Origin of the sequence: Methylibium rhizosphaerae, from assembly GCF_006386545.1 — a bacterium.
GTDB lineage: Bacteria > Pseudomonadota > Gammaproteobacteria > Burkholderiales > Burkholderiaceae_C > Pseudorivibacter > Pseudorivibacter rhizosphaerae.
Map to the genome: position 1 here is coordinate 1 of NZ_SWAR01000031.1, position 57,671 is coordinate 57,671.

The window sequence follows — 57,671 nt, forward strand, 5'->3', positions numbered from 1 at the left end:
GCGTCAATCTCGCATGCTTGTGGCTGTTCATCCGTTCTCCTGATCCGAGTTGCTGGGCGTGTGGAAACACCAGCATCCCAGAGCAGGGACGGATGAACAACCTTGTGGAACATCACACCTAGGCCTGCGCCCCCAGGGATCCAAGCGTGAGGCTCCAAATAGCGTTAACAGGCCCTAGGAGCCGGGGCCGCCGCCGGCGTACAGCCGCAGCGGCTCGCCGGAATGGGGCAGGTTGATTTCGCGCTCGAAGCGCAGCCCCAGCTTCTCGAGCAGGCGGATGGACGCCTGATTCCCGGCCACGGTGATGGCCACCACCCGCGGCAGGCGCAGCACCTCGCGTGCATGGGCCATGCAGGCCGAAGCCGCCTCGTGTGCATAGCCCATCGAACCGTATCGCGCGAGGAAGGCAAAGCCGATGTCCACATCGTCGAGCCCGTCGCGCCGGATGAGGCCGCAGATGCCCAGCGGCACGCCGTCGGCCGTGCGCTGCACCAGCCACAGCCCGAAGCCGACGCGTTCGTACATCGCCATAGGCCCCTGTGAGATGTAGCGCCGGGCGTCGTCGAGGCAGCGCACGCCCTTGTCGCCGATGTAGCGCAGCCAGCCCGGCTCGTTCAGCAGCTCGAGAATGAAGGCGTCGTCGCCTTCGGCCAGGCGGCGCAGCGTGAGCCGGGGTGTTTCGAGCACCTTCACCGGGCGTAGACGTGGAAGCCGTCGTAGTCGCCCTTGCCCAGCCCCACGCCCAGATGCCGCAGGATCGCGTAGGCGGTGGTGAGGTGGAAGAAGAAGTTGGGCAGCGCGTACTGGGTGAGGAAGGCCCGCCCGGGCAGTTCCACCGCCTCGAGCCCCGCCTGGCTGCTGAGCACGCGGTCGGCCGCGTCGTGCATCTGCTCGGGCGAAAGCTGCTGCAGGAAGCGCAGCGTGTCGGCGATGCGTTGCTGCAGCCCTTCGAAGCTTTCGTCCGGGTCGCCCCACTGCGGCACCGGCTGTCCCGCCAGCGGCGCGCAGGCACGCAGGGCAAAGCCGGCGGCGATCTGCACCTGCTTGAACAGCGGGTACATCGTGGGCGACAGGCGGGCCTGCAGCAGCGCACTCGAATGCAGGCCGCGGCTGGCCGCATGGCGCTCGCCGAGCGCCAGCATCGCGGAGAGCTGGTGGAGGTAGCGGGTGAAGACGGGAACGGAAGCTTCGTGGAGGGAGAGGGTCATGTGCGGTCGGTCGTCGGTTCGCGCAGTCGGGGCGCCTGCACATTGGACAGGAAGGCGGCCGACCCGCCAATCACCGGGGAAAGGCACCGGTTTCGGCTCTTTTCCGGCGAAGGCACCGCTGTGACCGCGGAAGAATCCGGCTCCAGATAGCGTCAAAGTCAACCGACGCTCGCCCGATTCGCTGTCCGCCATGGCCGACTCCTCCTCGTCGCAAGACAAGAACCTGCCCGCCTCACAACGCAAGCTGGAAAAGGCGCGCGAAGAGGGGCAGGTCGTTCGTTCGCGCGACCTGGGGCACTTTGCCGCGGTGGCCACCGGCGTCGGCCTCATGGTGGCGGTGGCGCCCAGGCTGACCGGCTGGCTGAAGGACGGGCTCGCCTCGGCCCTGCGCTTCGATGCCAGCACGCTGGCTTCCACCGCCTCGATGGGCGAACGGCTCGGGGTGGCCGCGACCCAGCTGCTGTGGGTGGTGCTGCCGCTCGGGCTCCTGATCATGGTGATCGCCTCGGTGAGCGCCGTGATGTCGGGCGGCTGGAACTGGACGACCAAGGCGATCGCCCCGCAGTTTTCCCGGCTCAACCCGATCACCGGCCTGCCCCGGCTGCTGTCGAAGCAGCAGCTGACCGATGCCCTCAAGAGCTGCCTGCTGGCCCTGGTGCTGGGCACCATCGGCAGCTTCTACCTGAAGAGCAACCTCGACGGCTTTGCCGCCACGCTGGGCCTTTCGCTGCCGGCCGCGTTGTCGGCGGTGGGCGACCAGCTGCTGGGCGGCGTGGGCCTGCTGGTGCTGGCCCTGTTCGCCTTTGCCCTGATCGACGTGCCGCTGCAGCGTTTCCTGCATGCCTCGCGCCTGAAGATGAGCCATCAGGAAATGAAGGAGGAATTCAAGCAGCTCGAGGGCAACCAGGAGATCAAGGTCAAGATGAAGGCCCGCATGCGCGAGATCGTGAAGCGCCGCATGCTGGCCGAGGTGCCCAAGGCCAGCCTGGTGGTCATGAACCCGACCCACTACGCCGTGGCGCTCAAGTACGACGAGACGATGTCGGCGCCGCGGGTGGTGGCCAAGGGGGCCGACCTGCTGGCGATGAAGATCCGCGACGTGGCCAAGGGGGCGCAGGTGCCGGTGCTGCAGGCCCCCGTGCTGGCGCGTGCCCTGTATGCGCACGCCGAGCTGGACCGGGAGATCCCGGCCACGCTGTTCAGCGCGGTGGCCCAGGTGCTGGCCTATGTGTTCCAGCTGCGCGCGGCCATGAGCGGCAAGGCGCCGATGCCCGGCGACCTGCCCGAGCTGCTGGTGCCGGCCGAACTCGACCCGCACAACGATGCGAGGAAGAAGGCGGCCGTCGAGGCGCAGGCGGCCGAAGAAGGCTGAGCTGACCGCCAGCCGTGCAATCCGTCACGCACGCGCCGCCGGGCCGAAAACGAATAAGCCCGTCCCGCGCCCTCTTATCCGACTAAAGCCTGGCGGCCCGGTGGGAAGAATCCACCACCATGGCCGCCAACACATTCGCCGCACAGCCGCGCAACCCCATGCTCGCCCAGATGCAGGCATGGCTGGGACCGAACGCCCACATGATCAAGGGCCTGGCGATCCCCGTGCTCGTCATCATGGTGCTGGCCATGATGGTGCTGCCGCTGCCGCCCTTCCTGCTCGACCTGCTGTTCACCTTCAACATCGCCATGGCGCTGATGGTCATGATGGTGGCGGCCTACATGGTCAAGCCGCTGGACTTCGCGGCCTTCCCGGCGGTGCTGCTGCTCACCACGCTGATGCGCCTGTCGCTCAACGTGGCCTCCACCCGCGTGGTGCTGCTCGAGGGCCATACCGGCACCGGCGCGGCGGGCAAGGTGATCGAGTCGTTCGGCCACTTCCTGATCGGCGGCAACTTCGCGGTCGGCCTGATCGTCTTCGCGATCCTGGTGGTGATCAACTTCGTGGTGGTCACCAAGGGCGCCGAGCGCATTGCCGAAGTCGGCGCGCGCTTCGCGCTGGACGCCATGCCCGGCAAGCAGATGGCGATCGACGCCGACCTGAACGCCGGGCTCATCGACGAGCACGAAGCCAAGCGCCGCCGCGCCGAGGTGGGCAACGAAGCCGAGTTCTTCGGCTCCATGGACGGTGCGTCGAAGTTCGTGCGCGGCGATGCGATCGCCGGCATCCTGATCCTGTTCATCAACATCATCGGCGGCTTCATCATCGGCGTGGCGCAGCACAGCCTCACGATGAGCCAGGCCGCCAGCTCCTACATCCTGCTGGCCATCGGCGATGCGCTGGTGGCGCAGATCCCCGCGCTGCTCATCTCGGTGGCCGCGGCGATGGTGGTGTCGCGAGTGGGCAAGGACAACGACGTCGGCACCCAGATCCTGGGGCAGATGTTCAAGACCTCGAAGTCGGTTGCCATCGTGGCGGCCGTGATCGGCATGCTCGGCATCATCCCCGGCATGCCGCACCTGGTGTTCCTGTTCATCGGCGGCCTGCTGGGCTACCTGGCCTGGTGGATGCACAAGCGCGAAGTGGCCGAGAAGAACCGGCCGAAGGACACGCCGGCAGCGGCGCCCGCCCAGGCCGACCCGAATGCCGAAGCCACCTGGGACGACCTGCAGCCGGTGGACGTGCTGGGCCTCGAAGTGGGCTACCGGCTCATCCAGCTGGTCGACAAGGAACGCCAGGGCGACCTGCTCGGCCGCATCAAGGGCGTGCGCCGCAAATTCGCGCAGGACGTGGGCTTCCTGCCGCCGGCGGTGCACATCCGCGACAACCTGGAGCTCAAGCCCAGTGGCTACCGCATCACGCTGCGCGGCGCGGTGGTGGGCGAGGGCGAGGTGTTCCCCGGCATGTTCCTGGCCATCAACCCGGGCCATGCCAGCACGCCGCTCATCGGCACGGCCACCACCGACCCGGCCTTCGGCCTGCCGGCCACCTGGATCGAGGAGCGCCAGCGCGAGCCGGCGCAGATGGCCGGCTACACGGTGGTGGACCCGTCCACCGTGGTGGCCACTCACTTGTCGCACCTGATGCAGGTGCATGCCTCCAAGCTGCTGGGCCGCGTGGAGACGCAGCAGCTCGTGGAACACGTCACGAAGCTCGCGCCCAAGCTGATGGAAGACATGGTGCCCAAGACGGTGCAGATCGCCACGCTGCAGCGGGTGCTGCAGCTGTTGCTCGAAGAAGGCGTGCACATCCGCGACATGCGCTCCATCGTCGAGGCGCTGGCCGAATCGGCCGGGGCTGGCGGCATGGCCGGGCCGGACGAGCTGGCGCGGCGCCTGCGCATCACGCTGGCGCCGGCCATCGTGCAGCAGATCTACGGCCCGGTGCGCGAGCTCGACGTCATTGCCATCGAACCCGACCTCGAGCGCCTGCTCACGCAGGCGCTCACCTCGCAGGGCGGCCCGGTGCTCGACCCGGGCGTGGCCGACCAGCTCACCCGCAGCGCGGCCAACGCCTGCAAGCGCCAGGAAGACATGGGCCACCCGGCCTGCCTGCTGGTGCCCGACCCGATCCGCCCGGCCATGGCGCGACTGCTCAAGCGCGCCGCGCCCCGCCTGCGCGTGCTCTGCCACAGCGAGATCCCGGAGACGCACTCCATTCGCATCGGCTCCATCATTGGAGGGAATTGAGCCCACCCCCCGGAGCGGCGCCGCCGCTCCCCCCTCAAGGGGGGCGACCCCAGCCGACCGGCAAAGCCGGATCGGCGGCGTCCACTCCCACGCTGCTTCTGGCGGGGTTGGCAAGTGAGCGAAAAGGGTGCGACTTACCCCGCTTATCTGACTCAAGTTCCGACGCCGTCCCGGAACAATGACAACAAGGCACAAATGTGCTTAACGGTCACAGGCGCCACAACCGGCACCGGTCACTAGTCACCCGTCACAGGTCACTGCTCACAAATGAACGTCAAACGCTTCACCGGCCGCACTTCACGCGATGCGATGACCCTGGTGCGCCAGGCCTTTGGCGATGACGCGGTGATCGTGTCGACCAAGCCCTGTGCCGAAGGCGTGGAGATCCTCGCCATGGCACCGGAGACGGTGGCGGCGCTGGAGCGCGTGGGGGCTTCCGCACCCGCACAGCAGGCGCCGCAGAAGGCTGCCGCGCGGCCGGCTCCTGCTAAGGCGGCTGCCAAGACCGCAGCCGCCCGGCCCGGCGCAGCGCCTGGCGTGGACGAAGACGTGGAAAAGCTCGCGATGAGCACGCTGTCGTTCCAGGACTACGTGCGCGAGCGCATGCTCAAGCGCCGCCAGGCCGCACTCGAAAGCCAGGCCGCCGCCGAGCAGGCGGCATTGCCGCCGGTGCCGGCCACACCGGCCGCCATCGAGCAGCGCCTGGCGCAGCGCCAGGTCGCGCAGCAGCAGCAACAACACCAGCAGCAGATCCAGGCCGCCGCGCCCGTGCAGGGCTATGCCGCCGCCGCGGCCGCCATGGAACCCGAGCTCGACGACATCACCATCGGCGCCACCCGCGTGCCGGCCGCCCGCCGCGGCGAGCCGCCGGTGCTGCGCGAAGCGGTGAACTACCGCGACCACCCGTCCACCCACCTGTCGCTGGCCGACAGCAGCGCTGCTGCGCACCAGCTGCAGCAGCACCAGCAACATCAGCAGCAGGCCGCTGCGGCGGCCGCCGCGCGCGCTGCCGCCGAGCAGCTGGAAATGATGAACGAGCTGCGCTCGATGAAGGGCCTGATCGAGGACCGCTTCGGCGCGCTGGCCTTCATGGAAAAGCTGCAGCGTTCGCCCGGCCAGGCCCGCCTGACCCAGAAGCTGCTGGACTGCGGCTTCTCGCCCGCGCTCATCCGCAAGCTGGCCGCCGGCATGCCCGGCGAAGTGGCCAACGAGCAGGAATGGGCCGCCAGCGTGCTGGAGCGCAACCTCTTCACCGGCGACGCCGAAGCGGCGCTCGAAGACCAGGGCGGCGTCTACGCCATGATCGGCTCGACCGGCGTGGGCAAGACCACTTCCACCGCCAAGCTGGCCGCCGCCTTTGCCGCCAAGCACGGCGCCGCCAACCTCGGGCTGGTGACGCTTGACGCCTACCGCCTGGGCGCCCATGAACAGCTGCGTGCCTATGGCCGCATCCTGGGCGTGCCGGTGCACACCGCGCACGACCGCACCGCGCTCGAGGACCTGCTCGACCTGCTGTCGGCCAAGAAGATGGTGCTGATCGACACCGCCGGCCTCGCCCAGCGCGACACGCGCACTCGCGAGCTGCTCGACATGCTGGCACACCGCAGCATCAACAAGCTGCTGGTCATCAACGCCGCCGCGCAGGGCGAAACGATCGAGGACGTGATGGTCTCGTACCGCGCTCCCACCTGCCGCGGCATCGTGCTGTCCAAGCTCGACGAGGCGGTGAAGCTCGGCCCCGCGCTCGACGCGCTGATCCGCCACAAGCTCAAGGTGGTGGGCGTGGCCAACGGCCAGCGCGTGCCGGAAGACTGGCACCGCCTGTCGTCGCATGCGCTGGTGCATCGCGCGCTGCGCGCCGGCGGCAGCCCGGCCTACAAGCTCGATGCGAACGATGTGAACCTCGTGTTTGCCGCACCGCAGGGTGCCGCCGCCGCGCGCAGCCAGCGCGCCCTCTGAACGACCGACCACAGCAGACCAACATGCCCGTGACGACGGACAGACCCACCCCGATGGACCAGGCCGCCGGCCTGCGCCAGATGTTCGCGAAGGCACAGACCCGGTTCGTGCCGGTGGTTTCGAACCCGCACCTCGTGTTCGGCGGCGTGCTGCTCGAACGCCTGTGCACCGCCCTGGGCGAGCTGAACCTGCACACGCTGGTGGTCGATGCGAGCGAGCGCGCGGCCGAGCCGGCCGAGCTGGCCCGCTTCGACCTGGCCGAAGGCTTGGAGCGGCTGTCCGCGCAGGTGAGCTACCTGAGCGCGCGCGGCCTGCCGCTGCGCTTCGTGGACGCCGGCGGCTCCACGCAGAACTTCCTGGCCGCGGTGGCCGACGCCGCGCCGTTTGCCGACGTGGTACTGCTGCATGCCCCGGCCAGCGACCTCGCACGCATGTTCGCGCACCGCGCCCCCGGCGTGGACGCCCCGCGGGCGGTGCTGCTGTGCGACGAGCGCCCGGAGGCGGTGACGCATGCCTATGCCGCGCTCAAGTTGCTGGCCACCCGCTGCGGCGTGATGGTGCACGACCTGCTGCTGGCAGCCATGCCGCAGTCGCAGCGCGCAGCCCTGGTGGCCGACCGGCTGGCGCAGTGCGCCGACGATTTCCTGGGGGCGGTGCTGCACGACTTCGTCTGCATCGACCCGGCCGAAGCCGCCGCCGACGCACCGAGCGACGCGCTGCGCCGCCTGGTGGCCGAGCTGCTGCCGGCCGCCTGGCTGCAGCTGCCCTCGGGCGCGCCGCTGGATTCCGGCTTCGACACCCTGATGCACACCCGAGCCGCGGCGCTGCCTTCGCTGCACCGCGCGCCGGTGATGAACTGACCGACCGATAGACCCCGAAGCGAAAGAGCCGCGTATGTACACCGCAAAAGGCCGCCTCGACGTCAACGCCATGCTGCAGCAGTACAGCCCGCTGGTGCGCCGACTCGCGCACCAGATGATTGCCAAGCTGCCCGCCAACGTCGAACTCGACGACCTGATCCAGGTCGGCATGATCGGCCTCACCGATGCGCTGTCCCGTTTCGACGTGGCGCAGGGCGTGCAGTTCGAGACCTTCGCCACGCAGCGCATCCGCGGCGCGATGCTCGACGAGCTGCGCGGCTCCGACTACCTGTCGCGCGGCACCCGCAAGCAGCAGCGCTCCATCGAAAGCGCGGTGCACAAGCTGGAGCAGAAGCTCGGCCGTGCGCCGCAGGAAAGCGAGATCGCCAAGGAAATGGGCATCTCGCTGGCCGAATACCAGGAGCTCCTGGGCAAGGTGCGCGGCACGCAGCTGGTCTACCTCGAGGACATGTCGGGCGACGACGGCGATGCCGACTACCTGGACCGGCATGTGGCCGACGAGAGCGAGAACCCGCTGGCGCAGTTGCAGGACCGGCGCATGCGCTCGGCGCTGGTCGAGGCCATCAAGACGCTCCCCGAGCGCGAGCAGTACGTCATGAGCATGTACTACGAGCACGACATGAACCTGAAGGAGATCGCCGCGGTGCTCGGCGTGACGGAATCACGGGTTTGCCAGCTGCACAGCCAGACCATCGCGCGCCTGAGGGTCAAGCTGCGCGAGTGGTGAGCCGATAAACAGGGTTGCCGAACGCGAGACAAGAAAGAGGAGCAGCCCCGATGTTTTCCTTGTTCAAGGCGAATCGACCTGTTGCGGCCGACCACGCGGCCGTCGAACCCCAGGGCGGACGATTGGGCAGTGATCTTGCGATGGAAGCGGTGCGCTCCATCGCCAAGCAGGCCTCCGACCTCGGGCGCGACGCCTGCGAGGTGCGCGGCCTCATGGAAGACACCAACAAGGTGTCGGTACGCCAGGTGCAGGCCATGGCCGAGCTCAGCGTGCAGGTCGGCGGCGTGCAGAAGTCTCAGGATGCGATCGCCGGCACCACCGCCCAGAGCCTCGCGTCGGTGGCGCGCGCCCGCAAGGTGGTGCAGGGCGTGGGCAAGGAATTCGTGGGTGTCGTGGACACCCTGCGGCACGTCTCCGAGGCGGCCAGCCAGATCACCCAGATCGCGCTGCAGACGCGCCTGGTCGCCTTCAACGCCTCGGTCGAGGCCAAGCGCGCCGGCGAGGCCGGCCGGGGCTTCGGCGTGGTGGCCGACGCCGTGAAGGACCTCTCGGCAAAGGTGGAAGCCTCGTCCAAGCAGATCATGAGCACGGTCGGCGACCTCGACCAGCGCATCGAGGCGCTGGCCAGCGAGATCCAGTCCGATGCCGGCCGCGGCAAGCTCGGCACCTTCCATGTGGCGCTGGCCGAGGTGGAAGAGGGCGTGTCGCGCATCAACGCGGCGGCCGACGAGAGCCGCAGCATCTGCAGCGGCCTGGCCGGCCAGATGCGCGAGCTCGAGCGCGAGATGCAGCAGACCACCCGGGCGCTGGACACGGCCATGTCGCGCAGCGAGTCGTTCCTGCGCGTGAGCGAGCACCTCATCGAGCAGGTGGCCACCTGCGGCATCGAGACGCAGGACACCCCGTTCATCCGAGCCGCGCAGGACGCAGCCGGCCAGATCTCCAAGCTGCTCGAGGACTCTCTGCGCACCGGCACCATTGCCGAAGCCGCGCTGTTCGACGAGCACTACGTGCCGGTTCCCGGCACCAGCCCGCAGCAGCACACCACGCGCTTCATCGACCTGGCCGACCGGCTGTTCCCGCAGGTGCAGGAGAAGGTCCTGACGCTGTCGCCCAAGATCGTGTTCTGCATCGCGGCCGACCGCAACGGCTACATCGCCACCCACAACAAGAAGTACTGCCACCCGCAGCGTGCCGGCGACACCGCCTGGAACACCGCCAACAGCCGCTGGCGCCGCATCTTCAACGACCGCACCGGCCTGGCCTCCGGCCGCAACACCCGCGCCTTCCTGCTGCAGACCTACCGCCGCGACATGGGCGGCGGCAACTTCGTGCTGCTCAAGGAAGTGGCCGCGCCCATCACGGTGAACGGCCGCCACTGGGGCGGCGTGCGGCTGGCCTTCGGCTTCTGACCTGCCGGCCGCGCCGCGGCGGCAGTAGCATGCGGGCCATGCACCCGCTCGACCATCCCGTCTGGGCCAGCCTTCGCAGCGTCCACGAACCCTTGTCCATCGGCACCGCGCTGGCGCGCCGGTTCGCCCGCGACGTGAACCTGTTCGCCTCGGCGGCCGACGACAGCCCGGCCGCGCTGGCTGCGCTGGCCGAACTCGTGCAGCCCGGCGAACAGGTCTTCGTGCTGCAGGTGCCGCCGATCGCGGTGCCCGTGCAGTGCGTGGCGGTGAAGGAAGCGCGCGGCGTGCAGATGCTGGCCACGCGCAGCCTGCCGGGCCAGGCTGCGTTCGACGGCATCGAGCCGCTTTCGGACGCCGACGCGCCCGAGATGCTGGCACTGGCCCGCCTGACCGAACCCGGCCCCTTCCTCGCGCGCACCCACACGATGGGACGGTTCCTGGGTGTGCGCATCGACGGCCGGCTGGCAGCGATGGCCGGGGAGCGCCTGCGGCTGCCGGGCTACACAGAGGTGAGCGGCGTGTGCACCCACCCTGACTTTCGAGGCCGCGGCCTCGCGCGCCGGCTGTCGGCGGCGGTGGCGGCCCACATCCAGTCGCGCGGCGAGCAGCCCTTCCTGCACGCCTGGCGCAGCAACAGTACCGCCATCGCGCTGTACGAGAGCCTGGGCTTCGAGCTGCGCACCGAAGTGAACGTGGCCGTGCTGGAGCGTCGCGGCGCCTGACGAAGATTGTCTTGACGGCGCCGTATGACGACCATAATATGATGGTCATCATGTCGAACGAGCCCAGCCGCAAGCAGATCACCCATGACCGCATCGTCGAGGTGGCCGCCCGCGCCATCCGGCGTGCCGGCTATCACGGGGTGGGGGTGGCCGACATCATGAAGGAGGCCGGCCTCACGCACGGCGGCTTCTATGCCCACTTCGGCTCGCGCGATGCGCTGCTGGTCGAGGCCATGCAGCATGCCCGGCGCGACACCGCGCAGGCACTCAACGCGCTGGTCGCTGAAAACATCGGCAAGGGCATGGGCCGCTTCGCCGCGCTGGTGGAGGCCTACCTGGACGACCGCCAGATGGGCGGCGCCGAATGCGGCTGTGCGGTGGCCGCGCTGGCCGGCGAGATGCCCCGCCAGGGCGATGCGGTGCTCGAGGAGGCGCGCGAAAGCGTGCGCCTGCTGATCGACGGCGTGGGCCGCGCCCTGCCGGAAGGCACGCAGGCCGCCCTGGCGCCGGTCGTGGCCGCCACGATGGTGGGCGCGCTGCAGCTGGCACGCACGCTCGGCGGCAAGGCCGGCAAGGCGGTGCTGGCCAGCACCCGCAAGAGCCTCGTCGACCAATACGAACCCGGCCGTTCCGGCTGAACGACGCGCCGGTGCGTCGCCCTCTCGTCTGCTCGCCGGCAAATATGACGATCATCATACAAAGGTCTGGATCATGAAACTCGACAACGCCACAGTCCTCGTCACCGGGGCCAACCGCGGCATCGGTTTGGCCTTCGCAAAGGCTGCGCTGGCGCGCGGCGCCCGCAAGGTCTATGCGGCGGCGCGCAATCCGGCCGGCATCAGCCTGCCCGGCGTCACGCCGCTCAAGCTCGACGTCACCTCCGCGGACGACGTGGCCGCCGCGGCCCGGGCGGCGGCCGATGCCACGCTGGTGATCAACAACGCCGGCATCGCGGTGACGGGCAGCTTCACCTCGCCCGACGCAGAAGAGGTGCTGCGGCGCCATTTCGAGACCAACGTGCTCGGCGTCCTGCGGGTGAGCCAGGCCTTTGCGCCGGTGCTCGCCCGCAACGGCGGCGGCGCACTGCTCAACGTGGCGTCGATTGCGAGCTGGATCAGCGGCCCGCTGCTGGCGAACTATGCGGTGTCCAAGGCAGCCGTCTGGAGCCTGAGCAACGGACTGCGCAACGACCTGCGCGCGCAGGGCACGCAGGTGCTCACGCTGCACATGGGTTTCGTCGACACCGATCTCACGCACGGCATCGACATGCCCAAGTCCACGCCGCAGGCCGTCGTCGCCCGCGCCCTCGACGCACTCGAGGCCGGCGCCGACGAAGCGCTGGCCGACGAGATCACCTTGCAGGTCAAGCAGGGCCTGTCGGCCGAGCCGGCGGTCTACCTGGCGGCGCGCTGAGGCTGGCGCGCCAAGGAAGAACGGCACCCGCAGGTGCCGTTCTTCGTTCGCCTGGCGTGCGGGCTGCTCAGTCCAGCCGCACGTTCAGGCGCAGCCAGTACACCTGCCCTTCGGGGCGGTTGCGTACCGAGAACTCCTGCATGGCCTTGAAGTCCAGGCCCCAGGTGCCGCTCTCGGCCAGGTAGCCGACCACCGGACCGGCCGCCAGCGCACGCACCTTGTCGCCGGTCGCGGAGACCGTCGGTCCCTGGTCATTGGTGGTCTGCTGCAGCACATAGCCTTGCAGGCCCAGGCGCCAGCTGTCGGTGGCGCGGTACATCGCCGCCCAGTCGGCATGCAGGTACTGGCCCGAGCGCACGTCGGTGTCGCGATTGCGGGTGTTGAACGAGTAGGTGGCACGCAGCCCCACCTCGAAGCCGCTTTCCCAGACGCGCGAGGCCACGATCAGCGGGCGCAGCGTCCAGAACTTGCCGGCGCCGGCGTTCACCGCGCGTTGCGCGTCGTAGTCGCCGGTGGGCGCGACCACCGCGAAGCCGGCGACGAAGCGGGACTCGTCCTGCGCCCAGTCGACGAAGGCGGCGAGTTCGGTGTCGGCCAGGCCGGTCTCTTCGCCGGAGCGGCGTACGCCTTCCTGCGCCAGCGCGGCGTCCACCGTTGCCCGCGGCACCGGGAAGCCGGCGGGCACCGTGCTGCTCAGGCTCACCCGGGTGCTCTGCTTCACCATCGGCAGGGCGAACGAGAAGCCCAGGCGGCCGTCGGACACGATCTGTTCGGTCACGTAAGTGAGGCGCGGCACCAGCACGTCGGCGCGCACCTCGGCCTTCACCTGCACCGGCAGTGCACCGGCGGGCGTGGCCAGGGTTTGCGCGACTTCATCGCCGTTGTCGTCGCGTACCTTGTCGGCGCGGTAGTGCTGCACCCACAGCTGGCCGTACACGCCGGGGAACTGCGGCGTGGCCAGCTCGTACGACGGCGCGCCGAGCAGCGCGCGCACCTGGCCTCTTTCGGTGGCGAAGGCGGGCGCGGCGGCGAGCAGGCAAAGGGTGGGCAGCAGTGCGCCGAGGGCGCGGGCCGGTGAACGAACGGGCATCTAAGGTCCTGTTGTGGGTGGTGTGGAGCGGTGCGTCGCAGGCCGAGGGGCCTGGTCTGCAGCAAGGGCGGCATGGTGCCAGCGCATGCGCCGGATTCACGTGGCAGCCGTCACAGGGGCCATGGTCTAGAGCGCCTTCCCTATGGCACCGCATGGGTGCGCGCGCTGTAATGCCGCACCCGCAAAACGAACGACGAGTGCAGTACCCCACCATGTCCCTCCAACGATTCTTCGCGGCCCTTGCGGCTGCCTGCTGTGCGCTGGCTGCCAGCGTCAATGCCATGGCCCAGGAGGTCGTGCTCGAAGGCTTCAAGTTCGCCGACACCGCCACCGTGCACGGCCAGCCGCTGGTGCTCAACGGCGTCGGCATCTCCAGCGTGCTGTCGGCCAAGTCCACCATCGTGGGCTTCTACCTGCCGCGCAAGCAGACCACCGCCGAAGCGGCACTGTCCGAGAAGGGCCCCAAGCGCATCCAGTTCTACATGGCCCGCGACGTGTCGGCGCGCGACCTGTCCAACGCGATGCTCGACCGCATCCGCCAGAACGTGCCGACCGAGGAGTTCGCTGCCAACATCATCCAGACGGCGCAGCTGGGCACGGTGTTCGGCAACCGCCAGAAGGTGCTGAAGGGCGATCTCGTGATGGTCGACTACAACCCGGCCACGCAGACCACCGAGTTCAGCCTCAACGGCGCCAAGATCGGCGAGACCATCAAGGGCGAAGCCTTCTTTCCCATGATGATGAAGATCTGGATCGGTCCCAAGGTGCGCGGCAGCACGCGCGACGCGCTGCTGGGCGGTCCCCAGAAGAGCTGAGCCCAGGCTCCTCGCCCAAGCCCCCCTCGGGCTTGTGGCGATAGCGCCGCCCACCCCTGCGGGCGGCGCAAACTTGGCACCTCTTCAGACCACCTTGCAACAGGAGGCTGCCATGTCGATTCCCACCCGCCTGTCCAGCTACCTCGACCAGTGTGGTGCGCGCTACGAGATCCACGCGCACGAGCCCAGCCGCAGCAGCGCCGAGACGGCGCGTGCCGCCCACGTGCTGCCCCGGCAGCTCGCCAAGTCGGTGCTGCTCGAAGACGACGACGGCTGCGTGATGGCGGTGCTGCCGGCCGACAAGACGGTGCAGGTCGGCGAGCTGGCCGAGATGCTGGGCCGCAGGCAGCTGCGCCTGGCCGACGAGGACCGCATCGCGAGCGTGTTCCCCGACTGCGTGCGCGGCGCGCTGCCGCCGGTGGGCATGGCCTGGGGCGTCGAGACGGTGGTCGACGACGCGCTGGAGACCAACGACGTGATCTACCTCGAAGGCGGCGACCACCAGCGGCTGCTGCGCATGTCGCGCGACCAGTTCCACGAGCTCATGAGCCCTGCACAGCACGGGCACTTCGCGAAGGAGCGCTTTCACTGAGCGCTGATGCGGCCTTGCCGGCCTCGGCGCGCGACAGCAGCCAGCGCCTGAACGCGTCGAGCGCGGGCGGCTCCGGGCGCGCGCGCGGCACGCACAGGTAGTAGCCCCTTCCGGTGGAGGCCGAGCCCGCCACCGGCATGGCCACGCGGCCCTGCGCCAGTTCGTGGTCGATCATGCAGCGTTGCACCACGGCCACGCCCATGCCGGCGGCCACTGCCTCGACCAGCCCGGCGGCGAGGTCGAAGCCGGCGGCCAGCTCCGGTGCGGCGTCCGCCAGCCCCTGGGTGCGCAGCCACAAGGCCCAGTTGTCGGGGTAGTTCACATGGTGCAGCAGCGGGTGGCTCAGCAGGTCCTGCGGCGTGCGGATGCGCTCGCGCCAGGCCGGCGGGCAGATGGCGACGATCTCGCGCCCGACGAGGTAGGTGGCGCGCACATGCGGTGGCCAGCGGCTGTGGTGCGTGGCCCGGGTCTGGATCCAGCAGTCCACGTCGTCGCGCCGGAAGTCGTCGTCCTTCACGTACGGCTTGAAGACGATGCCCACGTGCGGATGCTGCGCATGGAACGACGGCAGCTGCGGCACCAGCCAGCGCATGTTGAGCGACGGGATGGCGGCCAGCCGCAGCTCCGAAGCGGGCGTGCCGCGCACCTGCCGTGCCGGCACCGCCGACTCGAGCTGCGCGAGCGCCGCATGGATGCGGTCGAAGTACAGCCGCCCTTCGGCGGTGGGCTGCACGCCCGCGGGGTGGCGCTCCAGCAGTTCCAGGCCCAGCCGCTCTTCCAGCCGCATGACCGCGCGGCTCACCGCACCCTGCGTCACCGCGAGCCGCGTGGCGGCATGCGAGAAGCTGCCTGTCTCGACCACGTTGGCGAAGGCATGCAGCTCAGGCAGTGACGGAGAGCGGATGCGCATGGCGGGGCATTACATCAGGTAATGGCACGCGCCACATCGTCGATGGACGCACGAGATCGCGGGCGGCACAGTCGGCGCGCTGTCCCCGGGCCGCAAAGCCGCGCCACGACTGGCAAATCGCCGTTTGCGGCAAGGACTTCGCAGCCGCCGCAGCCTGATGCGAACACGCGACGGACTACGGATCTCCGGAGTCGCTGCCCGGCGGCATGCCTCAACAGAATCACCTGCACCGCTGCAGAAAGGAAAACCTATGTGTGCGTTCCCGGTCGACATGGGCGGAGGCGGCGTTCGTGCCATGCCGGTGCCGGTGGCTGCGCCCCGGCACCAGCCGAACGGCGGCGGCCCCCAGCCAGGGGGCGGCTCGGACGCGGCCGACCGGGCCGCCGAACTGCAGCGCCAGCTCGAGGCGCTGCTGGCTCGGCTGCGCGAAGCGCAGCGCCAGGCCGAGGCTGCACGCAAGCGCGCACTCGAAGCGCAGCGGCGCGCGCAGGAAGCGCAAAAGCGCGCCGAGGCCGCCGAGGCGCAGGCCGATCGCACGCAGAAGCTCGCAGACCAGAACGCAGCGCGCCGTGAGCGCCAGCAATACCAGCTGGAGGACGCCAGGCTCAAGAAGGAAAGCGCGGCAGCCGAGCTGCACGAGAAGGACGCCGAGCTGCTGCAGGCCAAGGTCGACCAGAAGCGCGAGCAGAAGAGCGACGGCAAGTCGTCGGCCGAGACCGACCGCAAGGTCGAGAAGGCACAGGCGCGGTTCGACGAGGCGAAGGAGACCTCCGCGCTGTCGGACCAGTACGAGCAGTGGCAGCAGGCCGAGACGAAAGCCGTGCAGGCCGAGGCCGCGGCGCCGGGCAAGGCACCGGCTGCCGATGCGCCGAGCGCGACCGAGCTGCGCACGCAGGCCGACGCGCTGCGCGACAAGTTCAAGGACGCGATGGGCGTCGAGGTGCAGCAGGAGCTGTTCGGCGGCGATGCACCGAAGGACGGCAGCGATGCCACCGGCTCGCCGCTGGACCAACTGCTGCAGGTGGCGCCGTTTCCGAAGCAGGCCGAGGGCCAGGGTACGCCGGTGCAGCGCACACTCGCGGCCATCGCCGAAGGCAGCAGCGTGGCCCAGGTGGCCAAGGACCGCGGCATCAGCCAGGCTGAGCTGGTGGCCGAGGCCCGCCGCGCCGGCATCGAGATCACGTCCGAGGAGGCAGGCGGCGGCGAGGTGCAGATCACCCGGCTGAAGCAGGGCAGCACGGAGGTCACCTACAGCCACGACCTGCAGCACGACGTGGTGAGCGTCGAAGGCTCCTATGCCGACGCCGGCGCGCCCGGCGGGCGCCAGAAGGTCTCGGCCTCCGAAGACGGCAATGGCCAGATCCGCCAGACCGAGCAGGATGCGAAGACCGGGGACACGGTCACCCACGTGATCGACACCCGCAACGGCACGCGCACCGACATCGTGGTGGGCGCCGACGGACGCCGCACCGAAACCACCACCGAGCTGCTCGGCGCGCCGGTCACCCACAGCGTGGAGGCCGGCGAAAGCCCGCTGGGCATTGCCAAGAAGGCGGGGCTCACGCCCGAGCAGCTGGTCGCGCTCAACCCGAAGCTGCTCGAAGGCAAGGTGCTGCACGTGGGCGACGAGCTGGTGCTGGCCGGCCGCCACACCACGGTGAAGGAGTTCAGGGCCGACGGCAGCCGGGTGGAGACCACCATCGAAAGCGACGGCACCCGGCAGGTCGATTTCGTGGCCGAAAGCGGCCGCCGCAGCACGCTCGAAGGCGAGCCGCAGGCGAAGGACGCGAACACCCAGGCGGTGCGCAAGGGGCTGTTCGAAGACGGCAAGACGGTGGCGCAGGTCGCCAAGGAGCTCGGCATCAGCGAGCAGGGCGTGCTCGACAGCCTGGACGAGGGCACCGTCGAGGTGGTGGCGCCCACTTCAGACAACGGCGACGTGAGCACGCGCCGCCTCTACGACCCGGCCACCAACACCATGGTGATCGAGACCTACGACCACAAGAACGACGCCGCGCAACGCCGCGTGATCGGGCCGGACCAGGTGTTCAAGGTCACCGTGGTCGATGACAAGGGCAGGAGCAGCGTCCAGGAGGTGAAGGGCGGCCTGGGCTATGCGTATTCGCTCGTCGACCAGAAGCGCGAGCATGCCGCCGGCGTGGGCCAGCGCATCCGCGCGCTCGACCAGACCATCCGGCTCTACAGCAGGATGGGCGAGCCGACGAGCGACCTGCATGCGCAGCGCAAGGCGCTGGTCCAGCAGCACGACGCGCTGAAGCAGCAGACCAGCGTTCAGCAGGGCAAGGCCACGCAGGTGCAGATCGCGCAGCAGCAGTCGCAGGCCGACAAGCTGGCTTCGGACCTCTACCTCGCCAAGACCTATGGCGTGCCGGGCAGCAAGGAGCAGAAGGAGGCCGCCGCCCTGTTCGACCAGGTGATCGGCGTGGTGGACCAGCTGGACCGCCTGAGTGACTCGGCCGCCAAGGACGTGGTGCTGCTCGAGGCGACGCGCGACCTGAGCGCGGCCAAGGCCGCCGACGCCGAAGCCGAGGCGGCGCTGGAAGCCGAATACCAGCGCTGGAAGGAAGACGTCTGGACCTGGGGCAGCGTGCCGGAGCAGCAGGCCAAGGAGCTGAAGGCCGAGGGCAAGAAGCCGCCGGGGCACGGCATGTACCGCAACGCCCAGGAAGAAGACGAGGCGGCCCGCAAGGCATTCGAGCAGTCGCAGGAGTTCTTCGACGAGAGCCGCGGCCAGACCTCCACCGGCGGCGAGTTCAAGCACCGCGACGCCTGGCTGGCGCGCAATACCGCGCGCGACGACCTGTACCGCGCCAACGTGGCCTTCAAGCAAGCCTCAGGAGACAAGAAGGCGGCCGACCAGCACCTGCTGCAGGGCCAGCTCGACCTGCTCGAGCGGCAGAAAGCCGACTGGGCGCGCGCCCACCCCGAAGACTTCGAGGGGGCCGCGCCGCAGCAGCAGACGATCGACCAGACCGAAAAGAGCATCGCCGACCTGCGCATCGGCCAGCTGCTCGACGCCGAAGATGCGAAGCGCAACAGCCACATGCTGTCGCTGCCGGCCGACCAGCGCGCCTACCAGTCCAAGCGTGAGGATGCGCAGCGCGACTATGCGGACGACAACCGCGAGCGCCTGGCCGGCATGGGCCACCAGATCACGGTGATCGAGAACGCCGACGCCAGCGAGGACGCGCAAGCGGCCCAGGCCTACAAGGAGCGCTGGGCCAAGGCGAACCCGAAGCTGCAGCAGGAGCTGGACACGCTGGCCGGCACGCGCACCACGAACCCGCGCATGGCCGATGCGCTGATCGAGCAGCGCGAGGAGATCCTCACCGGCACGAAGCAAGGGAAGCAGCTCGACCTGGCGCTGGACACCCTCGAGAACGCGAAGGTGCAGCTGGCCGGGCAGGGCGCCGAGGACGACAAGCTCATCAGCGGTGATCTCGAGAACATCGAGAAGGGCATCGACCGCCACAGCTTCATCCGCGATGGCTGGTCCGCCATGTTCGGCGATGCGTCCGACGATGCGAAGGAATACACCGAGGAGCAGCGCGACGCGCTGCAATCGCTGCGCGACGACCTCGAGAACGACCGGATCACCGTCAGCGAGTTCGCCGACAAGCGGGCCGAGCTGATGGGCCGCTACGGCCAGGGAGCGGCCGAGCATGCCGACGACATCGAGGACAGCGACGGCAACTGGGCGGTGGTCGACGAGGCGGCGCGCACCACCGCGATCATGGTGGCGGGCATCGGCACCACCCTGCTCACCGGCGGCAACCTGGCGGCCGGCATCGGCGCGTCGATGGCGGTGGCTACCGTGTGGGACGTGGGCAACGACGTCAACGCCATGCGCAAGGGCGAGGACATGAACGCCGATGGCCACTCTTCGGTGGTGAGCCTGGGCGTGAAGCAGGCCTGGAAGGGCGGCGTGACCGGCAAGGACGTCTGGAGCGCCGTCAAGGACGACACGGTGGACCTGGCCTCCAACGCCGTGACGGCCGGCGGCCTGGGCGCCGGCATGAAGGCCAGCACCGCCATCGCCGCGCGGCTGGGCGGCCGCGAGGGCCTGAACCTCGGCCAGCGTGCGCTGGTCGGCGCCGGCTACGGAACGGCGGCGCAGGGGGCCGATGGCGCCGGGCGCATCGGCGTCGAGGTGCTGCGGCTGGGCCTGGACGGCAAGCTCGGCAGCGAAGAAGCCGACAAGCACCTGCGCGCCACGGTGGTCAACGCCGCCTCGGGCCTGCTCACGGCACCGGTCACCGGGGCGATGTCGGGCGCCATCCCGCTCAAGTTCCGCGCCGTGCCCTCGGGCGCTCCGGCGCCGCAGCCCTCGGTGCGCAACCTGTCGGCGCCGGGCGTGGCCGCGCAGTTCGTCAACGACGGCGTGGGCAACCTGGGCACCATGCAGCTGGCCACCTACGTGAACGAGGGCCGTGGCATGAACAAGGGCGAGGTGATCGCCGCGTCGCTGCAGGGCGTCTCGGGCACGCTGACCAACATCGCGATGCACCCGCGCATGGTGCTGAAGGAACGGCCGGTGCCCGACATCCGCGTGGGCATGACGGTGCGCGGCCGCGTCAACACCTACGTGCCGGGCGTGTCTCAGCCCACCGTCGGCTCGGTGAGCGCGGGCCTCGGCACCCGCACCCGCTGGCGCGAGATCCTGCGGGGTGCCGGCGAGAGCATCACCAGCCTGCGCACCGCGCCGCTGAAGGACGCGCTGGGCACCCAGGCCTCGGTGGCCGTGCGGCCCGACGAGCTGCGCCGCCTGAGCGCCATGCAGGGCGGTGTGCACCTGGTGCAGCGCGACACGATCTTCACTGTGTTCTCGAACAAGCTGATGGGCGTGGTGCGCTCCGACCTGTTCGGCGAAGGCACCCCCGGCTACGGCACGCTGGTGCGCAAGGCGCGCGACCTGGGCCCGGCGGCCGACGGCTCGGGGCGGGTGGTCGAACTCACGGTGAGCGTCGACCTGCAGGGCCGGCGCATGCAACTGAAGGACGGCGAACGCGACTTCTTCGGCCGCACGGCCGACCAGTCGCCCGACGGCCAGGTGAAGCTGAACGACAGCCTGATGTACGACCGGGTGATCGAGGACTACCGCTTCACGCCCATGCCGCCGGCCCTGGTGAAGGCGCTCGGCTTCATCATCAGCCCCTCGGTCGAGCGCCGCACGCAGATCATGCTGAAGGACGCCGCCGGCGCCGGCGACGTGGTGCCCGGCAACTTCTTCGACCAGTACGCCAAGGTCTTCCGCGACGCAAAATACCGCGTGCAGGTGGTGGTGCCCGAGGGGCAGCAGTCGCGGCTGCTCGGCCACGCCGATGCGGCCACCGTCAAGGCCATGGTGGCCGACGGCAGCATCGACCCGGGCAAGACGCTGGTCTACATCCCGCGGTCGGGCGGCAACCATCACCGCACCGCCATCCCCGGCAAGCCGCTCACCACCACCGAGACCGACCTCACCGGCAAGACCATGCGCGTGCCGGCGCCCGACACCACCAACGTGTGGGTGGTGTTCGCCGACAACGCGCCCGAACGCGCGGCCATGGGGGCGCTGTACCGCCTCAAGCAGGCGGCCTACCAGCGGCTGCCCGAGCGCTTCCAGTATTCGCGTCCGTCGCCGCACCACGTGGCCAACATCGGCAACATGATCGACGCGCTGACCGGCGGGCGCGGGCGGCCGTACGGCAATGCATCGGGCCGCTACACCGCCATGGTGGCGCCGGTCTGGCGCGCGCTCAGCCGCTATTCGCCGGTGAACTTCAGCATGGAGTTCCGCGTGCAGCTCAGCACCCCGGCGCCTTCGGCGGCCAAGGCGGTGCGCAAGGGCGGCTACCAGGACTACCGGTTCGGCGCGGGCGACAGAGCCACAGCCGTCAAGGTGCCCGGCTGGCTGCCAGGCCTGCTCGAACGTTCGCTCAACGGGCCCACGCCCATCCTGCCCAAGGGCGGCGCCGGGCAGCTGCAGCAGCTCTTCAAGACGCTGGAGGGCGCGGCAGGGCCCGCCGAACGATCGTCGCTGGCGGCCTTCAGGCAGCAGTACCTGGAGGGGGCTGACGCGCCGCTGCGCGACACCGCGCACGTGCGCCGGCCGGTGGCGCATGCATTGACTTCGCTGCTGCAGGGGCTGCGGCCGGCAGCGGCCGAAGCGCAGCCTGGCCAGGCGCCGGCACTGATGCCGCAGCGCCCGGCGGGACTGCGTCGCGCCGACCTCAACTACCTGGGCGATGGCGAGGTCACCCTCAACGGCCGCAAGGTCGATCCGGCCGACATCGAGGTGGCGGTGCCGCCGGAGATGGCGCTGGTGATCGCCGACGAGGCGAACCTGCCGGACGCCGCCACCATCGCGCAGGGGCTGGCCGCGCGGGGCTACCGCCCCGGCCAGGAAGTCGCGCTGCTGGTGTGCCGCGGCGGCGACCGGGCCGACCCCGACGCGCCGCTGCCCGATTCGGTCGCGCTGGCGCTGAGCAACCAGCTGGGCGCGCGCGTGCATGCCATGCGCGGCGAGATCACGCTGGGCCAGCGCGTCGAGTTCGACGACGCGGGCGCGGTGGTCGAGCGGCCGCACCTGCCCCTGACCGACGTCTCGGCCAACAGCCCCGCCGCCCATGCCGACCCCAACCATGCGGCGCAGGCGCGCTACTGGCTCGGCGACGACGGCCGCGGGCCGCAGCTGGACTCGCCCTTCAACGACACGCTGCGCAACCGCGGTGCCTGGGTGCGCGAGGAGTTCGTCGACCCGTTCACCCTGGGCATCGAAGACCGTGTGGTGCGCCTGGCGCCCTTCGACGTGCGCAATGCCGCCGAGGTGCTGCCGCAGCTCACTCAGCAGCTGGCGGTGAGCCCCGACTTCAACCGCCTGGGGGCCGAGGGCATGGCGCGCAAGTGGGTGCTCGAGATGCAGGCCGGCAAGCGCATCGCCTGCCTGATCTACCCGGCCGAGGGCTCGGCGCTGGGCAACAAGCCGCTGGGCATCATCGCCGTCCACAAGGAGCCGCTGATCGGCGACAACTACGTGCGCACGCTGCCGTCCGAGGCCTATGTGGGGCGCAAGCCGGCCGGCGAGCTGAGCGGCGAGGGCCTGCGCGAGCTGGGCGACGTGTGGCAGTTCTCGACCTACCTCGTGCCCGACGTCACCAGCAAGGACTCGGTGTTCCCGCAAGGGTCGGTCAACATGGCGGCCAAGCGCCAGCTGATGGCGCTGGCCCTGCAGCAGGACCCGGGCATCGATGCCTTCTACGCCCGCGTGCATGCCGGCGCGCCGGAGGCGGTGGACGCCAGCGGCGTGCTGCGGCCGCGCGAACCGGCGAACGGGCGCAGCCTGGGCAGCCAGGAGAGCATGGCCGGCAAGGGGCCGCTGGCGCTGGTGCGCGAGAACGGCTCGCCGTTGCCCAGCCCCGAGTTCCCGCAGGGCAGGCCGCAACGCGACGTGGCCATCTTCGAGACGCCGTCGCAGCGCTTCACCGAAGAGGGCGCGGGTACGCTGGCCTACCGGCAGAAGATCAGCGACCGCATCGAGGCCCAGGACGACCCGTCGCGCTGGATCGGCGTCGAGGAGCCGCCCGCTCCCGCGCCGCGCCACCTGCAGGTCGAGGACCGCGCGGTCAGCCTCGAGCGCTTCAGCCTCGACAACGCCCGCGCCGCGATCGCCGGGGCCGCACCCGGCCTGCGCGAGTTCAGCCCCGAGTTCAACCGCCTGGGCGCCGACGGCATGGCCGCCAAGTGGGTGCGCGAGATCGAGGCAGGCACGCGCATCGCGTTCGTGATCTACCCGCCCGAAGGCTCGGCGCTGCCGCGCACGCCCCAGGGCATCATCGCCATCCACAAGGAGCCGCTGCTCGGCGACGGCTTCATCGGCACCGCGCCGGCCGAGGTGTATGCCGGGCGCAAGCCTGCCGGGCAGATGAGCGAGGCCGAGCTGCGTGCGCTCGGCGACGTGTGGCAGTTCTCGACCTACCTCAACCCCGGCAAGGGGTCGGCCTTCCCGGGCGGCGTGGTGAACATGGCCGCCAAGCAGGACCTGATGGCGCAGGCCGCGCAGATGCTGGCCGCGCGCGGCGAGCCCGTGCCGGCGTTCTATGCACGGGTGCATGCCGGCGCGCCCGAGGCCGTCTCGCCGGTGGACGGCGCCCTGCACGCGCCTGAAAAGGGCAACGGCCCGAGCCTGGGCAGCCAGGAGACCATGGCCGGCCGCGGCCCGATCGCGCTGGTGCGCGAGCGCGGCTCGCCGGTGAAGAGCGATGCCTTCCCCGACGGCCGCCCCGAGCGCTACGTGGCCGTCTACGAAACGCCGGCGCAGCGGTTCGCCCGGCCCGAGGGCGACGAAGCGCCCGGCGCCGGCACGCTCACCTACCGGCAGAAGATCCTGCAGAAGATCGAGGGCAACTTCGACCCGGCTGCCTGGATGCGACCGCTCGAGACGCGGCCCGAGGGCCTGCGCACGGCCGACCTGAACTACCTGCGCGACGGCGAAGTCACCGTCGGCGGCCGGCCGGTGTCGCCGCAGGACGTGGCGGTGGCCGCGCCGGCGGACGGCTTCGTGGTGATGGCCGACGCCGCCCGCCTGCCGAGCCTGGACCGCCTGGTGGCCGACATGCGGTCGGCCGGCTACCGGCCGGGCCAGGAGGTGGTGCTCTACGTGGGCCACGCCGGCGAACGGGCGCAGGGCACGGGCGGCTGGGCCGATGCCACCTCGCTTGCACTGGCCAACCGGCTGGGCGCGCGGGTGCATGCGGTGCAGGGTGAGCTGGCGCTCAAGGGCGTGGCGATCGCGGCGAAGGGGCCGGTGGCCGACCGGCCGCTGCTGCCGGTGGTCGAGGTGCCCGCCCATGCGACGCTGGACCCCGACCTGGCCATGCAGCAGCGCTACTGGCTCGACCCGCAGCACCGCGGCCCGCAGGTCGGCGCGCCGTTCGGTGCGGCCCACCGGGTGCTGGGCGCCTGGGTGGACGACGGCCAGGTCGATCCGCTGTCGCTGGGCCGGCAGCGGCCGGCGCCCGGCGGCGTCCTGGACCTGCTGGACCCGCGCGGCAGCCAGGGCGATTCGGCGGCGCGCTTCCTGCGCGGCGGCGACGAAGGGCCGCGGGCGAACTGACACCAGCCCTCGCGGCACAGGACGGACAAGGGCACCTCGCGGTGCCCTTGTCCGTTCCGGGCGCGCCCGTGACGAACGCACGGGCCGCAAGGATTGCGGCTGAATCCCGTCATGAGGCGATCATGTCTCGGGGCGGACCGGTGCATACAGTTTTCACCAGTCCGACGAGGTAGTAAGTGACGTTCGAAACCCTGGCCGCGAAAGCGATGAATGCAGTCATGTCGCGGCAGCGGCACCTGCATGTCGACGCGGCGGCCTTCCCTCCCGCCGCGCTCCACGAAAGTCGATCCCCGGCCGCGGCCGTATCGCGCCCGGATGACGCGGCCGCCTTCGAGACGAAGGTGCTGACGCTGGCCCAGGAGCAAGCCCTGCCTGGCATGAGGAGGCACCCGTGAACGTGCTGACCTTGCGAGGGCTGTGCGTGGCCTACGGCGAGCGTTCGGTACTCGAAGGTGTCGACCTCGACCTGCCGCCGCGGGGCGTCACCGTGCTGCTGGGACCCAGCGGCGCCGGCAAGTCGACCCTGCTGCGCACGCTGGCCGGCGAAAACGCGGGCCACCCGTCCGTTCGCATCGAGGGCCGCATCGACTACGCGGTGCCCGGCGAGCGCCCGCCGCTGGTCATGCAGAAGGCCCGGCTGCCGCTGTCGAGCGTGTTCGAGAACCTGGTGCACGACTGGCCCGAGCGCGCCAGCCTCACTGCCGCGCAGCAGCAGGCGCACCTCACCGGGTGGTTGGCTTCGCTGGGGCTGGAGTCGCTCGCACTGCAGCTGCACGTGCCCGTCGTGGAGCTTCCGCTGACCGAACAGCGGCTCGTGCCGTTGTTGCGCCGCGCCAGGGTGGCCACGCCGCTGCTGCTGGTGGACGAACCCACCGCCGGCCTGTCCGACGCGCAGGCCGAGCCGGTGCTGGCGGTGCTGCGGCAGCTAGGCCGCGACCGTTCGCTGCTGGTGGCCATGCACCATCTGGGCCACAGCCACAGCGTCGCCGATGCGGTGGTGCTGCTCCACCCGACGCATGCGCCGCGTACGCTCGGCCCCAGCCGGTTTGCCTGGCTGCTGCCCGGCCGGCTCGCCGGCACGCCCTGGCCGGGCCTGGTGCAGCCGCCGGCCTACGACCTCGACCTGCTCCAGCGCGTGGGTGTCACCCGGCTCATCTCGGTGGCCGACCGGCCGTTCCGGGCCGACCTGGCGGCGCCGCACGGCATCGAGGTCGAACACGAGCCCATGGTGTACATGCAGCCGCCCGGCATCGAGCAGGCCATCTCGCTGTGCCTTCGCATCGACGCATCGCTGGCGCGCGGCGACGTGATTGCGGTGCATTGCCGCGCCGGGCTGGGCCGCACCGGCACGACGCTCGCGGCCTACTGGCTCTGGCAACGCGAAGGGCGCCTCGGCGGCGAACAGTGCCTGGAGCAGGTCCGCCGCTGCCACCCCGGCTGGGTGCAGTCGCAGGCGCAGATCGATTTCCTCCATGCGTTCGCGCCGGCCGTCGCCCGCGTGAAGTCCTCCTTGCCGCGTCCCGGCAGCCCCGGCCAGGGCGGCGAACGGGCTACATCGGCCTGCTGACCCACAACGACAGTCCCATGAACAGGATGGCGCCGGAGACGGCCCCTGCTGCATCGCTCGCGTGGCATCGCTGCCAAAAGGAAACTGCCTCATGAACCCCGCGCCTGCCGTTTTCGGCGTGACCCATGTCCGGCTGCCCGTGCGCAGCCTTTCCCGCGCGCAGGCGCTGTATGGCGGCCTGCTCGGCTTCGAGCAGCGCGCCCAGGGCGCGGGCTGGCTCGAGCTGGATGCAGGCGGCACGGTGGGCCTGCGGCTGGTGGAGGTCGAGCGCACCGAGCACAACGCCTGCCTGCGGCTGCTGGTGGCGGACGTGGATGCCGTGCTCGATGCGCTGCTGACGATTGGCGGCTGCGCGCTGGTCCACGATGTGGCACGCACGCCGGAGATGACGCTTTGCGCGACCGTGTGCGACGCCGACGGCAACCTGCTGACCGTGTGGCGCGCGCTCACCGAGGACGAATACGACACGCCGCCGGAGCTGCCCACGGTGCTGACCTGGCAGGCTGATGCCGATGCGCTGCTCAAGCAGCTGCTGAAGGCGGTACCGGCGCTGTTTCGCAGCCTGGCGCGGCGCAAGGTGGTGCGGGTGGCAGAAGAACTTGCGGGCCGCAGCCGGGTCGTGACCCGCGAGGACGTGATCCGCGGCTTCATCCTGGCCAGCCCGAAGATCGCGCGTGAGCGCAACCGCAAGCCGCTGGTGGACGCGGGTATCGACGTCAGCCGGTATCAGGCCGATTGGGACGCGGAGTAGCGGGCGGCGCGCACGGCGCCGAGAGTGGACAGGCCGCTCAGGCCTTGATCGAGCCGCCGGCCCTGGGGCCGCTGGTCAGGCCCTGGGCCGAGTAGACGCCGCCGCCGTGCTGGCGCGGCATCAGCACGTCGATCGCGCGGTCGAGCGCGGCGGTGGCGCGTGCCAGCGATTCGCGCTGTGCGGCCATCTGGCCGCTGGCCTGCGCCAGCCGGTGGCGCAGGGGGCGCGGCACATGGCCCTGGCGGGCGGCCTGGGTGAAGCCGTCCAGCGCCCGCGCGAGCGCCTGGTGCAGCTCGCTGGCGTGGGTTTCGATGCCCTGGCTGTCGCGCTGGAGCAGCGCGTCGCCCAGGGCGGCCAGGTGGGTCTCCACCCGTGCGATCAGGCCTTCGAGCGCCTGGCTCGCCGCCTTGGCGCTGGCGTCTTCCAGGGCCTTGCCTTCGGGGCTGCCGGGGGAGGGAATCATCATGGCCGGTTCAATGCGAGGACTTGCCGAGCAGTTCCTGTGCGTTGGCGATCAGCTTGTCGGCGATCACTTCGGCATTGACGCTGAAGCTGCCGTCGGCGATGGCCTGGCGCATGCGCTCGACCTTGTCGGCATCGAAGTCGCCGCTGCTGGCCGACAGCAGGCTGGAAGCGGTGGCAGAGAGCTTCACGGTGGTACTCCCGGGCGCAGCAGAACCGGCTTCGGCCGCCTGCAGTTGCGGCTTGGCCGCAGCCGGGGCCGCTTCCTGTGCCGCGCCGCGCGCGACCGCACCCGTGGCCTGCGCAGGCGCCGGGGTGTTGTTGTTGCCGATCTTCATCTAACGCTCCTTCCGGCCTGACGCGGCCGAAACATGTCCTTCGGGCTTTCGGCTTGCGGCCGGAAGACTTGAGGACCCATTTGCAACATTTCGTTCATGCGTCACAGGCGGATCTCCACCTGCCGCTCGCCGACCGGGGTGCCGGTCACGATACGTCCGTTATCGGTACGCACCCGCGCAGCTTGACCCTCTATTCCGGGGGTGACCGCCTGGCCCTCGGAAGACACCGCGAAACCCGGGCCCTGCGCCACCAGCTTGACCGTTTCGCCGGCGGCGAACCATTGCCGTGCCTTCAGGTGCGACTGCCGCAGCGTCTGCCCCGGGGCCAGCGCACGCGCCAGCGGGCGCCCCACGGCGGCGGCCGGATCCAGCAGCGCGGGGGAGGGCTCCTCGGCCAGGTCGACTTCGGCCAGGCGCAGGTCGGCGGCGGCGAGCTGCTGGCCCTGGCCAAGGCTGGCGCCCGCCACCACGGCCTGGCCATACACCTTGACGGTGACCGGCAGGTAGACGTTCCAGTGCACCGGGCCTTGCACGCAGCGCATGCCGACGCGGCTCCTGCCCCACAGGCGGGTGCCGGCCGGCAGGTAGGGCTGGATCTTTTGGCAGGGCGCGAGCTTCAGGCGTGCGTCGAGCTGGCCGATCGTGAATTCCACACGGGTGCCGGCCGGGGCCGACTTCGTTTCGCGCGACAGCAGCGCGCGCAGTTCGTCGGCCGTGTCCGGCGGCGGAGCCGTCTGCGCACGCGCGGCCGCCGCGGCCACCATCAGGACGATGGCCACCAGCAGGTAGGACAGTGCAGCGGGCAGGTACGGGGACTTCATCACACGCTCACTGTAGAAGCGTTCGCGCCGGCGGGTGGCCCGGAAATGGCCGAAAGAACGCCCCTTATTCCCGCTAATGTTTTGCCGGCCGCGGTCAAAGAATGCCAGCCATTCCGCTCAAAGCCCCCAAAGGGCAGGTGACGCCATGCTGGACCGATTGACCAACACGCTCGACTTCCAGAGCCAGGCCCTGGTGCTTCGCTCGGAGCGCCAGCGCCTGATCGCCAGCAACATCGCCAATGCCGACACGCCGGGCTACGTGGCCCGCGAGATGGACTTCGCCGCCGCACTGAAGCAGGCCACCGGGCAGATGCCGGTCGCCGGCGCCATGGCCGCCACGCAGCCGGGGCACATCGCGCCGGCCGCGGGCGCGCGCGCCGAGGCCAACCTGCTGTATGCCGCGCCCAGCCAGACCAACCTCGACCGCAACACGGTGGACATGGACCGCGAGCGCGCCAACTTCGCCGACAACGCGGTGAAGTACGAGGCCACGCTGCGTTTCATCAACGGGCAGGTCAAGACCATGCTCAGCGCCATCACCGGCCAGTAAGACATCAAAGGAGTCGCAGATGTCCATGCTCCGCATCTTCAACGTGGCCGGCAGCGCGGTGAGCGCGCAGAGCCAGCGGCTGAACACGGTGGCCTCCAACCTGGCCAACGCCGACACGGTGGCCGGCCCCGACGGCCAGAGCTACAAGGCGCGCCAGGTCGTGTTCCAGACGGTGCAGATGGGCGACGTGGGCGCCGCCGGCGTGAAGGTGAGCCAGGTCACCGAAGACCAGACCGCCGGCCGCCGCGTGCACGACCCGAAGCACCCGCAGGCCGATGGCGAGGGCTACGTCACCTACAGCAACGTGAACGCGGTGGAGGAGATGGTCAACATGATCTCGGCCTCGCGCTCCTACCAGAACAACATCGAAGTGATGAACACGGCCAAGACGCTGCTGCTCAAGACACTTCAAATGGGCTCTTGAAGAGTAAGAGGAAGAGGGACTGGCGATGACGACTGCGGTCAACAACACCACCAACCCGTATGCCGCGCTCAACGCCGGCTCGGGCAGCAAGGCCGACGCCACCAGCGAGGCCGCCGACCGGTTCCTGAAGCTGCTGGTCACGCAGATGCAGAACCAGGACCCGCTGAACCCGATGGACAACGCGCAGGTCACCAGCCAGATGGCGCAGATCAGCACCGTCTCCGGCATCGAGAAGCTCAACGTGGGCATCGAGTCGATGACCAGCCAGTTCACCCAGATGCAGGCGCTGCAGGGCGCTTCGCTGGTGGGCCGCAAGGTGCTGCTCGAGGGCGACACGCTCGCGGTGGCCAACGGCAAGGGGGCCGCCGGCTTCGAGCTGGCCGGCGCTGCCGACAACGTGAAGGTCGAGATCCTGTCGCCCTCGGGCCGGGTGATCGACACGCTGCAGCTGGGCGCGCAGAGCGCCGGCCGCCACGGCTTCGAATGGACCGCCAACGGCGTCACCGACAACAGCGGGCTGCGCTTCCGCGTGACCGCCACCACCGGTGCGGTGAAGGTGGGCACCACCCCGCTGGTGGGCGACGTGGTGAACGCCGTGTCGACCGCCGGCGACAAGCTTTCGCTCGAACTGCTGGGCGGCCGCACGGTGGCCTACAGCGACATCAAGGCGTTCTCCTGAACCGCCGCCAGAACCAACACACCGCTACCAACAAGGAATCAGCATGGGCTTCCAGCAAGGTCTTTCGGGTCTGAGCGCCTCCAGCCGCAACCTCGACGTGATCGGCAACAACGTGGCCAACGCCAACACCTTCGGCTCGAAGGTGGCGCGCGCCGAGTTCGCCGACGTGTATGCCACCTCGATGACCGGCGCCGGCACCAACAGCGTGGGCATCGGCGTGCAGGTGGCCGCGGTGGCGCAGCAGTTCACCCAGGGCAACGTCACCACCACCGACAACCCGATGGACATCGCCATCAACGGCGCCGGGTTCTTCCAGGTGAGCGATGGCCGCAATCCGACGATGTACACCCGCAACGGCCAGTTCAAGATCGACCGCGAGGGCTACATCGTCAACAACCAGCGCCAGCGCCTGCTGGGCTACCGCGCCGACGCGACCGGCAACATCGTGCCGGCGCAGGCCACGCCGATCCAGCTGCCCACGGTGGGCATCGCGCCGCGCGCCACCGACCAGATCACGATGGAGCTGAACCTCGACTCGCGCGCCGCCGTCACCCGGCCGGCCGGCGGGGGCATCGACTTCAACGACCCGACCACCTACAACAACGCCACCTCGGTGACGGCCTACGACGCGCTCGGCCAGGACATCTCGCTGACCTACTACTTCCAGAAGACCGGCAACGGCACCTGGGACGTGTACGTCACCGCCAACGGCAGCACCGTCAACGGCACCGCAGCCGCGCCGCTGCCGGTCACCTCGGCCACCTTCAACGCCGGCGGCACGACCCCGACTTTCGTGCCCGACCCGCCCACCATCAACATCCCGGCCGGCCTCACCAACTCGTCGGGCGCGCTGATCGCCACGCCGCTGGCGATTCCGTTCGACATGGACAACGCCACGCAGTACGGCGCGAGCTTCGGCGTGACCAACCTGACGCAGACCGGCTATGCGCCGGGCCAGCTCACCAGCATCACGATCGAGGGCAACGGCATCATCATGGCCCGCTACTCGAACGGGCAGTCGCAGCCGGCCGGCCAGATCGAGATCGCCACCTTCCGCAATGCCCAGGGCCTGCAACCCATGGGCGGCAACGCCTGGAACGCCACCTACGCGTCGGGCGACGCGGTGGTTGGCGTGCCGGGCGACGGCAACATGGGCGTGCTGCAGGCCGGTGCGCTGGAGGAGTCGAACGTCGACCTGACCGCCGAGCTGGTGAACATGATCACCGCCCAGCGCAACTACCAGGCCAACGCGCAGACGATCAAGACGCAGGACCAGGTGCTGCAGACGCTGGTCAACTTGCGGTAGTGACCAGTGACTGGTGACTGGTGACTTGTGAATTCACGAGTCACGAGTCACTGGTCACCAGTCACTGCGACGAAGGAGCAAAGCCATGGATCGGATGATCTATCTGTCGATGTCGGGGGCGAAGGCCACCATGCAGCGGCAGGAGGTGCTGTCGAACAACCTCGCGAACGTCTCGACGGTCGGCTTCCGGGCCGAGCTGCAGGCGTTTCGTGCAGTGCCGGTGCAAGGCGACGGTGCGTCGACGCGGGTCTATGCGCTCGAAACCACCACCGGCTACAACCCGGACGCCGGCGCCGTGACGGCCACCGGCCGCAACCTCGACGTGGCGATGCAGGGCAATGCCTGGCTGGCCGTGCAGGGGCTCGACGGCACCGAGGCCTACACCCGGGCCGGCTCGCTGCAGGTGAATGCCGAAGGCGTGCTGGTGAGCAGCGGCAACGGATTGACGGTGCTGGGCGACGGCGGCCCGATCACCCTGCCCACCAACACCACGCCGTCGATCGCGCCGGACGGCACGGTCACCGTGAAGCAGCCCAACGGCACCGTGCTGCCGGTCGGCCGGCTGAAGCTGGTGACGCCGGAGGCGGCGCTCGAGCGCGGCACCGACGGCCTCTTTCGCGCACCCGAAGGCGAGCTGCCGGCGGATCCGAATGCGCGGCTGCAGGACGGAGCGCTGGAAGGCTCCAACGTCAGCCCGGTGGAGACGATGGTGGCGATGATCGCCGCGGCCCGGCAGTTCGAGGCGCAGATGAAGATGGTGCAGACCGCCGAGGCGGATGAGCAGGCGGCTGCGAAGCTGCTGTCTTCCGGTTGATTGCTTTCGGGCTGTTCCAAACGACAAGATGAAACGGCACGAAAGCAGTTGGGAGCCACCCGACGCAAAAGGGGGCCGGTCGAAGGCAAAGATAGCCGCCCTTCCAGCCTCTATTCGGGCTAAAGCTCCGCCGCTCCAAGGCCAAGAATCCAGGCCATCACTCCCGGAAGTACGACCATGATGCGTTCCCTGTGGATCTCCAAGACCGGCATGGAAGCCCAGCAGACCCAGCTGGACCACATCTCGCACAACCTCGCGAACTCGGCCACCAACGGCTACAAGCGCTCGCACGCCGTGTTCGAGGACCTCATGTACCAGAACCTGCGCCAGGCGGGTGCCAACAGCTCCGAGCAGACGCAGCTGCCCACCGGCCTGCAGGTGGGCCTGGGCACACGTGCTGCCGCCACCACGCGCCAGTTCTCGCAGGGCAACCTGCAGCAGAGCACCAACCCGCTCGACCTCGCAGTCAAGGGCAACGGCTTCTTCCAGATCCAGCTGCCCGACGGCACCACCGGCTACACCCGCGACGGCGCATTCCAGGTCGATGCACAGGGCCAGCTGGTCACCAACAACGGCTACGTCGTGCAGCCGGGTATCACCATCCCGGCCAATGCGCAAAGCATCACCATCGCCGACGACGGCACGGTGAGCGTGGCGCTGCCCGGCCAGGCCACGCCGCAGGCGGTGGGCCAGCTGCAGCTCGCGAGCTTCGTCAACCCGGCCGGCCTCGACCCCAAGGGGCAGAACCTCTACGCCGAAACCGCGGCCTCGGGCACGCCCAACACCGGCGCGCCCGGCAGCAACGGCCTGGGCCAGCTGGCACAGGGTTTCGTCGAGACGTCGAACGTCAACGTGGTCGAGGAACTGGTCGCGATGATCCAGACCCAGCGCGCCTACGAGCTCAACTCGAAGGCGATCCAGACCTCCGACCAGATGCTCCAGCGCCTCGGGCAGCTGTGAGTAGTGACTGGTGACCAGTCACTGCAAGAGACAAATGCGAACCTTCCACGCCACCACCCTCGCACTCGCCGCGGTCCTCACCGGCTGCGGCGCATTGAGTCCCAAGGTGGACATGCCCGAGCAGATGGCCGCGCGCCCGCAGGTGCAGCCGCAGCCGGAGATCAACAACGGCGCGATCTTCCAGGCGACCAGCTACCGGCCGCTGTTCGAAGACCATCGCGCGCGCCTGGTGGGCGACACGCTCACCGTGCAGATCGTGGAAAAGGTCACGGCCAGCCAGAAGTCCACCAGCACGGTGGACAAGACCGGCGCGCTGGAGGCTGGCATCACCGCGCTGCCCGGCATCAACCCCAATTCGTTCGCCCGCGCTTCGGCTTCGGGCTCGTCGTCCAACACCTTCGCGGGCAAGGGCAGCACCGAAAGCAGCAACAACTTCTCGGGCACCATCACCGCCACCGTGATCGACGTGCTGCCCAACGGCCACCTCGTGATCGCCGGTGAAAAGCAGATCGGCGTGAACGAGAACGTCGATGTGCTGCGCTTTTCCGGCCAGGTGGACCCGCGCGCCATCGTCTCGGGCAACACCGTGGCCTCGGCGCAGATCGCCAACGTGCGCATCGAGCACCGTGGCCGCGGCCAGCAGGCCGAAGCGCAGGGAATAGGCTGGTTGGCGAGGTTCTTTTTGAACGTTCTGCCGCTCTAAAGAAATCAAGAATGGTGACAAGCCTCAGAGGTTTGCCACCATGCAGTCGCCGCTCGATCGTCTTGTCCGTTTTCTCGTCGCACTGAGTGCATTGGCCGCCAGCGCCGCGCTGTGGTGGCCGGCCACCGCCGAGTCCGCCACCCGCATCAAGGAAGTGGCCAGCGTGCAGGGCGTGCGCAGCAACCAGCTGGTCGGCTACGGCCTCATCGTCGGCCTCGACGGCACCGGCGACCAGACCACCCAGACTCCCTTCACCACCCAGAGCATGCAGGCCATGCTGCAGCAGATGGGCGTGACCGTGCCGCCGGGCACCAACATGCAGCTGCGCAACGTGGCCGCGGTGATGGTGACGGCGCAGCTGCCGCCCTTCGCACAGCCCGGCCAGGTCATCGACGTCAACGTGTCGTCCATGGGCAATGCCAAGTCGCTGCGCGGCGGCACGCTCATCGCCACGCCGCTCAAGGGCGCCAACGGCCAGGTGTATGCGCTGGCCCAGGGCAACGTCGTGATCGGCGGCGCTGGCGCCTCGCAAGGCGGCTCCAAGGTGCAGATCAACACGCTCAACGCCGGCCGCGTGCCGGGCGGCGCGACCGTGGAGCGGGCCGTGCCCACGCCGCTGGCCCAGGGCGACTCGCTGCAGCTCGACCTCAACGCGGCCGACTTCAACACCGCGCGCGAAGTGGCGCGCGCCATCAACCGCAAGATGGGCGACGGTGTCGCCCAGGCGATGGACGGCCGGGTGATCCGGGTGCGCATGCCGGCCACGCCGGACGAGCGGGTGAGCTTCCTGGCCGAGATCGAGAACCTGCCGCTGGAGCTGGCCGCGCCGGCCGCCAAGGTGGTCATCAACGCCCGCACCGGCTCCATCGTGCTCAACCAGTCGGTCACGCTCGGGCCCTGTGCCGTGGCCCACGGCAACCTGTCGGTCACCATCAGCTCCACGCCGGTGGTGAGCCAGCCGGCGCCGCTGTCGCAAGGCCAGACGGTGGTGGGCGAGCGGGCCGACATCCAGATCCGCCAGGACGGGGGTTCGCTCATCAACGTGCCGGCCGGCAGCAAGCTGACCGACGTGGTGAAGGCGCTCAACGCACTGGGCGCCACACCGCAGGACCTGCTGGCGATCCTGCAGGCCATGAAGGCGGCGGGTTCGCTCAACGCCGAGCTCGAGGTGATCTGATGGCTTCAGGCGTCACCTTCAATCCGAACGGCAGCGCGTCGATCGACGCGCTGCGCGGCGCTGCGTCGCGCGACCCCAAGGCTGCCATCAAGGAGGCGGCCCGGCAGTTCGAGGCCCTCTTCATGCAGGAGCTGATGAAGAGCATGCGCTCGGGCACGCTGGGCGAAGGCTGGCTCGACAACGCCGGCACGAAGATGGGCACCGAGATGCTCGACGACCAGTTCGCGGCCAAGATGACCGGCATGCCCGGCGGGCTGAGCGAGGCGATCGCCAGGCAGCTGGAACGGCAGCTTGGCGGTGTGACCACCGCCGCAGTGCCGCCCGCGGCCGCCGCCAACGCGCCGGCGCGCACCGCCCGCACAGGCAGCGTGGGCAGCGGCGGCAGCGGCGCCGCGAAGGACTTCGTGTCCGAACACCAGGAGGCCGCCAGGGCGGCCGAGGCCGACACCGGCATTCCGGCAGCCTACATCCTGGGCCAGGCGGCGCACGAGTCGGGCTGGGGGCGGCGCGAGATCCGCCACCGCGACGGCTCGAACTCCTTCAACCTGTTCGGCATCAAGGCCGGCGCGGGCTGGAAGGGCGACGTGGCCGAGGTGACCACCACCGAATTCGTGAACGGCCAGCCCCGCAAGGTGACGGCGAAGTTCCGCGCCTACGAGTCCTACGAGGCGGCCTTCCGCGACTACGCGAAGCTCCTGAAGGACAGCCCCCGCTATTCGAAGGTGGTGGCGCAGGGCGACTCGGTGCAGGGCTTCACGCAGGGGCTGCAGAAGGCCGGCTACGCCACCGATCCGGCCTATGCAGACAAGCTGTCGCGGGTCATCAACACCACGTTGCGCCTGCAGCGCACGCTCACCGCATAACAGGGGCCGCACACCATGGGATCGAGTCTCCTGTCGATCGGCTCGCGGGCGATGTTCGCCAACTACGCGGCGCTGCAGACCACCGGCAACAACATCGCCAATGCCAACACGCCCGGCTATTCGCGCCAGCAGGTCGAGCTGTCCACCGCCGGCGGCCAGTTCACCGGCGCGGGCTTCTTCGGCAAGGGCGTGAACATCGACACCATCACGCGGGCGCACAACGCCTTCCTGACCAAGGAGGCGGCGCTGTCGCGTTCGCAGGCGGCGGCCGACGAGACGCGCCTGCAGCAGCTGCAGGAGCTGGAGAAGGTCTTCCCCACCGGCGAGGGCGGGCTGGGCTTCGCGGCCGGCGAGATGCTCAATGCGTTCGTCGAGGTGGCCAACAACCCGCAGGATCCGTCGGCGCGCCAGGTGGTGCTGGCGCGGGCCGAGGACCTGGCGCTGCGCTTTCGCGCCGCCGGCGACCAGATCAACGAGCTGCAGGTCGGCACCAATGCCGACATCCGCAATGCGGTCTCGCAGGTGAATGCGCTGGCCAAGCAGGTGGCCACCATCAACCAGCAGATCGCGCAGGCCAAGGGCCTGGGCCACACGCCGAACGACCTGCTCGACCAGCGCGACCAGCTGGTCAGCGAGATCAACCAGTACATGCAGGTCACCACCATCGAGGCCGACGACGGCACGCTGGGCCTGTTCATCGGCGGCGGTCAGCGGCTGGTGCTGTCGAACCAGGCGCTGGAGCTGGTGGTCCAGCCGGGCGAATTCGACCAGACGCAGTCGCGCATCTCGATCCGCGAAGCCGGCGGCGACCGGGTGGTGCCGCCCAGCGTGCTGGCCGGCGGCACCATCGCCGGGCTGCTGCGCTTCCAGGGCGACCTGTCCGATGCGCGCAACCTGCTGGGCCAGATGGCGGCGGCCTTTTCGGCGCGCGTCAACGAACAGCAGTCGTTCGGCCTCGACCTGCGCCAGCCGGCAGGCGCCGGCGCGCCGCTGTTCAGCACCGGCGCGCCGCGCGTGCTGGCCAACGTCAACAACGCGACGGCTGCAGTGCCGGTGTCGGTGGCGATCGCCGACGCGTCGCAGCTGCAGGCGAGCGACTACGAGCTGCGCGGCGATCCGGCGACGCCCGGCGGCTACATCCTCACCCGCCTGTCCGACGGGCTGGCGCGACAGATCAATCCGGGCGACACGGTGGACGGCTTCACCGTCAACGTCGGCGCGCCGGCACCCGGCCCCAACGACCGCTTCCTGCTGCAGCCGGTGGCGATGGCCGGGCAGGACATGCAGCGGATCCTCGACGACCCGAAGGGCCTCGCAGCGGCCTCGCCGGTGATCAGCACCGTCGGCCCCAACAACACCGGCAGCGCCACGGTGGCGTCGCTGGCGGTGGTGAACTCGTCGATCAACCCGGCGCTCACCGCCAACATCAGCTTCACCAGCAACACCGGCGCCTACACCTGGGAGCTGCGCGATGCCTCCAATGCGGTGGTGTCCAGCGGCTCCGGTACCTGGACGGCGAACCAGCCGATCGCGCTCAACGGCTTCGAGCTGCGGCTGAACGGCGTGCCGCGCACCGGCGACAGCTTCTCGGTGCGGCAGACCCAGTTCCCCGCCACCAACAACGGCAACGCCGTGGCGCTGATGAACCTGCGCGACGAGGCGATGGTCGGCGTGCAGGTGCTGGGCGGCGGCGCCGTGGTGCCCGGCGAAACCATCACCTCGGCCTATGCGCAGGCCATGGCCAGCATCGGCACGCGGGTGCAAAGCGCCAAGGCGGCGTCGAGCATCTCGTCGGCGGTGGCCGAGAACGCAGAGGCCATGCGCGCCGGCCAGGCCGGCGTGAACCTCGACGAGGAGGCCGCGCGGCTCATCCAGTTCCAGCAGAGCTACCAGGCGGCAGCCAAGGTGCTGCAGGTGGCGCAGACCGTGTTCGACACGCTGCTCGACATGGCGAAGTAGGCCAGGGAAACATCATGAGAATCAGCACCGCCAACAGCTACGACACTGCGATCGACCAGCTCCAGCGCCGCCAGCAGGCCATGAGCGAAGGCCAGCTCGAGCTCACCACCGGCAAGCGCATCAACCGCTCCAGCGACGACCCGGCCGCCGCGGCGCGGGCCGAGCGCATGCTGGCCGCGGAGCGGCGCAACGAAGCCAGCATGCGGGCGGTGGACGCCAGCCGCAATGCGATGGTGCTCACCGAAAGCGCGCTGGGCGATGCCAACGACCTGCTGCAGCAGGCCCGCGAGGCGCTGGTGGCGGCCGGCAACGGCAGCTACAGCGACGCCGAGCGCCGCATCCAGGCCCAGCAGCTGCGTGAGATCCGGGCCCAGCTGTTCACCGTGGCCAACCGCCCCGACGGCGGCAACGGCTTCCTGTTCGGCGGCCAGGGCTCGGCCGCGCCGCCCTTCATCGACACGCCCGCCGGCGTGAGCTTCCAGGGGCTGGGCGGGCAGGGTAACGTGTCGGCCGGCGAGCCGCTGCCGATGGCGCTGGACGGCCAGGCCATCTGGCTGCAGGCACGGCGCGGCAACGGCGTGTTCGAGACGCGCGCGCTGCAGCAGAACGGCACTGCCGCCATCAATCCGGGCACCGTGACCGACCCGACCGCCATCACCGGCAGCACCTACGAGATCCAGTTCACCGTCACGCCCGGCACGCCGAACAGCACCACCACCTACAGCGTGCTGCGCGACGGCGCGCCCACCGCGCTCACCAACATGGCGTTCAAGAGCGGTGAGGCGATCCAGATCGACGGCATGGCGCTCACCCTCACCGGCGCGCCGGCCGACGGCGACCGGTTCGAGACCCGGCCGTCGACCACCGACCTGTCGGTCTTCGAGGCGCTGGACACCGCCATCGCCGGCCTGGAGAACGGCGAGCTGCCGGCCCAGGTGGTGGGCTTCGCGCTGCGCGACGTGGACCAGGTCATGGGTCGCCTGCAGTCGGCGCGCACCTCGGCCGGCGAAACCCTCAAGCGCATCGACGGCGTGGCGGACCGCCTCGACGAGCACACGCTGGCGGTGCGGACCACCCGTTCCGAAGCCGAGGATCTCGACATGGTCGAAGCGATCTCGACTTTCCAGGCACAGCAGACGGGCTACGATGCCGCGCTCAAGGCCTATTCGATGGTGCAGCGCATGTCGCTGTTCCAGTACATCAACGGCTGATCGACGACTCAGCCGCTTCCAATCAACAAGCAGGGACTGGCAGGCACACGAATGGGCGCACGCGACACCGAAATCACCGACAGCACACGCATGGACAACAGCATCCTGGGCCAGCTCGCCATGAGCTACTCGCCCATCATCGACCGCAACCGCGCCGTGAGCGCCACCCGCCTGACCGTGTTCCCGCTGGTGCCGGGCACGCCGCTGAATGCGGCGAGCCTGCTCAATGCGGTGGCCGACGTGTGGCCCGAGGACGGCGGCAAGGTGTCGCTCAACGTGCTGTCCGAGTCGCTGCTGCACGAGCTGATGGCCGCACGGCCGAGCCCCAACGTGATGGTCGAGCTGCCGGCCTTCATGGCCAGCGACGAGAGCAACGCCGCCCACATCCAGGCGCTGCACTCGGCGGGCAACATGCTGCTCATCAAGGGCCGCCCGGTGCGCGAGGTGCCGCGCGACGTGCTGCCCTGCTTCAAGCATTCGATCATCGACCTGGCCGACGACCGCCGCCAGGGCGAGGCGGCCGATGCCGGCGCGGCGTTCAGCCGCAGCGTCACCTACTTCCAGTCGGGCGTGCGCACGCTCGTCGACATGGAGGCGAGCTTCAAGCGGGGCGCCGCCGCGGTGATCGGCTGGCCGATGGACGACGTGGTGATGCAGGCCACCGCCGGCAAGCCGGTGGCGCAGCACGACCTGCAGGTGATCGTCGAGCTGATCCAGCGGGTGGACAAGGCCGAGCCGATCGACAAGCTGGAGAACACGCTGCGCCGCGACCCGACGCTCGCGTTCAAGCTGATCCGCTACATCAACTCGGCCGCCTTCGGCCTGTCGGTGGAGATCAGCTCGTTCCGCCACGCCATCATGATGCTCGGCTACACCCGCCTGAAGCGCTGGCTCGCGCTGCTGCTGGCCACCGCCAGCAAGGACGCGAACCTGAAGCCGGTGATGTTCGCCGCCGTGCGCCGCGGCCTCATGATGGAAGAGCTGGTGCGCTCGTCGGGCGACGACGAGATGCGCAACGAGATGTTCATCTGCGGCGTGTTCTCGCTGCTCGACCGCATGTTCAAGCAGCCGTTCTCCGAGCTGCTCAAGACCATTCCGGTGCCCGAGCGTGTGTATGCCGTGCTGGCCGAAGGCAGCGGCCCCTACCAGCCCTATTTCAAGCTGGTGCAGGCGGTCGAAGGCGACACGCTCGACGCGATCCGCGAGGCCTCGGACAACCTGATGATGGGCTCGGCAGAGATCAACCGCGCGCTGCTGAAGTCGCTGGCTGCGGCCGCTTCGCTCGAATGACATCGCGTCGCGGCTCGCCGTACGCGGCGAGCGGGGTGTCGTCATCCCCCCGGGCCGCCGCGCCGGGCCGCCCCAAGCAAGGCCCGACCCTCTCGGAGGGTCGATCGCCGTACTCGGCGAGCGGGGTGCTGTCATCCCCCCGGGCCGCCGCGCCGGGCCGCCCCAAGCAAGGCCCGACCCTCTCGGAGGGTCGCTCGCCGTACGCGGCGAGCGGGGTGCTGTCATCCCCCCGGGCCGCCGCGCCGGGCCGCCCCAAGCAAGGCCCGACCCTCTCGGAGGGTCGCTCGCCGTATGCGGCGAGCGGGGTGCTGTCATGACCCTCGGACTGCCGGCCGCCTTCCTGGACGGCTTGTCCGACGGCGTGCTCGTGCTGGACGGTGCTGGCCGCATCAAGTTCGCCAACACCGCGGCGCTGCGGTTGCTGCCTTGCGAACCCGGCACGCTGCTGCGGCAGCTTGCGCAGCAGCTCGACGCTGCACTGGTCGATGCGGTGCATGAGGTGCTGGCCGGGCGCCGCGGCGCCGGCGAGCTGCCGATGGACGCTGCTGCATCGCAGCCGCCGAGCCTGCAACCGCTGGACGGCCGGCTGTGGGCCCTGCGGCTGCCTTCGCCTGCACGCCAGAGCCTTCCGCACGGCGTGGCCGCATTGCCCGCGGCGGTGGCGATGACTGCCGAGTGGGAGCAGGTCTACCGCATGTTCTGGACCTCGCCCTTCCCGGTGACGCTGCAGGACGAGCACTACCGGTATGTCGAGGTGAACGACGCGTATGTCGAATTCAGCGGCTTTCCGCGCGAGCGCCTCATCGGCCTCGACCCGGTGCTGCTGCAGCCCGAGGAGGACCGCGCCGCGGTGCTGGCCGACCGCGCGCGCTTCCTGCACGGCGGCGGCATCGGCGAGCTGCCGCAGATGGTGGAGCGGCGCATCACCGACGCGGGCGGGCGCGAGCGCTGGTACCGCGCCGCGCGCCGGGTGCTCATCGGCGCGAACGGCGAGCGCTTCTACCTCGCCGTGCTGCAGGACTGCACCTCCGAACATGTCGCGCGCGAACAGGCTGACCGCTCGGTGCACGAGCTCGAGCACTGGTTCGAGCTGAGCCCGGCCGGCATGGTGATGTTCGACGACTCGGGCCTCGTGGTGCGCACCAACACCGCCTTCGAGGCGCTGGTGGGCGACGTGCCGGTGCTGCTGTCCGAGGCGTCGGCGGCGGTGCAGCAGCTGCTGGGCTGGCAGGCCGGCGAAGGCCAGGGCAGCGGGCTGCTCACCAGCCTGCAGCCGGGCGACCCGCCGATCGAGTCGCAAGGCTGGGTGCCCGATCCGGAGGGCGGCATGCGCCGCCTGCGCGGGCTGTTGCGCTGCTACGAGGAGCGCGGCGGCCGGCGCCGCTACATGTGCGTGGTCGAAGACCTGAGCGCCGAAGAAGAACGCGACCTTGCCAAGCTGCAGCTGGGCACGCTGGTGGATACCGCCGGCGTGGGACTGGCCACCTTCCAGGAGTCGGGCATGGGCACGCGGCGCAGCCGGCCGGCCGCCCCCGGCGCGACCGACGAACAGGGGAGCAGCGCGGCAGAAGGCGCTGCGCCCAGCCTGCAGGCGATCGGGCGCGATGTGGTGCTGCCCGAATCGCTGGCGGAATTCGAGCGGGTGCAGCAGGCCGTCAAGCGCGGCGAGCGGGCCGAGGCCCGTTATGCGATCCGCCACCCCGACCACGGCACCCGCTGGCTGCTCACCCGTGTGGAGCCGGGCCAGCTGGCGTCGGGCCAGCGCACCACCTCGGTGGTCACGCTGGACGTGACCGAGCAGGAGCAGGCCCGCGCGCGCAGCGAGCAGCTGCTGCGGGAGCTGTCCACCATCCTCGAGAGCTCGCCGGCCGGCATTGCCTACCTGCGGGGCAACACGCTGGTGCGCTGCAACCGCCGCTTCGAACGCATGCTGGGCTTTTCGGCCGGCGCGATTGCCGGCAGCAGCATCGGCGAGCTGTTCGGCCGCCACCCGGCCGGGAGGCGCGTGGTCGCCGAAAGCGAAGCCGCGCTGGGCGAGTCGGGTGTCTATGAGACCGAGATCGAGGTCACCCTGAAGGGCCGGCCGGCGCAGTGGTATGCGCTGTCGGTGCGGCGCATGGCGCCCATGGGCGGCGTGGCAGAGGCCATTGCGGTGCTCTCGGACGTGACCCGCCTGAAGACGCAGCAGCAGGAGCTGGAGGAACTGGCGCAGGCGGTGGCGCTGCAGGCGCATCGCACGCGCGCCATCCTCGACTCGGTGTTCGTCGGCATCGTCAACGTGGGGGCCGATGGCATCGAATGGATGAACCGCTCGGCGCGCCGCATGTTCGGCGGCGACCTCCAGGACTTCATCGGCCAGCCCATCGCCACCGTGGCCACGCCCGAGGAAGGACACCCGTTCCAGCAGACCCAGCTGCTCGAGGAGCTGCCCGAGGGACAGGCTCACAACTTCGAATGCCGCATGCGCGGGCGCGACGGCCGCGAGTTCTGGGTGGTGGGCAATGCGGTGGCCACCCGCACCGACACCGGCGCGCGCCAGCTCACCTATGCGCTGCTCGACATCTCGCGCCGCCGCCAGGCCGAGGCGCGCATCGCCGAGGCGCAGGCCTCGCTGCAGCGCATCATCGAGATGGCGCCGCTGGCCATCACGCTGCGCGACGCCAAGACGCTGCGGGTGCTCCAGATCAACAAGATCGCGGCGGCGGTGACCGGCCACCATCAGCAGGACGTTGTAGGCAAAGCGCCCGAGGAGCTGTACGAAGCCGAGGCGGCGCGGCACCTGCGCGCCGACATGGAGGCCGCGCTGGGCTCCAGCGAGGTGACGCAGCGTGAATACCGCCGCCTGCAGGACGGCCGCATGCAGCACTGGGACGCGCGCTACCTGCCGCTGGCCAGGCCCGGCGAAGCGCCCGACCAGCTGCTGCTGGTGGCCACCGACGTGACCGAGCAGCGCGCCGCGCAGCAGGCGCGGCTCGAAGCAGCGATCGCGCAGCGCGAGATGCTGGTGAAGGAAGTGCACCACCGCATCAAGAACAACCTGCAAGGGGTGGCCGGCCTGCTGCAGCAGATCGCCTCGAAGAAGCCCGAGGTGGCTCCGGTCATTGCCGAGGTGGTGGGGCAGGTGCAGGCGATCGCGCAGGTCTACGGCCTGCAGGTCGGCGCGGGCGGTCCGCTGCCGCTGCGCAGCGTGGTCGAGGCGATTGCCGCGTCGGTGCAGCGCACCTTCGGCCGCAGCATCGCGCTCGCAGTGGCCGGCGAGGCGACCAGCGACTGGGGGCTGCCGGAGGCCGAGTCGATCCCGATCGCGCTGACCCTCAACGAACTGCTCACCAATGCCATCAAGCACAGCGCCGAGGCCGGCGAGATCGGCTGCGCCTTCACCGCAGGCGATGGCGGTGTGCGCATCGAGGTCAGCAACGTCGGCCGGCTGCCCGACGGCTTCAGCCTCGACAGTTTTCCGGGCGGGGTGTCGGGCATCGGCCTCATCCGGGCCCTGTTGCCGCGCCGCAGTGCCACGCTGGCGCTGGGCCAGCGCGGCGACCGGGTGGTGGCCAGCGTGAGCCTGGTGCCGCCGGGCGTGAAGAAGATCACGCCGGCGCCGTGACGGGCCGAAGCCGCTTGGCCCCCGACAGCCGCTCCATCACAATCCCGCCCATGTGTGCCGCCGCAGTGCCCAAGGGCAGGATCCTCGTGGTCGACGATGACCGGCTGGTGCTGGCCACGCTGACGCACGGACTGGCACAGGCCGGCTACGAGGTGATCGACGCCGACAACGGCGACGACGCCATCCTGCTGGCGCGCGAGCACAAGCCCGACCTCGCGCTGCTCGACATCCGCATGGAAGGCAAGAGCGGCTTCGACGTGGCCGCCTACCTGCGCGAGTACTGCCAGATGCCCTTCATGTTCCTGTCGGCGTTCTCGGACGATGCGACGGTGGCCCAGGTGAAGGCGCTCGGCGCGGTGGCCTACCTGGTGAAGCCGCTCGACATCCGGCAGATCGTGCCGGCGGTGGAGGCGGCGTTCGCGGGCATGGGCCGCCGCGGCGCGCGGGAGGCCGTGCCCTTCCAGCGCAGCGAAGGCGCGCACGGCGAGGCGGGCAACGACCCCCTGGCGCATGTGGTGTCCATTGCGGTGGGCCTGGTGATGCACCGCTATTCGCTGTCGCGGGCGCAGGCGCTCGAGAAGCTGCGGCGGCTGGCCGAGGCCGACGCTCGCTCACTCGAGGACAGCTGCGAGCAGCTGCTCGCGGCGATGGAGCGGCTGGCGCTGGTGGGCGGCACCGGCCCCTGAAGCGGCACGGCCGGCGGCGCTGCCCTCAGCCGAGCGTGAAGTAGAAGGTCGCGCCGCGATCGACTTCGGCTTCGGCCCAGATCTCGCCGCCGTGACGCTGCACGATGCGGCGCACAGTGGCCAGCCCGACACCGGTGCCCTGGAAGTCGCTGGCGCTGTGCAGGCGCTGGAACACGCCGAACAGCCGCTCGGCAAAGCGCATGTCGAAACCGGCGCCGTTGTCGCGCACGAAGTACACGCGGCAGGTGCGCGACGAGTTCGGGCGTGTCGGCAGCGGGCGTTCCTCGACGCCGAACTCCATGCGGGTGGTGCCGCTGCAGCGGCTCGTGTACTTCCAGGCGTTGCCGAGGAGGTTCTCGAGCGCGACTCGCAGGAGGATCGGGTCGCCGTGGGCGTGCACGTCCGGCGCGATGCGGACTTCGGCATGGCGCTCGGGCTGCTGGCGGCGCAGGTCCTCGATCACGTAGCCGGCCAGCTGCGACAGGTTCACCGGCTGGTAGGTGAGCGGCTTGGCCGACAGCCGCGACAGCGCGAGCATCGCGTCGATCATGCCGTTCATGCGGGCGGCGGCGCCCAGCACCCGGTCGAGGTGGTCGTTGCCGATGCGGTCGAGCACGCGGCCGTAGTCTTCCTTGAGGATCTTGGTGAAGCCCTCGACGACGCGGATCGGGGCCCGCAGGTCGTGCGACACGGTGTAGCTGAACGATTCCTGCTCGGCGGCATCGGCGGCCATGGACGCCAGCGGCCGGCGTGCCAGCGGCTGGCCGGCCAGTGCGTCGGGCGCAGCGCCCAGCAGTTCGGCCGCGGCGGCGTTCACATGGCGCAGCTTCAGCACGCCGGGGGCGCCGGCATCGGCCTCGGCCCACAGCGCAGCCTGTGCGCAGGCGTCGAGCTGTGCCGCGATGCCCGCGGGGGCGGCGGTCGCCGCGGGGGGCGTGGCCATGCACCGCAGCGTGCCGTCATGGCCGCCGAAGCGGCCCTGGGCATCGAGCCGCGGCCGGCATCGCAGCAGCCATGGCTGCATGCGCCCGTCGGCGCCGGGCAGCAGGAGCGGCCAGTCGGTCAGGTCGGCTTCGGCCTGCAGGCTGTGCTGCAGCGTGTCGCGCGAGCCGGCGTCGGCCTGGCGCAGCACATCGTGCAGAGGCTTGCCCAGCGGCGGTTCGGGCCAGGCAGAGCCGCCGGGCGCGCGCCAGCGCACCACGCGGTGATCGCGGTCGGTCTGCCAGAACCACACGTCCAGCAGGCTGAGCAACTGCTGAGGCTGCAGCGCCGGATCCAGCGGCTTGGCCTGCGTGCGCCTGCGCGACAACATCCACCAGCAGCCGAAGCCGGCCGCGGCCGCCAGCGCGGCCAGCAAGGCGAAATCGAGTCCCTGCGATGCCGTGGCGGCCGCGGTGGCCGAGTTGCCGTCGGCCGCAGGGGGAATGGACAGCCAGGCCCACGCCAGGCCGGCCAGCGCCAGTGCTGCAGCGGTGAACGAAGCGAGCAGCAGGCCGCGACGGGGAGGGGGCCAGCGGTCGTCGGCGCGGTACATGTAAGCGATTGTAGGAGTCGGTTTTTGGCGGATCGCGGGCGCGTTGCGTGAAGGAATCACGGGCGCTGGAAATGACGGCTCAAGTTTGCGGGGGGCAGTCCGAAATCCCCCTCTGAGAAACCCCAAAGCTCGGCTTACACAACGACAATTTCCGACGAGCGTTGGGTCGGCACACCGTCGTGGCAGCCGGCCGACACCGCCCACAAGACGGTCATGCTGATTCCCATCATCCTGCTCCTGCTCCTGGCTGCCGCCTTCTTTTGGTGCCGCCGGCGCGCCAGGGAGCTGCCGGCAGCAGAACAGCCGCAAGCTCCTGCCGCAACCGGCGGCAAGCCACGTGCCGCCGGGCTCGCGATCGCGCAGTCGCTGAGCGAAGCCGCACACGGGGCGGCGTCGCTGGGCGAGGCGCTGACCGGCGTGGGTGCCGTGCTGGCACACCACCTCGAGGCGCGGGCCGTGACGCGGCTGTGGGTCGACGGCTGGAACGGCGAGACTGCGCTGGTGCGGCATTGGCCGCAGGCCGAGACGGTGTGGGCCGATCACATCGACGTGTCCGCGCTGTGGAGCGCCGGGCGCAGCGGCTGTCCGGCGCGCGAGGCCATTGCCACGCAGAAGCCGGTGCTGCGCGAGCTCGGTCCGTCCGATGGCGCTGGCACCGACTGGCGGCCTGACTGGGCCGCGCGGGCGGTATCGCTGCCGGTGGCGCTGTCGGGCCAGCCTCGTGCGGTGCTGGAGCTCTATGACCCGCGTCACGAGCCCGACGAGCTGCTCGCGCTGCTCGACGTGGCGCGCGTGCAGCTGGGCCTGGTGGCCGAACGTGAAGCGGCGCAGGCGCAGTTCGAGACGCATGCGGAACAGCTGAGCCGGCTGGCCCAGGTGGCCAAGCGCATCGCCAGCGGCGTGGCCATCATCGACCGCGAAGGGGTGGTCGAGTGGGTGAACCCGGCCTTCACCGAAGTGACCGGCTGGCAGCCCGAGGCGCTGCTGGGGCAGACACTGTGCCGCGTGCTGGAGCGCGACGGCGTCGACGCGCCGGCGTGCGAACGGCTGCGGCACGCCATCCGGCGCGGCGAGGTGTTCCGGCTCGAATACGAGGGGCTGCGCCGGGCGGGCGTGGCGCACAGCCGCTACTGGGGCGAGATCGACGCCATCCAGATGGTCGATGAAGGCGGCGGCGCGCCGCAGCTGCTGTGCCTGTTCACCGACATCACCTTGCGCCGCCAGCGCGAGCACCAGATCCAGCAGAGCCATGAGCACCTGGAGGCGCTGGCCGAAAACCTGCCGGTGAGCCTGTTCGTGCTCGACCCGGAGAACTTCCGCGTCGTCAGCATCAACCGGTATGCCGAGGCGGAGTTCGGCGTCAAGCGCGACAAGGTGGTCGGCAGCACCGTCGAGGCGGCGCTCGGCCGCCCGGTGCTGCGCTCCACCGAGCCTGCGATGCGGCAGGCGATCGACGGTCGCACGACGGTGGAGCACGACTTCGTGTTTGCCGCGCCGAACGGCGACCGGCTCATCAATGCCCGCCACTTCGCGCTGCGCCACGCCGACGGGCGGCCGCGACTGCTGATTTCGCTGGTGCGCGACATCACCGAGCGGCGCAAGGCGCAGCTCGACCTGATGGAGTCCGAGCTGCGCTTCCGCGAGCTGGTGGAGTCGATGGACGACTGCGTGTTCGTCACCACGCCCGAGCGCGACCGCATGTTCTATCTCGGGCCGCGCACCCACGACATCTGGGGGCTGCGCGAGCAGGAGGTGCAGGCCGATCCGCAGGCGCTGATGAAGCTGGTGCTGCCCGAGGACCGCCACCTGCTCGACCCGCGGCGCGACCTGGAGGAGCGGCTGGAGCCCACCGACATCTGCTTCCGCATCCGCCATCCGGAGGGTGGCATACGCTGGCTGCGCCAGCGCACCCGGGCCCAGCAGTTGCCGAGCGGTGAAGTGCATGTGTACGGCCTCACCTCGGACATCACCGCCGAACGCGAACACGAACTGCAGCTTTCGCGCGCCCGCGACGCGGCCGAGGCCGCCAGCCAGGCCAAGAGCCAGTTCATGGCCAACATGAGCCATGAGATCCGCACGCCGATGAACGGCATCCTCGGCATGACCGAGCTGCTGCTGGGCACCACGCTCACCGACAAGCAGCGGCGCTTCGCGCAGGCGGTGTACCGCTCGGGCGAGAGCCTGCTGGAGATCATCAACGACATCCTCGACTTCGCGAAGATCGAGGCCGGCCGCCTGGAGCTCGCGCCGACCGACTTCGTGCTGCGCAGCGTGGTCGAGGACACCCTGGAGCTGCTGGCACAGCGTGCGCACGAGAAGGGCATCGAGCTCAGCTTCCACGAGCTGCCCGGCCTGCCGGCCTGGGTGAACGGCGACCCGCTGCGGCTGCGCCAGGTGCTGACGAACCTGGTGGCCAACGCGCTCAAGTTCACCGAAAGCGGCGAGGTGGTCGTCGACGTGCGCTGCATCGAGCACCAGGGCGAGCACACGCTGGTGCGCTTCGAGGTGCGCGACACCGGCATCGGCATCACTGAAGACGTGCTGCCGCGCCTGTTCAACGCGTTCACCCAGGCCAACGGCGGCATGGCGCGGCGCTATGGCGGCACCGGGCTGGGCCTGGCGATTTCGAAGCAGCTGGTCGAGCTGATGGGCGGCACGATCGAAGTGCGCAGCGCGCCGGGCGTCGGGTCGGTGTTCGGATTCTCGATCCCGTTGCGCTCGGTGGCACTGGGCACCGACCTGGGCGAGCTCGATGCGGCCAGCATGCCGATGCTGCATGCGCTGGTCGTCGAGGACAACGAGACCAACCGGACGGTGCTCGAGAACATGCTCGGCGCGTGGGGCATGCGCGTGACGCTCGCCCGCGACGGCCTGCATGCGCTGGAGATCCTGCATGGCCAGTACGGCCCGGTGGAGCCGCCCTTCGACCTTGCGTTGGTGGACATGAACATGCCGCGCCTCGACGGCCTGGGCTTCGCGCGCGCGGTGACGCAGGACGGCCGCTACGGGAACCTCAAGCTCGTCATGTTGTCGTCCGTGTCGTCCCCGGACGACGCTCGGCGTGCGCAGGACGCGGGTTTCCACCGCTTTGTGGCCAAACCCTTGCGCAAAGCCGAGCTGAGACAGGCCATACTTGGCGTGTCCGTCCCCCGCACCGAGGGGGTCGCCTTGACGCCGCGCCTCAACCGGCACATCCTCGTGATCGAGGACAACCCGGTCAACCAGGAGGTCATCGGCCAGATGCTGCGGCGTCTGGGGTGTCGCGTGCAGGTGGCCGGTTCGGCGCTCGAGGGTCTGCGGGCGCTGTGCGAGAAAAAATTCGATCTGGTCTTGATGGATATCCAGATGCCCGGCATGGATGGCGTGGAGGCGCTAGGCTGGTTCCGCAAGGGGCCCGGCGGGCGTTTCGCATTCGTCACCCCGCCCCACACACCCGTCGTGGCCGTGACGGCCAATGCCCTCGGTGGCGACGAAGAGCGCTTTCTGGCGCTAGGCTTCGATGATTACCTCTCCAAACCCTTCAGACAAAGTCAATTGCTGGGCATGTTGACCAAGCGCCTGCCATCCGCCGTCTCCGCTGCCGAAGGTGGCGAGTCCTCTTCCTCCGGCGGTGCACCGGCGGCGCCAGTGCCGCGCAGCGGCGCCGACACCGGAGTGCTCGACGCCCAGGCCCTGCAGCGGCTGCGCGAGCTCGACCCGACCGGCGAGAACCAGCTGATGGATCGCGTGCTCAAGGCCTTCGACAACTCGGTGGCCCGGCTGGTACCGCAGCTCATCGAATCGCAGCAAAGCGGCGACCTCACCGGCGTGCGGCATGTGGCCCACACCCTGAAGTCGTCGTCCGCCAGCATCGGGGCCATCAAGTTGTCCCAGATCTGTGCCGAAATCGAATACATGATCCGTCAGGGAACCAGCACCGACCTGGAGGCGCGCGTCGATGCGATGCGCTCCGAGATCGAGCTCGTTCTCGACAGCCTGCGCGCGTTGCTGGAAGCCCGCTGAGAATGAATGCCTCGCAGTCGTTCGCCGATGAAGACCCGCTGTTGTCGCCGCGGGTGCTGCTGGTCGACGACGACGAAGTCAACCTGCTGCTGACTTCCATCGCGCTGCGCGAGCGAGGGTTTTCCATCACCGAGGCGCCCAGCGGCGAGCGGGCCCTGCAGCTGCTGGCCGACTGGCTGCCCGACGTCATCGTGCTCGACGCCATGATGCCCGGCATGGACGGGTTCGAGACCTGCCGCGAGCTGCGCCAGCTGCCGGGTTTCGAGTCGCTGCCGGTGCTCATGCTCACCGGGCTGGACGACGATGCCTCCATCACCCGGGCCTATGAAGCCGGCGCGACCGACTTCTTCGTGAAGTCCACGCAGTGGAGCCTGCTGGCCGGCCGGCTGCGCTACCTGCTGCGCTCGGCGCGCACCCGCCAGGAGCTCGAACGCAGCAAGGCCAAGCTGGCGCGCGCCCAGGACCTCGCCCGCATGGGCAGCTTCGACTGGCGGCGCACGCAAGGCGGGCTGAATCTTTCGGTCGAGGGCCTGCGCGTGTTCGGGCTCGGGCCGGGCGACAAGCTGGGCTTCCGCGAACTCAGCCGCATGGTGCCGGAGGACGACCGCAACGGCTTCATGACCATCCTGCACGAGGTCGTGAAGCACAGCACCGTGCTGTGCACCGACATCCCGGTCACGCTGCTCGACGGCCGCCAGCGCATCGTGCACGTCGAGGCGGAGCCCGAATTCAACGAGCAGGGCGGCCTGTCCGGCTACACCGGCATCGTGCAGGACGTGACCGACCGCCGCATCGCCGAAGACAAGATCAAGCACCTGGCCAACTTCGACGCACTGACCGGCCTGCCCAACCGCCGCCAGCTCATCTGGCGCGCTGAGCGCGCCCTCGAACATGCGAAGCGGCTGAACCACCAGGTCGGCCTGCTGCTGATCGACCTCGACCGCTTCAAGATCATCAACGACACGCTGGGCCACGGCGCCGGCGACGAGCTGCTGATGGAAGTGGCGCGCCGCCTGCGCTCCTGCGTACGCCATTCCGACCAGGTCATCGAGAGCTCGCTCGAGTCCACGGGCTCGCGCTCCCACCGCACGCTCGAAGCCGTGGGCCGGCTGGGCGGCGACGAGTTCGTGGCGCTGCTGCCCGAAGTGGCCGACGAGCGTGACGCCGAACGGGTGGCGCTGCGCATCCTCGACGTGATGCGCGAGCCCATTTTCGTGGGCGGCCAGGAATGCTTCGTCACCGCCAGCGTGGGCATCGCGCTGTTCCCTCGCGACGGCATGAGTGTGGCCGACCTGCTGCGCAACTCCGACGTGGCCATGTACTCGGTCAAGTCTCAGGGCCGCAACGCTGCCACGCTGTACCGCCCGCACCTGGCCGGCAAGGGCCGCGAGAAGCTCGAGCTCGAAAGCGCGCTGCACAAGGCGCTGGAGCGCGACGAGCTGGTGCTGCACTACCAGCCGAAGGTCGACGTGCGTTCGGCCCGCATGGTGGGTGCCGAGGCGCTGATGCGCTGGCAGCGCAACGGCGTGCTGGTGCCGCCGGGCGACTTCATCCCGCTGGCCGAGGAAACCGGCCTCATCACGCCGATGAGCGAATGGGCCATCCGCGAGGCGGCGCGCCAGGCCAAGATCTGGCAGCAGAGCATCGGCTTCGACGCGTCCATCGCCGTCAACCTGCCCAGCCGCCTGTTCGAGCGCACCGACCTCGTCGAGCACATCCACCATGCCGTGGGCGCCTACGGCGTGCCGCACCGTTCCATCGAGCTCGAGATCACCGAAACAGGCCTGATGAAGGACCTGCAGAACGTGATCCCGTCGCTGCACCGGCTCAACGAGATCGGCGTGGAGATCTCGATCGACGACTTCGGCACCGGCTATTCGTCGCTCGCCTACCTGACTGCGCTGCCGATCAGCGAGCTCAAGATCGACCGTTCCTTCGTGCGCGACCTGGGCGTCACGCTGCAGAGCTCGGCGGTGGTCACCGCCATCATCGCGCTGAGCCGCTCGCTCGGCCTGCGCGTGGTGGCCGAAGGCGTGGAGAACCTGCGCCAGATGGAAGTGCTCAATCGCCTGGGTTGCACCGTGATGCAGGGCTTCCTGTTCAGCAAGGCCCTGCCGCCCGACGAACTCGAGGAATGGCTCCGGCAGACGGTGCTGCCTCGCAAGGCACCCTGGATCGGCAAGGCCGGCGACGGCGATGCCGATCTCCTGCACGTGGCCTCCTCACGCGGCGCACGCAATTCCCCCGTCAGCTGAAGTCCTGTTTATGAACGCCCCCACACGCGCCGCGCCGACGCGTGCCGCTGAACTGTCCCCTGCCGAACTGGCCAAGGCCGCCTTGCGGCGCCTGGTGATGGAGCGGCAGGAGCCCACGCCCGAGAACTACCAGCGTGCCTATCGGGCAGAAGCCGGTGAGGAGTCCGTGGCGGAGGAGCGCCCGGCCGCCGCCGGTGACGACGCCGGCGTGCAGGCCCATGCCTGGGCCGCGCTCATCGAGCGGGTGGTGCGCGGCGTGGAGCGCGGCGGCCGCAACTGGACGGCCGCGCGCAAGAAGGACAGCCTGCAGCGCGTGCTCGCCGGCAGCCGCAGCGACCCGGCCAAGCTGCAGCAGCGGCTGCAGCAGCTCATCGGCAGCTGGGACACCGACACCGCCGACGACCGCTCGCTCGAAACCTCGCCCAGCGCACCGGCGCCGATGTCGGCCACCGACTTCGGCGCGCTGCTGGAGACCCCGGCGGCCGGCGCGGCGCCGCCTGCCGCCGAGGCCCCGCCGCTGACGACGATCTCACTCGAGCCGCAGGTCGACGTGGGCGCTTGGTCGCGCATCGTGCAGGACCTGGGCGCCACGGTGCAGTGCGCGCTGCCCACGACCGAAGTGCGCGGCCGCGAGGCGGCCGACGTGCTGCGGGCGCTGACCGACAAGCTGAAGCCGCCCGGCGCTGCCCATGCGGCCCTGGCCAGCGAAGTGGCCGAGGCCTGTGCGCAGGCGCAGCGGGTGCTGCAGCATCGGCACCACCTCGTCGCCCAGCTCGGCGTGCTCTGCTACGAGCTGACCGAAGGCCTGACCGACCTCGCCGAGGACGACTCATGGGTGCGTGGCCAGTGCGATGCGATGCGCACGCAGCTCGGCGACGGCCTCACCGCGCGCAGCGTGCGCTCGGTGGGCGACCTGCTGCATGGCACGCGCATGCGGCAGCAGCAGCTGCGCATCGAGCGGGCGCAGGCGCGCGAGGCGCTCAAGCTGTCGATCAACCGCATGCTGCAGGAGATTGCCGAGCTGGGCACGCACACCGGGCGCTTCCAGGACAGCGTTGTGCGCTATGCCGACGTGATCGAGAGCGCCGATTCGCTGGAGAGCCTGGCCGGCGTGGTGCGCGAGATGGTCGAGGAAACCCGCACGGTGCACGGCGTGGTGAGCCAGACGCAGGAGCGCCTGCAGGCCGAACACACCATGGCCGAGCAGATGTCCGAACGCGTGCGCCAGCTCGAGGCCGAGCTCAAGCGCCTGTCCGACGAGGTGTCGACCGACCAGCTCACCCAGGTGGCCAACCGGCGCGGCATGCTGCAGGCCTTCGAGGTGGAGCGTTCACGCGTCGAGCGCGCCGGCAGCGACGGCTCGGGCAGCCTGGCGGTGGGCCTGATCGACGTGGACGACTTCAAGAAGCTCAACGACCAGTTCGGCCACACGACCGGCGACGAGGCGTTGAAATTCCTGGCGCAGCGGGTGAAGCAGGCGCTGCGGCCCAGCGACACGCTGGCGCGTTATGGCGGCGAGGAGTTCGTGGTGCTGCTGCCCGACACGCCGGTCACCGAAGCGCAGCAGGTGCTCACCCGGCTGCAGCGGGCCTTGTCGGCCGAGCTCTTCATGCACGAGAACAAGCAGACCTTCGTGACCTTCTCGGCCGGGGTCACGGTGTTTCGCCTGGGTGAGCGGGTCGAGGAGACGCTCGACCGCGCCGACGAAGCGCTCTACGAAGCCAAGCGCACCGGCAAGAACCGCACGTGCATCGCCTGAGGCGCTGCCTCAGGCCGGCTGCTGTGCGAGCCACTCCACGTATCGCCTGACGCCCGTCGCCACGTCGGCGAACGCGTGCTCGCAGCCGGCACTGCGCAGCGCGGTGAGGTCGGCCTGGGTGTGGCACTGGTACTTGCCGACCAGCGCTTCCGGGAAGGGGATGTAGCCCACCAGTCCCTGCTGGACCTGCTGGTCGAGTGACAGCGGCGCCTCGCCCTTGAGCGCGCGGCAGGCGTTCACCGTGGCATGCGCCACGTCGTTGAAAGGCTGCGCCTTGCCGCTGCCCAGGTTGAAGATGCCGCGCGCGGTAGGGTGCTCGAAGAACCAGAGGTTCACCGCCACCACGTCGTCGACGAACACGAAATCGCGCTGCTGCTGGCCGGGGCCGTAGCCGCCGTATTCGCCGAACAGCTTGACCTGCCCGTTCTCGCGGAACTGGTTGAAGTGGTGGAAGGCCACCGAGGCCATGCGGCCCTTGTGCTGCTCGCGCGGGCCGTAGACGTTGAAGTAGCGAAAGCCCGCCACCTGCACCGGCGACACCGCCAGGTGGCGGCGCACCACCTGGTCGAACAGCAGCTTCGAATAGCCGTAGACGTTGAGCGGATGCTCGAAGGCAGGCTCCTCGCGGAAGGTGGAGCTTGCGCCATAGGTGGCCGCCGACGACGCGTACAGCAGCCGAGTGCCCTGGGCCATGCAGGCGTCCAGCAGGTCCTTCGAGCAGCGGTAGTTGGTGTCGAGCATGTAGCGCCCGTTGTGCTCCATGGTGTCGGAGCAGGCACCTTCGTGGAACACCGCGTCGACCTTGCCGAATTCGCCGCGGGCGAAGCGGGCGTAGAAGTCGGTCTTGTCGAAGTAGTCGGAAATGCGCGCGCCCAGCAGGTTCTTGAACTTGGGGCCCTGGGTCAGGTTGTCGACGGCGATGACGTCGTCGATGCCCAGCTTGTTGAGTCCCTGGACGATGTTGGCGCCGATAAAACCGGCCGCTCCGGTGACGACTACACGCATGGGTTTCTCCGGCCGGTTTCAGAGGAGGCTAACTTGCGAAAGCAAGTTATGCCGGAACTAAAACCGGCCGCTCCGGTGACGACTACACGGGTCATGCGAACAACTCCTCGTAGCTGACGGTGGCCGTGCCGAACTTGCCGACCACGATGCCGCCGGCGCGGTTGGCATGCGCCACCGCTTCACGCAGCGGCAAGCCGCAGGCCAGCATGGCCGCCAGCGTGGCGATGACGGTATCGCCGGCGCCGGTCACGTCGAAGACTTCGCGCGCCTGGGCCGGCACGTGGAATTCGCCGGCCGCATCGAACAGCGACATGCCCTCTTCCGAACGGGTGAGCAGCAGGGCTTCGAGGCCAAGCTGCCGGCGCAGCGCGTGGGCGCGTTCGTGCAGCACGGCCTCGCTCGACCAGGCGCCGATCACCTGCGCCAGCTCGGCGCGGTTGGGCGTGATCACGGTGGCCCCGGCGTAGCGGGAATAGTCGCTGCCCTTCGGGTCCACCAGCACCGGCTTGCCGGCCGCACGGGCGAGCTCGATCATGCGCGGGATGTGGGTGAGGCCGCCCTTGCCGTAGTCGGAGAACAGCACCGCGTCGTGCTCGGGCAGGGCCCGTTCGTAGTCGGCCAGCATCTGCGCCAGCACTTCATGGTCGGGCGTGTTCTCGAAATCGACGCGTATGAGCTGCTGCGAGCGGCCGATCACCCGCAGCTTCACGATGGTGTAGAGCTGCGGATCGCTGCCCAGCAGCGTGGCCACGCCGTCGCGCTCGAGCAGGCTCTTGAGCTTGCGGGCGGGTTCGTCGTCGCCCACCACGGTGAGCAGCGTGGCCTGGGCGCCCAGGGTCTTGGCGTTGAGCGCCACGTTGGCAGCGCCGCCCAGGCGCTCCTCTTCGCGGTTGACGCGCACCACCGGCACCGGCGCCTCGGGCGAGATGCGGTCCACCGCGCCGAACCAGTAGCGGTCGAGCATGGCATCGCCGACCACGAGCACGCGCGCCTGGGCCAGGCGTTCTTTCGGAATGGGTTGGTTCACTGGTCCTCCAGCCGGTGCGGCGGGTAGCTGTCCCAGCTCAGGCAGCCTGGGCATTGCCAGAAATAGTGCTGGCCTTCGAAGCCGCAGGCGGCGCAGCGGTAGCGCTGCAGAGGCTTGGCGGCCGTGCCGATGGCCTGGCGCAGGTTTTCGATCTCGGCTGCGCTGAACGGCCGCTCGCTGGTCATGCGCTCCTGCAGCAGCCCGAGCGCCGCGGTCAGCGTCGGCTGGCTGCGCAGATGGGAGACCAGGCGCTCGCGGCGCGCCAGCGGGTCGGTCTCGAGCCGCGTCAGCGCCTGCAGCACGTCGACCGAAGGCGCACGTGCGTACAGGCTCTTCAGGCGTTCGAGCGCACGTGCCTGCTGGTCGCAGGCCACGGCGCTGGCGGCATAGTCGCCGGCCACCAGCGAAAACGCCGCCGGGTTGATGGCCATCAGCTCGCTCCAGGCTTCGAGCGCGGCGTCGTGCCGCCCCTGGCGGGCCAGACGCTGGCCGGCCAGCACCAGCGGGCGGGCGGCCTGGGGTGCTGCTTCACGGGCGCGGTTCAGCGCGGCCTGAGCTTCGTCGGGCTGGTGGCGCGCATCCGCTTCCAGGGCCAGCTCGCACCAGTAGTTGGCAACACGCGCGGCAAACGAACCGGCGCCGGTGCTTTCGAGCTGGCGCGCGGTCTCGACGGCCGCACGCCAGTCGCGCGAGCGCTCGTACAGCGTGAGCAGCGACAGGCGTGCATCGGTGCCAAAGGCGGTGCCTTCGAGCGCCTTGAAGGCTTCCTCGGCGCGGTCGAACAGGCCGGCCTTCATGAAGTCCTGGGCCAGCGCGTGCTGGGCGCGTTCGCGCTCGGCGGGGGCGAGGTCCGCGCGGCCCAGCAGGTGCTGGTGCACGCGCACCGCGCGCTCGTATTCGCCGCGGCGGCGAAACAGGTTGCCGAGCGCGAAGTGCAGGTCCGACGTGCCCGGGTCCTGCTGCACCGCCTCGATGAAGGCGTCGATCGCCTTGTCCTGCTGCTCGTTGAGCAGCAGGTTCAGTCCCTTGAAATAAGCCTTCGGCGAGTCGCGCTCGTCGCGCTTCCACTGGCGGAAGTCCAGGCGCGAGGCCAGCCAGCCGAGCGCAAAGGCCACGGGCAGGCCGAGCAGCAGCCACTGCAGGTCAAAGTCCATCGCGGGGCGGGTGTTCCAGGGGGGCGAGGTCGGTGGCGGGCGGCGTCACTGTTTCGCCGGGCACCGGGATGGCAGGGCGATGGTGCTTCTGGGCCTCGCGGCGATGGCGCCACCAGCTGGGCACCATCGCCAGCACGCCGAATGCGCAACCGAGCGCAAACGCCGCCAGCACGATGAAGACCATGGGCGCACGCCACTGGTGGCCGAAGAACCACTGCAGGGCTGCCTCGTGCTGGTTGTTCAGCGCGAAGGCGAAGAGAACGAAAAAGATGGCGGCTCGGAAGAGCCAGGTGAGGGCGCGCATG

The 57,671-nt window shown here is 69.9% G+C and carries 44 protein-coding genes; 32 read left to right on the forward strand and 12 right to left on the reverse strand.

Translation table 11 applies throughout. The features are described from left to right. Window positions 1–174: 174 nt before the first annotated feature. On the reverse strand, window positions 175–693 hold the full coding sequence (locus E8D38_RS20075; RefSeq protein WP_140634858.1) for a GNAT family N-acetyltransferase: 519 nt from the start codon (window positions 691–693) through the stop codon (window positions 175–177). After that, window positions 690–1,208, reverse strand: a complete 519-nt coding sequence (locus E8D38_RS20080) for a DUF1993 domain-containing protein (protein ID WP_181179290.1) — start codon at window positions 1,206–1,208, stop codon at window positions 690–692. The genes E8D38_RS20075 and E8D38_RS20080 overlap by 4 nt, the downstream gene beginning before the upstream one ends. A 190-nt stretch (window positions 1,209–1,398) precedes the next feature. On the opposite strand from E8D38_RS20080, the gene E8D38_RS20085 reads away from it, so the two are divergent. The 9 genes from E8D38_RS20085 (at window position 1,399) to E8D38_RS20125 (ending at window position 11,943) form a co-directional block, all read left to right on the forward strand. Continuing rightward, window positions 1,399–2,580 (forward strand): EscU/YscU/HrcU family type III secretion system export apparatus switch protein, encoded by a 1,182-nt coding sequence (locus E8D38_RS20085; protein ID WP_140634862.1) that lies wholly within the window; start codon window positions 1,399–1,401, stop codon window positions 2,578–2,580. A gap of 158 nt (window positions 2,581–2,738) precedes the next feature. Beyond that, window positions 2,739–4,829, forward strand: coding sequence for a flagellar biosynthesis protein FlhA (flhA, locus tag E8D38_RS20090; protein ID WP_140634963.1), 2,091 nt, complete (start codon window positions 2,739–2,741; stop codon window positions 4,827–4,829). A gap of 267 nt (window positions 4,830–5,096) precedes the next feature. After that, window positions 5,097–6,788, forward strand: a complete 1,692-nt coding sequence (gene flhF, locus E8D38_RS20095; RefSeq protein ID WP_140634864.1) for a flagellar biosynthesis GTPase FlhF — start codon at window positions 5,097–5,099, stop codon at window positions 6,786–6,788. A gap of 23 nt (window positions 6,789–6,811) precedes the next feature. Then, the gene (locus tag E8D38_RS20100) at window positions 6,812–7,648 is read left to right on the forward strand and encodes a flagellar biosynthesis protein (protein WP_140634866.1); all 837 of its coding nucleotides are present in this window, start codon (window positions 6,812–6,814) and stop codon (window positions 7,646–7,648) included. 34 nt (window positions 7,649–7,682) lie between these two features. Further along, window positions 7,683–8,396: an RNA polymerase sigma factor FliA gene (locus tag E8D38_RS20105; RefSeq protein WP_140634868.1), complete on the forward strand. Its 714-nt coding sequence runs from the start codon at window positions 7,683–7,685 to the stop codon at window positions 8,394–8,396. A gap of 50 nt (window positions 8,397–8,446) precedes the next feature. Further along, window positions 8,447–9,808 carry a methyl-accepting chemotaxis protein gene (locus tag E8D38_RS20110; RefSeq protein ID WP_140634870.1) on the forward strand — a complete coding sequence of 454 codons (1,362 nt, stop codon included), beginning with the start codon at window positions 8,447–8,449 and terminating at the stop codon, window positions 9,806–9,808. 38 nt (window positions 9,809–9,846) lie between these two features. Beyond that, window positions 9,847–10,530: a GNAT family N-acetyltransferase gene (locus E8D38_RS20115; RefSeq protein ID WP_140634872.1), complete on the forward strand. Its 684-nt coding sequence runs from the start codon at window positions 9,847–9,849 to the stop codon at window positions 10,528–10,530. Between the two features lie 50 nt (window positions 10,531–10,580). After that, window positions 10,581–11,168, forward strand: coding sequence for a TetR/AcrR family transcriptional regulator (locus E8D38_RS20120; RefSeq protein WP_246099580.1), 588 nt, complete (start codon window positions 10,581–10,583; stop codon window positions 11,166–11,168). A 73-nt stretch (window positions 11,169–11,241) separates the two neighbouring features. Next, complete coding sequence (locus E8D38_RS20125; protein WP_140634876.1) at window positions 11,242–11,943, forward strand: SDR family oxidoreductase; 702 nt, start codon at window positions 11,242–11,244, stop codon at window positions 11,941–11,943. Between the two features lie 67 nt (window positions 11,944–12,010). Here E8D38_RS20125 and E8D38_RS20130 read toward each other — a convergent pair whose 3' ends face one another. Then, window positions 12,011–13,033 (reverse strand): SphA family protein, encoded by a 1,023-nt coding sequence (locus tag E8D38_RS20130; RefSeq protein WP_140634878.1) that lies wholly within the window; start codon window positions 13,031–13,033, stop codon window positions 12,011–12,013. 212 nt (window positions 13,034–13,245) lie between these two features. Between E8D38_RS20130 and E8D38_RS20135 the strand changes: the two genes are divergently transcribed. Both E8D38_RS20135 and E8D38_RS20140 read left to right on the forward strand, forming a co-directional pair. Further along, window positions 13,246–13,848: a chalcone isomerase family protein gene (locus tag E8D38_RS20135; protein WP_181179292.1), complete on the forward strand. Its 603-nt coding sequence runs from the start codon at window positions 13,246–13,248 to the stop codon at window positions 13,846–13,848. 112 nt (window positions 13,849–13,960) lie between these two features. Further along, complete coding sequence (locus E8D38_RS20140; protein WP_140634883.1) at window positions 13,961–14,440, forward strand: aminoacyl-tRNA deacylase; 480 nt, start codon at window positions 13,961–13,963, stop codon at window positions 14,438–14,440. Here E8D38_RS20140 and E8D38_RS20145 read toward each other — a convergent pair. Continuing rightward, complete coding sequence (locus tag E8D38_RS20145) at window positions 14,391–15,350, reverse strand: LysR substrate-binding domain-containing protein (RefSeq protein WP_140634885.1); 960 nt, start codon at window positions 15,348–15,350, stop codon at window positions 14,391–14,393. The genes E8D38_RS20140 and E8D38_RS20145 overlap by 50 nt on opposite strands. A 250-nt stretch (window positions 15,351–15,600) precedes the next feature. Between E8D38_RS20145 and E8D38_RS20150 the strand changes: the two genes are divergently transcribed. From E8D38_RS20150 to E8D38_RS20165, 4 genes are all read left to right on the forward strand, one after another. Further along, window positions 15,601–24,465, forward strand: coding sequence for a hypothetical protein (locus E8D38_RS20150; protein WP_140634887.1), 8,865 nt, complete (start codon window positions 15,601–15,603; stop codon window positions 24,463–24,465). 176 nt (window positions 24,466–24,641) lie between these two features. Next, on the forward strand, window positions 24,642–24,860 hold the full coding sequence (locus E8D38_RS20155; RefSeq protein WP_140634889.1) for a hypothetical protein: 219 nt from the start codon (window positions 24,642–24,644) through the stop codon (window positions 24,858–24,860). Continuing rightward, window positions 24,857–26,032, forward strand: coding sequence for a phosphatase domain-containing putative toxin (locus E8D38_RS20160; protein WP_140634891.1), 1,176 nt, complete (start codon window positions 24,857–24,859; stop codon window positions 26,030–26,032). The genes E8D38_RS20155 and E8D38_RS20160 overlap by 4 nt, the downstream gene beginning before the upstream one ends. Window positions 26,033–26,123: 91 nt before the next feature. After that, window positions 26,124–26,783 (forward strand): DUF2621 family protein, encoded by a 660-nt coding sequence (locus E8D38_RS20165; protein ID WP_140634893.1) that lies wholly within the window; start codon window positions 26,124–26,126, stop codon window positions 26,781–26,783. Window positions 26,784–26,820: 37 nt separating this feature from the next. Here the strand turns inward: E8D38_RS20165 and E8D38_RS20170 are convergent, their stop codons facing one another. From E8D38_RS20170 to flgA, 3 genes are all read right to left on the reverse strand, one after another. Continuing rightward, window positions 26,821–27,249 carry a hypothetical protein gene (locus tag E8D38_RS20170; protein WP_140634895.1) on the reverse strand — a complete coding sequence of 143 codons (429 nt, stop codon included), beginning with the start codon at window positions 27,247–27,249 and terminating at the stop codon, window positions 26,821–26,823. A 7-nt stretch (window positions 27,250–27,256) separates the two neighbouring features. Beyond that, the gene (gene flgM / locus E8D38_RS20175; protein WP_140634898.1) at window positions 27,257–27,583 is read right to left on the reverse strand and encodes a flagellar biosynthesis anti-sigma factor FlgM; all 327 of its coding nucleotides are present in this window, start codon (window positions 27,581–27,583) and stop codon (window positions 27,257–27,259) included. A 101-nt stretch (window positions 27,584–27,684) separates the two neighbouring features. After that, window positions 27,685–28,404: a flagellar basal body P-ring formation chaperone FlgA gene (gene flgA / locus E8D38_RS20180; RefSeq protein WP_140634899.1), complete on the reverse strand. Its 720-nt coding sequence runs from the start codon at window positions 28,402–28,404 to the stop codon at window positions 27,685–27,687. Between the two features lie 145 nt (window positions 28,405–28,549). Here flgA and flgB point away from each other — a divergent pair, with 145 nt between their 5' ends. From flgB to E8D38_RS20250, 14 genes are all read left to right on the forward strand, one after another. Beyond that, window positions 28,550–28,954 carry a flagellar basal body rod protein FlgB gene (flgB, locus tag E8D38_RS20185; protein ID WP_140634902.1) on the forward strand — a complete coding sequence of 135 codons (405 nt, stop codon included), beginning with the start codon at window positions 28,550–28,552 and terminating at the stop codon, window positions 28,952–28,954. A gap of 19 nt (window positions 28,955–28,973) precedes the next feature. After that, window positions 28,974–29,378 carry a flagellar basal body rod protein FlgC gene (gene flgC / locus E8D38_RS20190; protein ID WP_140634904.1) on the forward strand — a complete coding sequence of 135 codons (405 nt, stop codon included), beginning with the start codon at window positions 28,974–28,976 and terminating at the stop codon, window positions 29,376–29,378. A gap of 25 nt (window positions 29,379–29,403) precedes the next feature. Further along, complete coding sequence (locus tag E8D38_RS20195; RefSeq protein WP_140634906.1) at window positions 29,404–30,057, forward strand: flagellar hook assembly protein FlgD; 654 nt, start codon at window positions 29,404–29,406, stop codon at window positions 30,055–30,057. Between the two features lie 43 nt (window positions 30,058–30,100). Beyond that, window positions 30,101–31,363 (forward strand): flagellar hook protein FlgE, encoded by a 1,263-nt coding sequence (flgE, locus tag E8D38_RS20200; protein WP_140634908.1) that lies wholly within the window; start codon window positions 30,101–30,103, stop codon window positions 31,361–31,363. Between the two features lie 85 nt (window positions 31,364–31,448). Then, window positions 31,449–32,177, forward strand: a complete 729-nt coding sequence (flgF, locus tag E8D38_RS20205) for a flagellar basal-body rod protein FlgF (RefSeq protein ID WP_140634910.1) — start codon at window positions 31,449–31,451, stop codon at window positions 32,175–32,177. A 177-nt stretch (window positions 32,178–32,354) separates the two neighbouring features. Continuing rightward, the gene (gene flgG / locus E8D38_RS20210; protein WP_140634912.1) at window positions 32,355–33,137 is read left to right on the forward strand and encodes a flagellar basal-body rod protein FlgG; all 783 of its coding nucleotides are present in this window, start codon (window positions 32,355–32,357) and stop codon (window positions 33,135–33,137) included. A gap of 34 nt (window positions 33,138–33,171) precedes the next feature. Next, window positions 33,172–33,840, forward strand: a complete 669-nt coding sequence (locus E8D38_RS20215) for a flagellar basal body L-ring protein FlgH (RefSeq protein WP_140634914.1) — start codon at window positions 33,172–33,174, stop codon at window positions 33,838–33,840. Between the two features lie 40 nt (window positions 33,841–33,880). After that, window positions 33,881–35,017: a flagellar basal body P-ring protein FlgI gene (locus tag E8D38_RS20220; RefSeq protein WP_140634916.1), complete on the forward strand. Its 1,137-nt coding sequence runs from the start codon at window positions 33,881–33,883 to the stop codon at window positions 35,015–35,017. Continuing rightward, on the forward strand, window positions 35,017–35,880 hold the full coding sequence (gene flgJ, locus E8D38_RS20225) for a flagellar assembly peptidoglycan hydrolase FlgJ (protein WP_140634918.1): 864 nt from the start codon (window positions 35,017–35,019) through the stop codon (window positions 35,878–35,880). Before E8D38_RS20220 ends, flgJ begins: the two co-directional genes overlap by 1 nt. 15 nt (window positions 35,881–35,895) lie before the next feature. Next, entirely contained in the window at window positions 35,896–37,839 is a 1,944-nt protein-coding gene (gene flgK, locus E8D38_RS20230) for a flagellar hook-associated protein FlgK (RefSeq protein WP_140634920.1), read from the forward strand. Window positions 37,840–37,853: 14 nt separating this feature from the next. After that, complete coding sequence (gene flgL, locus E8D38_RS20235; RefSeq protein WP_140634922.1) at window positions 37,854–39,050, forward strand: flagellar hook-associated protein FlgL; 1,197 nt, start codon at window positions 37,854–37,856, stop codon at window positions 39,048–39,050. 51 nt (window positions 39,051–39,101) lie between these two features. Then, window positions 39,102–40,340, forward strand: coding sequence for an EAL and HDOD domain-containing protein (locus tag E8D38_RS20240; RefSeq protein ID WP_246099581.1), 1,239 nt, complete (start codon window positions 39,102–39,104; stop codon window positions 40,338–40,340). A 313-nt stretch (window positions 40,341–40,653) separates the two neighbouring features. Then, on the forward strand, window positions 40,654–43,944 hold the full coding sequence (locus E8D38_RS20245) for a PAS domain-containing sensor histidine kinase (protein ID WP_140634924.1): 3,291 nt from the start codon (window positions 40,654–40,656) through the stop codon (window positions 43,942–43,944). Window positions 43,945–43,994: 50 nt separating this feature from the next. After that, on the forward strand, window positions 43,995–44,630 hold the full coding sequence (locus E8D38_RS20250; RefSeq protein ID WP_140634926.1) for a response regulator: 636 nt from the start codon (window positions 43,995–43,997) through the stop codon (window positions 44,628–44,630). A 25-nt stretch (window positions 44,631–44,655) separates the two neighbouring features. Here the strand turns inward: E8D38_RS20250 and E8D38_RS28395 are convergent, their stop codons facing one another. Then, entirely contained in the window at window positions 44,656–46,164 is a 1,509-nt protein-coding gene (locus E8D38_RS28395; RefSeq protein WP_181179294.1) for an ATP-binding protein, read from the reverse strand. Window positions 46,165–46,377: 213 nt separating this feature from the next. On the opposite strand from E8D38_RS28395, the gene E8D38_RS20260 reads away from it, so the two are divergent. The 3 genes from E8D38_RS20260 to E8D38_RS20270 are packed head-to-tail and all read left to right on the forward strand — an operon-like array spanning window position 46,378 to window position 54,180. After that, complete coding sequence (locus E8D38_RS20260) at window positions 46,378–50,166, forward strand: response regulator (RefSeq protein WP_140634928.1); 3,789 nt, start codon at window positions 46,378–46,380, stop codon at window positions 50,164–50,166. Window positions 50,167–50,168: 2 nt separating this feature from the next. Further along, entirely contained in the window at window positions 50,169–52,421 is a 2,253-nt protein-coding gene (locus tag E8D38_RS20265) for a putative bifunctional diguanylate cyclase/phosphodiesterase (protein WP_140634930.1), read from the forward strand. 10 nt (window positions 52,422–52,431) lie between these two features. Beyond that, window positions 52,432–54,180 carry a GGDEF domain-containing protein gene (locus E8D38_RS20270; RefSeq protein ID WP_140634932.1) on the forward strand — a complete coding sequence of 583 codons (1,749 nt, stop codon included), beginning with the start codon at window positions 52,432–52,434 and terminating at the stop codon, window positions 54,178–54,180. A 9-nt stretch (window positions 54,181–54,189) separates the two neighbouring features. Here the strand turns inward: E8D38_RS20270 and rfaD are convergent, their stop codons facing one another. From rfaD to E8D38_RS20290, 4 genes are all read right to left on the reverse strand, one after another. Then, window positions 54,190–55,185, reverse strand: a complete 996-nt coding sequence (rfaD, locus tag E8D38_RS20275; RefSeq protein WP_140634934.1) for an ADP-glyceromanno-heptose 6-epimerase — start codon at window positions 55,183–55,185, stop codon at window positions 54,190–54,192. Window positions 55,186–55,276: 91 nt separating this feature from the next. Beyond that, window positions 55,277–56,266 (reverse strand): D-glycero-beta-D-manno-heptose-7-phosphate kinase, encoded by a 990-nt coding sequence (gene rfaE1, locus E8D38_RS20280; protein ID WP_140634936.1) that lies wholly within the window; start codon window positions 56,264–56,266, stop codon window positions 55,277–55,279. Further along, window positions 56,209–57,366, reverse strand: a complete 1,158-nt coding sequence (lapB, locus tag E8D38_RS20285; RefSeq protein WP_140634938.1) for a lipopolysaccharide assembly protein LapB — start codon at window positions 57,364–57,366, stop codon at window positions 56,209–56,211. Before lapB ends, rfaE1 begins: the two co-directional genes overlap by 58 nt. After that, window positions 57,356–57,670, reverse strand: a complete 315-nt coding sequence (locus tag E8D38_RS20290; RefSeq protein WP_140634940.1) for a LapA family protein — start codon at window positions 57,668–57,670, stop codon at window positions 57,356–57,358. The genes lapB and E8D38_RS20290 overlap by 11 nt, the downstream gene beginning before the upstream one ends. Window position 57,671: the final 1 nt, after the last annotated feature.

Excerpts from the sequence above, each read along its gene's own strand:
- flgK (WP_140634920.1), top strand. The coding sequence starts at position 35,896 with ATGGGATCGAGTCTCCTGTCGATCGGCTCGCGGGCGATGTTCGCCAAC.
- E8D38_RS20290 (WP_140634940.1), bottom strand. The coding sequence starts at position 57,670 with ATGCGCGCCCTCACCTGGCTCTTCCGAGCCGCCATCTTTTTCGTTCTC.
- E8D38_RS20245 (WP_140634924.1), top strand. The coding sequence starts at position 40,654 with ATGACCCTCGGACTGCCGGCCGCCTTCCTGGACGGCTTGTCCGACGGC.
- lapB (WP_140634938.1), bottom strand. The coding sequence starts at position 57,366 with ATGGACTTTGACCTGCAGTGGCTGCTGCTCGGCCTGCCCGTGGCCTTT.
- E8D38_RS20270 (WP_140634932.1), top strand. The coding sequence starts at position 52,432 with ATGAACGCCCCCACACGCGCCGCGCCGACGCGTGCCGCTGAACTGTCC.
- E8D38_RS20265 (WP_140634930.1), top strand. The coding sequence starts at position 50,169 with ATGAATGCCTCGCAGTCGTTCGCCGATGAAGACCCGCTGTTGTCGCCG.
- rfaD (WP_140634934.1), bottom strand. The coding sequence starts at position 55,185 with ATGCGTGTAGTCGTCACCGGAGCGGCCGGTTTTATCGGCGCCAACATC.
- E8D38_RS20125 (WP_140634876.1), top strand. The coding sequence starts at position 11,242 with ATGAAACTCGACAACGCCACAGTCCTCGTCACCGGGGCCAACCGCGGC.
- rfaE1 (WP_140634936.1), bottom strand. The coding sequence starts at position 56,266 with ATGCCCAGGCTGCCTGAGCTGGGACAGCTACCCGCCGCACCGGCTGGA.
- E8D38_RS20100 (WP_140634866.1), top strand. The coding sequence starts at position 6,812 with ATGCCCGTGACGACGGACAGACCCACCCCGATGGACCAGGCCGCCGGC.
- flgG (WP_140634912.1), top strand. The coding sequence starts at position 32,355 with ATGATGCGTTCCCTGTGGATCTCCAAGACCGGCATGGAAGCCCAGCAG.
- flgA (WP_140634899.1), bottom strand. The coding sequence starts at position 28,404 with ATGAAGTCCCCGTACCTGCCCGCTGCACTGTCCTACCTGCTGGTGGCC.
- E8D38_RS20135 (WP_181179292.1), top strand. The coding sequence starts at position 13,246 with ATGTCCCTCCAACGATTCTTCGCGGCCCTTGCGGCTGCCTGCTGTGCG.
- E8D38_RS20085 (WP_140634862.1), top strand. The coding sequence starts at position 1,399 with ATGGCCGACTCCTCCTCGTCGCAAGACAAGAACCTGCCCGCCTCACAA.
- flhF (WP_140634864.1), top strand. The coding sequence starts at position 5,097 with ATGAACGTCAAACGCTTCACCGGCCGCACTTCACGCGATGCGATGACC.
- E8D38_RS20115 (WP_140634872.1), top strand. The coding sequence starts at position 9,847 with ATGCACCCGCTCGACCATCCCGTCTGGGCCAGCCTTCGCAGCGTCCAC.
- E8D38_RS20120 (WP_246099580.1), top strand. The coding sequence starts at position 10,581 with ATGTCGAACGAGCCCAGCCGCAAGCAGATCACCCATGACCGCATCGTC.
- E8D38_RS20130 (WP_140634878.1), bottom strand. The coding sequence starts at position 13,033 with ATGCCCGTTCGTTCACCGGCCCGCGCCCTCGGCGCACTGCTGCCCACC.
- E8D38_RS20220 (WP_140634916.1), top strand. The coding sequence starts at position 33,881 with ATGCAGTCGCCGCTCGATCGTCTTGTCCGTTTTCTCGTCGCACTGAGT.
- E8D38_RS20240 (WP_246099581.1), top strand. The coding sequence starts at position 39,102 with ATGGGCGCACGCGACACCGAAATCACCGACAGCACACGCATGGACAAC.
- E8D38_RS20215 (WP_140634914.1), top strand. The coding sequence starts at position 33,172 with ATGCGAACCTTCCACGCCACCACCCTCGCACTCGCCGCGGTCCTCACC.
- E8D38_RS20080 (WP_181179290.1), bottom strand. The coding sequence starts at position 1,208 with ATGACCCTCTCCCTCCACGAAGCTTCCGTTCCCGTCTTCACCCGCTAC.
- E8D38_RS20140 (WP_140634883.1), top strand. The coding sequence starts at position 13,961 with ATGTCGATTCCCACCCGCCTGTCCAGCTACCTCGACCAGTGTGGTGCG.
- E8D38_RS20260 (WP_140634928.1), top strand. The coding sequence starts at position 46,378 with ATGCTGATTCCCATCATCCTGCTCCTGCTCCTGGCTGCCGCCTTCTTT.
- flgE (WP_140634908.1), top strand. The coding sequence starts at position 30,101 with ATGGGCTTCCAGCAAGGTCTTTCGGGTCTGAGCGCCTCCAGCCGCAAC.
- flgC (WP_140634904.1), top strand. The coding sequence starts at position 28,974 with ATGTCCATGCTCCGCATCTTCAACGTGGCCGGCAGCGCGGTGAGCGCG.
- E8D38_RS20165 (WP_140634893.1), top strand. The coding sequence starts at position 26,124 with ATGAACCCCGCGCCTGCCGTTTTCGGCGTGACCCATGTCCGGCTGCCC.
- flgF (WP_140634910.1), top strand. The coding sequence starts at position 31,449 with ATGGATCGGATGATCTATCTGTCGATGTCGGGGGCGAAGGCCACCATG.
- E8D38_RS20105 (WP_140634868.1), top strand. The coding sequence starts at position 7,683 with ATGTACACCGCAAAAGGCCGCCTCGACGTCAACGCCATGCTGCAGCAG.
- flgJ (WP_140634918.1), top strand. The coding sequence starts at position 35,017 with ATGGCTTCAGGCGTCACCTTCAATCCGAACGGCAGCGCGTCGATCGAC.
- E8D38_RS28395 (WP_181179294.1), bottom strand. The coding sequence starts at position 46,164 with ATGTACCGCGCCGACGACCGCTGGCCCCCTCCCCGTCGCGGCCTGCTG.
- E8D38_RS20195 (WP_140634906.1), top strand. The coding sequence starts at position 29,404 with ATGACGACTGCGGTCAACAACACCACCAACCCGTATGCCGCGCTCAAC.
- flgB (WP_140634902.1), top strand. The coding sequence starts at position 28,550 with ATGCTGGACCGATTGACCAACACGCTCGACTTCCAGAGCCAGGCCCTG.
- flgL (WP_140634922.1), top strand. The coding sequence starts at position 37,854 with ATGAGAATCAGCACCGCCAACAGCTACGACACTGCGATCGACCAGCTC.
- flgM (WP_140634898.1), bottom strand. The coding sequence starts at position 27,583 with ATGAAGATCGGCAACAACAACACCCCGGCGCCTGCGCAGGCCACGGGT.
- E8D38_RS20170 (WP_140634895.1), bottom strand. The coding sequence starts at position 27,249 with ATGATGATTCCCTCCCCCGGCAGCCCCGAAGGCAAGGCCCTGGAAGAC.
- E8D38_RS20150 (WP_140634887.1), top strand. The coding sequence starts at position 15,601 with ATGTGTGCGTTCCCGGTCGACATGGGCGGAGGCGGCGTTCGTGCCATG.
- E8D38_RS20145 (WP_140634885.1), bottom strand. The coding sequence starts at position 15,350 with ATGCGCATCCGCTCTCCGTCACTGCCTGAGCTGCATGCCTTCGCCAAC.
- E8D38_RS20110 (WP_140634870.1), top strand. The coding sequence starts at position 8,447 with ATGTTTTCCTTGTTCAAGGCGAATCGACCTGTTGCGGCCGACCACGCG.
- flhA (WP_140634963.1), top strand. The coding sequence starts at position 2,739 with ATGCTCGCCCAGATGCAGGCATGGCTGGGACCGAACGCCCACATGATC.
- E8D38_RS20250 (WP_140634926.1), top strand. The coding sequence starts at position 43,995 with ATGTGTGCCGCCGCAGTGCCCAAGGGCAGGATCCTCGTGGTCGACGAT.